Raw genomic sequence first — 57,366 nt, forward strand, 5'->3', positions numbered from 1 at the left:
ATCCTATATTTTGTGTGGGTAATTATTTAAATAAGAGAAACGTTTCGCTGGTAATCAAACAAAAAATATTTGCGCAAAGTATTTCCTTTGTCATAAAAATAATACTTCCAGACACTATGAAGTTGTGAAACATAATGTTAACTTCTCCATACTTTGGATAAGGAAATACAGACATGAAAAATCTCATTGCTGAGTTGTTATTTAAGCTTGCCCAAAAAGAAGAAGAGTCGAAAGAACTGTGTGCGCAGGTAGAAGCTTTGGAGATTATCGTCACTGCAATGCTTCGCAATATGGCGCAAAATGACCAACAGCGGTTGATTGATCAGGTAGAGGGGGCGCTGTACGAGGTAAAGCCCGATGCCAGCATTCCTGACGACGATACGGAGCTGCTGCGCGATTACGTAAAGAAGTTATTGAAGCATCCTCGTCAGTAAAAAGTTAATCTTTTCAACAGCTGTCATAAAGTTGTCACGGCCGAGACTTATAGTCGCTTTGTTTTTATTTTTTAATGTATTTGTACATGGAGAAAATAAAGTGAAACAAAGCACTATTGCACTGGCACTCTTATCGTTACTGTTTACCCCTGTGACAAAAGCCCGGACACCAGAAATGCCTGTTCTGGAAAACCGGGCTGCTCAGGGCGATATTACTGCACCCGGCGGTGCTCGCCGTTTAACGGGTGATCAGACTGCCGCTCTGCGTGATTCTCTTAGCGATAAACCTGCAAAAAATATTATTTTGCTGATTGGCGATGGGATGGGGGATTCGGAAATTACAGCCGCACGTAATTATGCCGAAGGTGCGGGCGGCTTTTTTAAAGGTATCGATGCCTTACCGCTTACCGGGCAATACACTCACTATGCGCTGAATAAAAAAACCGGCAAACCGGACTACGTCACCGATTCGGCTGCATCAGCAACCGCCTGGTCAACCGGTGTCAAAACCTATAACGGCGCGCTGGGCGTCGATATTCACGAAAAAGATCACCCAACGATTCTGGAAATGGCAAAAGCCGCAGGTCTGGCGACCGGTAACGTTTCTACCGCAGAGTTGCAGGATGCCACGCCCGCTGCGCTGGTGGCACATGTGACTTCGCGCAAATGCTACGGTCCGAGCGCGACCAGTGAAAAATGTCCGGGTAACGCTCTGGAAAAAGGCGGAAAAGGATCGATTACCGAACAGCTGCTTAACGCTCGTGCCGACGTTACGCTTGGCGGTGGCGCAAAAACCATTGCTGAAACGGCAACCGCCGGTGAATGGCAGGGAAAAACGCTGCGTGAACAGGCACAGGCGCGTGGTTATCAGTTGGTCAGCGATGCTGCCTCACTGAATTCGGTGACGGAAGCGAATCAGCAAAAACCTCTGCTTGGACTGTTTGCTGACGGCAATATGCCAGTGCGCTGGCTAGGACCGAAAGCAACGTACCACGGCAATATCGATAAGCCCGCAGTCACCTGTACGCCTAATCCGCAACGTAATGACAGTGTACCAACCCTGGCGCAGATGACCGACAAAGCCATTGAATTGTTGAGTAAAAATGAGAAAGGATTTTTCCTGCAAGTTGAAGGTGCGTCAATCGATAAACAGGATCACGCTGCGAATCCTTGTGGGCAAATTGGCGAGACGGTCGATCTCGATGAAGCCGTACAACGGGCGCTGGAATTCGCTAAAAAGGATGGCAATACGCTGGTCATAGTCACCGCTGATCACGCCCACGCCAGCCAGATTGTCGCGCCGGATACCAAAGCTCCGGGCCTCACCCAGGCGCTAAATACCAAAGATGGCGCAGTGATGGTGATGAGCTACGAGAACTCCGAAGAGGATTCACAAGAACATACCGGCAGTCAGTTGCGTATTGCGGCGTATGGCCCGCATGCCGCCAATGTTGTTGGACTGACCGACCAGACCGATCTCTTCTACACCATGAAAGCCGCCCTGGGGCTGAAATAAAACCGCGCCCGGCAGTGAATTTTCGCTGCCGGGTGGTTTTTTTGCTGTTAGCAACCAGACTTAATGGCAGATCACGGGCGCATACGCTCATGGTTAAAACATGAAGAGGGATGGTGCTATGAAAATAACATTACTGGTTACCTTGCTTTTTGGTCTGGTTTTTTTAACCACCGTCGGCGCTGCCGAGAGAACCTTAACCCCACAACAACAGCGTATGACATCCTGTAATCAGCAGGCGACGGCGCAGGCGTTGAAAGGGGATGCTCGTAAGACCTACATGAGTGATTGCCTGAAGAACAGCAAGTCTGCGCCTGGTGAAAAAAGTTTGACGCCACAGCAGCAAAAGATGCGCGAATGTAATAATCAAGCAACGCAACAATCTCTGAAAGGTGATGATCGTAATAAGTTTATGAGTGCCTGCCTCAAGAAAGCCGCCTGATACCTGATAGTGCTAACGGGTGAGCTACGAAAGTGGCTCACCCGAAATTTCATACTTCTGCCTTTAGCCCCGTCTCTATAATTTGGGAAAATTGTTTCTGAATGTTCCCAAAAATAATGAATGATGAAAACTTTTTCAAAAAAGCGGCGGCGCATGGGGAGGAACCTCCTTTAACTCCTCAAAACGAACATCAGCGGTCCGGGCTGCGCTTCGCCCGTCGCGTCAGACTACCCCGTGCGGTTGGCCTGGCTGGCATGTTCTTACCGATTGCTTCAACGCTGGTTTCGCACCCGCCGCCGGGCTGGTGGTGGCTGGTGTTGGTCGGCTGGGCGTTCGTCTGGCCGCATTTAGCCTGGCAGATAGCGAGCAGGGCCGTCGATCCGCTTAGCCGGGAAATTTACAACTTAAAAACCGATGCAGTATTAGCGGGAATGTGGGTAGGCGTAATGGGCGTAAACGTGCTGCCTTCCACCGCTATGTTGATGATTATGTGTCTGAATTTGATGGGGGCAGGCGGCCCCCGTCTGTTTGTCGCGGGTCTGGTGTTGATGGTGGTTTCCTGCCTTGTCACCCTCGAGCTTACGGGCATTACCGTGTCGTTCAATAGTGCGCCGCTGGAATGGTGGCTCTCCCTTCCCATTATTGTCGTTTATCCTCTGCTGTTTGGCTGGGTCAGCTACCAGACGGCAACCAAACTGGCGGAACATAAACGCAGGTTGCAGGTCATGAGTACCCGCGACGGCATGACGGGCGTGTATAACCGACGTCATTGGGAAACTATGTTACGCAATGAATTTGATAACTGTCGGCGGCATAATCGCGATGCAACGTTACTGATTATCGATATCGACCATTTCAAGAGCATCAACGATACCTGGGGTCATGATGTGGGCGATGAAGCGATTGTGGCGCTTACCCGACAGTTACAAATTACCCTGCGCGGTAGCGATGTGATTGGTCGGTTTGGCGGCGATGAGTTTGCAGTAATCATGTCCGGTACGCCAGCTGAGAGCGCCATTACCGCCATGTTACGGGTGCGTGAAGGGCTAAACACGTTACGCTTGCCGAATACGCCACAGGTAACTTTACGGATTAGTGTGGGGGTTGCGCCGCTGAACCCACAAATGAGTCACTATCGTGAGTGGTTGAAATCGGCAGATTTGGCGCTTTACAAAGCAAAGAAAGCCGGACGTAACCGCACCGAAGTGGCGGCCTGACGTCCGGCGAAAGTCATCAGGATTTGCTGAGTTTTTCTGATTTTTCCATACACTTCGTCATCGCTTCGATCACTGCGGCACGGAAGCCTTTCTCTTCCAGTACGCGTACCGCTTCAATGGTGGTGCCTCCCGGTGAGCAGACCATATCTTTCAGTGCCCCCGGATGTTCTCCCGTTTCCAGCACCATTTTTGCGGAACCCATTACCGCCTGAGCGGCAAATTTATACGCCTGGGCGCGTGGCATCCCGCCCAGCACGGCGGCGTCGGCCATCGCTTCGATAAACATAAATACGTAGGCTGGCGAAGAACCGCTCACACCGACCACCGGGTGGATCATCGGCTCAGCAATTACTTCCGCTTCGCCAAAGCAGCGGAAAATATTCAGCACATCAGCGGTATCTTCTGGGGTTACCAGCGCGTTTGGCGTTACGGAGGTCATCCCGGCATTAACCAGCGCGGGAGTGTTCGGCATGGCGCGAATAATTTTCCGGTCATGGCCCAGCGCGCGGGCAAGCTGGTCGAGCGTGACACCTGCAGCAATAGAAACGACCAGAGAGTCTTTATTCAGGCTGGAGGTGATTTCGCTAAGCACTTTAATCATGATGCCAGGTTTAACGGCGGCAAAAATGATGTCGGCGATTTGCGCCACTTCTTGCGCCGATTCTGCGGCGTTGATGCCGAACTGGTCATGCAGGGCGGCGACTTTATCCGGGGAGGGGGTGTATACCCAGATTTGCCCTGGAAGCACCTGACCGCTGGCAATCAGACCGCCGAGAATGGCTTTTCCCATATTGCCGCAGCCAATAAAACCGATTTTCTTTTCCATTGCCTCACTCCTGCCGTGAAATTCATTGTTTTGATAATCGCTGGCAGAAGCATAAACAGAACTATGCCGGAAGGCAAAAGCGCGACACAATAGAGGATTACCCAACAAAGGATGACTTTATGACAATTTGGGTGGATGCCGACGCGTGTCCCAATGTAATTAAAGAGATTTTGTATCGCGCGGCGGAACGTATGCAGATGCCGCTGGTACTGGTAGCAAACCAGAGTTTACGCGTGCCGCCATCGCGATTTATTCGTACGCTGCGCGTCGCGGCAGGTTTCGACGTTGCCGATAACGAAATTGTCCGGCAGTGTGAAGCGGGCGATTTGGTGATCACCGCAGATATACCTTTGGCTGCTGAAGCCATCGAGAAAGGCGCAGCGGCGCTTAATCCGCGCGGCGAACGTTACACGCCAGCGACCATTCGTGAGCGCCTGACGATGCGCGATTTTATGGATACCTTACGTGCCAGTGGGATCCAGACCGGCGGACCAGATAGCCTTTCACAACGTGACCGCCAGGCCTTTGCCGCGGAGCTGGAGAAGTGGTGGCTGGAAGTGCAACGTAGTCGTGGCTAAATGTAATTTATTATTTACACTTCATTCTTGAATATTTATTGGTATAGTAAGGGGTGTATTGAGATTTTCACTTTAAGTGGAATTTTTTCTTTACAATCGAAATTGTACTAGTTTGATGGTATGATCGCTATTCTCATGACACCGGCTTTCGCCGCATTGCGACCTATTGGGGAAAACCCACGATGACACAACCTCTTTTTCTGATCGGGCCTCGGGGCTGTGGTAAAACAACGGTCGGAATGGCCCTTGCCGATTCGCTTAACCGTCGGTTTGTCGATACCGATCAGTGGTTGCAATCACAGCTCAATATGACGGTCGCGGAGATCGTCGAAAGGGAAGAGTGGGCGGGATTTCGCGCCAGAGAAACGGCGGCGCTGGAAGCGGTAACTGCGCCATCCACCGTTATCGCTACAGGCGGCGGCATTATTCTGACGGAATTTAATCGTCACTTTATGCAAAATAACGGGATCGTGGTTTATTTGTGTGCGCCAGTATCAGTCCTGGTTAACCGACTGCAAGCTGCACCGGAAGAAGATTTACGGCCAACCTTAACGGGAAAACCGCTGAGCGAAGAAGTTCAGGAAGTGCTGGAAGAACGCGATGCGCTATATCGCGAAGTTGCGCATATTATCATCGACGCAACAAACGAACCCAGCCAGGTGATTTCTGAAATTCGTAGCGCCCTGGCACAGACGATCAATTGTTGATTTTAGAGCGCCTATACTTAACGTTCATCCCGTGAAATAAGGAAGAACGATGCCAACGAAACCGCCTTATCCTCGTGAAGCATATATAGTGACGATTGAAAAAGGAAAGCCAGGACAGACGGTAACCTGGTACCAACTCAGAGCCGATCATCCTAAACCAGACTCGTTGATCAGTGAACATCCGACGGCTCAGGAAGCGATGGATGCGAAAAAACGCTATGAGGACCCTGACAAAGAGTGACCGCATCAGACTGCTCGGAAGGGATTCTGAGTGCCACTACAAGGGATCTGCGTCACATTTTTCATAATTCATGTTTTTCTAATAATTAGAATATTAAACAATAACAATCCATTACTGGAATCATTTGGAATCTTTACATTATGCCGTGCACGTCTGCTGCTACGCTTTTTGTCATTTGTAGCACAAGTAAGTGTCAGCAGTGGTGCTTCACACTTGCCCGGTAATTAACGACGAAAGAAAAGTAAGGTGGATGAACAATGAGTGCGTCGTTGGCGATCCTGACCATCGGCATTGTACCTATGCAGGAGGTTTTGCCGCTCCTGACGGAATACATTGACGAAGATAATATTTCCCATCATAGCCTGCTGGGGAAGTTAAGTCGTGAAGAAGTGATGGCGGAGTACGCGCCAGAAGCAGGCGAAGACACCATTCTCACATTATTAAATGACAACCAGCTGGCCCATGTTTCGCGTCGTAAAGTGGAGCGAGACCTGCAAGGTGTGGTTGAAGTGCTCGATAATCAGGGTTATGACGTCATTTTATTAATGAGTACAGCAAACATTAGTAGTATGACTGCGCGTAATACGATCTTTCTTGAGCCGTCGCGAATATTGCCTCCACTGGTTTCCTCTATTGTTGAAGATCATCAGGTGGGGGTTATCGTTCCGGTTGAGGAGATGCTGCCCGTTCAGGCGCAAAAATGGCAAATTTTGCAGAAATCGCCGGTATTTTCATTGGGTAACCCCATTCATGATTCAGAACAAAAAATCATTGATGTCGGGAAAGAATTACTGGCAAAAGGGGCTGATGTCATCATGCTGGATTGTTTAGGATTTCACCAACGTCATCGCGATTTACTGCAAAAACAGCTCGATGTTCCTGTCTTGCTGTCTAACGTATTGATTGCACGGCTGGCTGCGGAATTACTGGTGTAATTTTGCGTGACAGTCAGCGCCTCTGGCCCCTATAGTGAAGTAGATGTTCAACTACCAAACAGGGCCAGTTTATGCTTCAAAGTAATGAGTACTTTTCCGGCAAAGTGAAATCAATCGGCTTTTCCAGCAGCAGCACTGGTCGCGCCAGCGTGGGTGTTATGGTTGAAGGCGAATACACCTTCAGCACCGCTGAGCCGGAAGAGATGACGGTAATCAGTGGCGCGCTGAATGTGTTACTGCCTGACGCGACCGACTGGCAAGTGTATGAAGCCGGTTCGGTGTTTAATGTTCCCGGTCACAGTGAGTTTCATCTGCAAGTTGCCGAACCCACCTCTTATCTGTGCCGCTATCTGTAATTCCTCGCCTTCCCCTTGAACGGGAGGGCATTTTTCTGAAATATCCTCTCTTTAACCCATAATAATATTTCCTTTGCTTCGATTTTTTCAATTTCCGATATATTCATAATTCATCAAGGTTGATATAAATATCAGTGAAGATCTCCAGGTATTTTTTGCGGAACTGATGACACAACGCCCCCTGGAGCAAGTTACAGCGGGAGATCTATGACTTACTGACGCCAACGATCAACCTGCAAATTCACTGTACCCGTTATCCCATGCGCAGCCAAAATGGTGGAAGCACCGATTTACCGCGTTATTGGATCACGTTGGATAAAAACGTGATCTGGGATTACCCGAAAGACTTTATTGCAGGTAACGGTGGAGTGCGTAATTTTCACGGTGAAACTTGCTGGTATCCTTACCTGACGGATATTTGTTCAATTTCTGATTTATTGCGTGAATATATTGACACCCCAAAAGCGGAGTTGTTAACAAAACAATTTACCAGCGATAAATGGGGGTTAGTGAATATTCTGCGTGCTGCTGACAGGCGAATAGGGATGAGGCGATTAGATCAGTTACAGCATAAAACGCATAATATTGCTGCGCTAAAAATTATTGCCCGCCGTAGCGAATAATTATATGCCTGGTGTGGCTTCGTACGCCGGATAAGACGCGGCAGGCGTCGCATCCGGCATTAAAGGAAAATCAGCAATTAACGTTGTGCTTCGCCACCTAATCCTTCAATCAGGTTTTGAATTAACGCTGCCAGTTCACCAGTCATCAGGATGAAATCGGCATCAAAACGCTGGGCGAAATCTTCACGGTCGATATCTTCGTTTTGATCGCGCAGCTCGTCGCAGAACTTCAGACGCTTAAGCGAACCATCGTCGCACATCACAAACTGAATGCGCTGCTGCCAGTCGAGCGCCAGTTTAGTCACCACTTTTCCGGCTTCAATGTGATTGGTGATCTCTTCGCTGGTCAGATCTTGTTTCTTCGCGCGGATCACGCCGCCATCTTCCAGCAACGATTTCAGCTCGGCTTCATCAAGCAGCTGGAAGCCCTGTGCCGCACTACCGGAGCGAACCCATTCGGTCAGCGTCAGTTCAATCGGGTTTTCCATGCTCAATGGTACAACCGGTAACGACCCCAGGCTTTTACGCAGTAATGCCAGCGTATCTTCCGCTTTTTTGGCACTGGCGCAGTCCACCATAATCAAACCGTTAACCGTGTCGATCCACATCATTGTCTGGCTAAAACGGCTGAAAGCACGCGGCAGCAGAGAGTGCAGCACTTCGTCTTTCAGCGAATCTTTTTCGGTTTTCTTCAGCTTACGCGCCTGTTCCGCTTCCAGTTTGGCGATTTTCGCTTCAAGCGCCTGTTTAATCACCGGAGACGGGAGGATTTTTTCTTCTTTGCGCGCGCAGATAACAATTTGACCATTGGCAACGTGCGTTAACGCATCGCTGTGCGATCCCATCGGAGGAACCCAGCCCATCTTCGCCATGTCCTGGCTGCCGCATGGGGTAAATGCCATCGAGGCTAGCTGTTTTTCCATCTCTTCTGCACGCAGCGAAATCTCGCGGCTAAGACGGTAAACCATTAAATTTTTGAACCACAGCATGATAATTTCCACGGCCTTGTCGTTAAATTTAGCGGGCATGATAACGAATTGTCGGCGGCCTTGCATTGCCAATCCGGTTGTCCGTCTCTACGCTATTGATATTGAAAAAAATAAGGAGAGTACCGTGCGTATAGGTATCGATTTAGGCGGCACCAAAACTGAAGTGATTGCACTGGGCGATGCAGGGGAGCAGTTGTACCGCCATCGTCTGCCCACGCCGCGTGATGATTACCGGCAAACTATTGAAACGATCGCCACGTTGGTTGATATGGCGGAGCAGGCGACAGGGCAGCGCGGAACGGTAGGTATGGGCATTCCTGGCTCAATTTCGCCTTACACCGGTGTGGTGAAGAATGCCAATTCAACCTGGCTCAACGGTCAGCCATTCGATAAAGACTTAAGCGCGAGGTTGCAGCGGGAAGTGCGGCTGGCAAATGACGCCAACTGTCTGGCGGTTTCAGAAGCAGTAGATGGCGCGGCAGCGGGAGCGCAGACAGTATTTGCCGTGATTATCGGCACGGGATGCGGCGCGGGCGTGGCATTCAATGGGCGGGCGCATATCGGCGGCAATGGCACGGCAGGTGAGTGGGGACACAATCCGCTACCGTGGATGGACGAAGACGAACTGCGTTATCGCGAGGAAGTCCCTTGTTATTGCGGTAAACAAGGTTGTATTGAAACCTTTATTTCGGGCACGGGATTCGCGACTGATTATCGTCGTTTGAGCGGACATGCGCTGAAAGGCAGTGAAATTATCCGCCTGGTTGAAGAAAGCGATCCGGTAGCGGAACTGGCATTGCGTCGCTACGAGCTGCGGCTGGCAAAATCGCTGGCACATGTCGTGAATATTCTCGATCCGGATGTGATTGTCCTGGGGGGCGGGATGAGCAATGTAGACCGTTTATATCAAACGGTTGGGCAGTTGATTAAACAATTTGTCTTCGGCGGCGAATGTGAAACGCCGGTGCGTAAGGCGAAGCACGGTGATTCCAGCGGCGTACGCGGCGCTGCGTGGTTATGGCCACAAGAGTAAAAAACGTAGGCAATTGGCGCATCATGCTTGATGCGACGCTTGCCGCGTCTTATCAGGCCTACAAAATGTGCCGGAACCGCGTAGGGCGGATAAGGCGTTCACGCCGCATCCGGCAATAAGTAATGAGCACCGAGACTATAACCTACCCCAGTGGTTTCGCCAGCACCGGAGTATCCGCCGCTTGCTGGCGCTTATAGCGACCATACAGCAGCAACGACGACATCGCAGCAAACGAAAGCAGGGCGGCAGGCAGCGCCACGTAATTATATGCCAGCCCCAGCGTCAGCATCATACCTCCGCAATATGCGCCGACGGCGCTACCGAGGTTAAACGCTATTTGCCCACCTGCGGCACCTAATAACTCTCCGCCTTTGGCATTTTGCAGTAACAATATTTGCAGAGGTGCTGAAAGGGCAAATAATCCCGCGCAACAAATAAAAGCAAAAATAAGCGACGTTATTTTCATGCCGCCGCAGAAAAAGAGCATCAGCAGTGCCAGTACAATGATAAAGTCAGTCACTGCCGCAATGCGCAGTGGTGAATAACGTCCTGAAACCCTGCCACTTAGCATATTCCCCAGCACCATCCCTAGCCCCACTAACATCATAATAAAGGTCATCGCCGTTTCCGAAAAACCGGAAATAAACATCATGTATGGCTTAACGTAGCTGAACCAGGCAAACACACCTGCGTTGCCAAACATGGTGGCGGCGAAAATTAACCACGGGGCCGGGCTGCGCAAAAAGTGAAATTGTTCGCGCAGCTTTCCTTTCGCCTCGTCGCGAATATCTGGCACCCAAAAATAGACCGATGCCATCACCGCAATATTAAAAACAGCGATCAATAAAAAGGTGTAACGCCAGCTAAATTCCTGACTTAAATACGTTCCCAGCGGAATGCCCAGCAAATTGGCGACTGTCATCCCGGAAACCATCCCCGCCACGGCGGCGGTGACTTTTCCGGGTTTGATAATTTTTGATAACACGATCGCTCCGACGCCAAAAAATGCGCCATGCGGAAAGCCGGATACCAGCCGACCAATGGCAAGCATCAGGTAAGACGAAGAGAGCGTGAACATGGCGTTGCCAATGACGCACAACGCCACCAGAAACAACAAGATATGTTTGAGTGAGTAGCGGCTGGAAAAGAGGGCGATGATTGGCGCACCGACCACCACCCCCAGCGCATAATACGAGATCATATGCCCGGCAGCAGGAATCGAAATTCCTACGTTATGCGCCAGCTCCGTGAGCACGCCCATAATGCCAAATTCGGCCATCCCCAAACCAAACGTGCCCAGAGCCAAAGATAAAATGACTTTTTTCATACCACCATCACAACCACCAGAACGGCTACCAATCACCGTAGCCAATAAAGTGATAGCTTGCAGGATAACGACCAGCAAGGCCAAGAGATAATTCGCCCCTCTGTATTCATTATCCTGCTGAATAGTTATTTCACTGCAAACGTACTTTCCAGTTTGCTGTAGCCCAGGCCGTTGATCTTTTTCACTTTGATCTGCACCGGAATACGCTCTTTCATCGCTTCTACGTGGCTAATCACACCGATGGTTTTGCCACTGGCGTTCAGGGCATCCAGCGCATCAAGGGCGGTATCCAGCGTTTCGCTATCCAGCGTGCCAAAACCTTCATCAAGGAACAGCGAGTCAATACGTGTTTTATGGCTGACCAGATCCGAAAGCGCCAGCGCCAGCGCCAGACTAACGAGGAAACTTTCGCCGCCGGAAAGGGTACGGGTATCGCGTACCGCATCTGCCTGCCAGGTATCAACAACCTCGACTTCCAGCGCCTCGCTGGCTTTGCGCTGTAACAGATAGCGCCCGTGCAGCCGGGTAAGTTGCTGATTAGCGAGATGGACTAAATTATCCAGCGTCAGCCCCTGGGCAAACTTGCGGAATTTATCGCCCTCTTTGGAACCTATTAGCGAATTCAGATATCCCCAGTCCTCAACCTGCTGCGTCATTTGAGCAATTTGCTGCATTAAGGTTTGTTGTTGCTGACGGTTATCTGCATCCTGCTTCAGCTGCTGGCGAATCTCGCCTTGACTCGTGGTGTTTTCACGCAACTTTTGGTGAGTTTGCGCTAACTCTTGCTGAATCTGCTCCACCGTCACAGTGAGAGCCAACCCGTCAGGTCGGTGTTGTTGATGCTGTGCCAGCGTTTCTGCTGTCTGAGTGACCAGCGTTTGCGCCTGACGGCGCTGGTTTTCCAGATTCTGCTTGAGCTGTTCCAGCTGCGTTAGTGTTTGTTCATCCATTAGCGCCGCAAGGAACGCCTGCTGATCGTCAAAGACGCTGGCCTGTAGCGCGGTGTCAAACTGCGCCTGGGCTTTTTGCAGACTTTGCGCCGCCAGAACATCCTGTTGCTGTAACGTCTGCTGCTGGCTGTGTAATGCGAGACATTGTTCATGAACCTGCCGCCAGTTATCCAGCGCCACAGTTTCTTCGCTGTGCGGGAGATCATCACTTTGAGGCAACGTTTCCAGAATCGGCGTCAGCTGCTGAATACGGTTTTGCAGCGCGGTTAATTCGTTCTGGCGTTGCTGCCAGCTCTGCGCTTCTTGCTGACGTGTCGCCAACCAGCTCTCTTCTTCATCTTCCTGTGGCAATGTCAGTGCATAACCCGCCAATGCCGTTAAGAGCTGCTGCTGGCGTTGTTCAATTTGCTGTTGATACTGGATAATTTGCTGATTATGCGCGGCAATCTGCCCTTGTAATTCATGTCGTTGGCTGAGTAACCGCAGCTGGCGTTCGTGCTCATCTTGTGCATCCAGCCACGGTTGAATATCGTCCTGTGGCTGCAAGGTGATATTGAGGCTGGCCGTGACGGCTTGCCATTGTTGAGTAAGTGCTTGCTCATCTTGTCGGAGGCTTTGCGCTTCGTTTTCATCGCGCTGAAGCTGCTTCGTTAATGCATCCAGTTGCCCGCGCAGCGCCGCACCTTCTTCGCCGAGCTTTTTAACTTCGTTTTCCAGCGCCAGTAATCGAGACTGATTAACACCAGGCTCCAGCGTCTGATACGCCTCGACCGCCGGGTGGCTGGTGGAACCACAAAGTGGACAAGGCTGACCCGCCTGTAACTGTGCACGTTGAGCTTCCAGCGTTTTGATGCGCGCTTCCTGCTCGCAAATGGTTTTCACATCGGCAAGTTGCTGCGTCTTTTCTTTATAACGCTGGCGCATTTCGTTAAGTGCGGCGTTACGTTGCGTCTGTTCTTGCGTGACATTCTGGATAGCGACCTGTAACTGCGCCAGACGTTTTTGTTGGGGAACAATCTGTCCATGTAGCGCGACCAGGTGCTGACGCAGTGGGCGTTGCTCAGCATGTTGCGCCAGGGCGCTAGCAACTTCATCGGCGGTTAACGTCAACGTGATCGCCGCAAGCGCATTAAGTTTTTGCTCAGCATGGGTTAACTGTTGCTGCCATTGCCGCAGATGCTCGCGATCGCTGGTTTGTTGGGAGAACTGCGCACGCCAACCCGCCAGTTCGTTGTTCCACTGACGGAAGCGGTCGTGTTCCTGTAACCAGGTATTCAGGCTTTGTTGCTGCTGCTGTAATTCTGCTGACTGCTTCGCTGCGTGGTGGCGAATGCTCGCGCGAAGCGCCATTGTGCTCTGTAAGCGAGTATTTACTTCTTCAATCTGCTGGCGAATATGCGCCAGCGCCGCGCTGTGTTCTGCGATGCGTTCCCAGTGCGGACGAAGATTTCGTGCTGGTTGTGCCAGACTGAGCGCCGCCAGTTGAGGTTGCGCTTTTTCTTCTTCGGCTAACGCCTGTTGCAAGGCCTGCTGACGGCGGCTGGCTTCTTGCTGCAATTCGTCCAGACGCGTTAACCAGTTTAGTGATTGTTGTTCTTGCTGCTGCGCGGTAAGTAACTGTTTTTCTTCGTTAGTAAGTACCTGCAAACTCGCTGTCAGCGATTGCACTTGTTCCGGCGTGAGCAACGCGACGCCGCTGGCCTGCGCTTGCAGCTTCTCCAGCTCAGTGCGGGCCGATTTGTGCTGCTCAAAAACCATCGCCGAGATTTGCCCGTAGATTTCAGTGCCGGTTAACTCCTCGAGCAATTCCGCGCGTTCTTTGGGTTTGGCATTCAGGAAGGCAGCAAATTGCCCCTGCGAAAGCAGCATCGAACGGGTGAAGCGCCCGTAATCCAGTCCGGTTAACGTCGCCGTCAGTTCCAGCTTATCTTTCACTTTGTCGGCGAGAATTTTGCCGTCGGCGCAGCGCGCCAGCTCTACGCGTGGCACCTGCAAATTACCGCCGGGTTGGTTACGCGCCCGATTCTGGCTCCAGAACGCACGGTACGCTTCACCTTTCACTTCAAACTCCACCTCCGCCAGACATTCGGCGGTATCGCGGGTCATGAGATCATTTTGCGATTGTGAAACGTTAGAGAGACGCGGAGTTTCGTGATACAGCGCCAGACAAATGGCGTCCAGCAGGGTGGTTTTCCCCGCACCGGTTGGGCCGGTAATGGCAAATAGCCCGTTGCTGGCGAACGGCTCGCGGGTGAAATCAATCTTCCATTCGCCTTTTAATGAGTTCAGGTTTTTCAGGCGCAGGCTGAGAATTTTCATGCTTCGTGTTCTCCGGCGAGGGTATGCAACGTCGTGGTGAAAAGATGCTGCAGACGTTGCTGCTGCGATTCATCCAGTTCTTCCAGTGCCAGACGGCGATTGAACACCTCTTCGACGCTGAGTTCGCTGAGGGTTTCACGCTGTTGGCTGGCTAACACACGCTCGCGCTGTTCACGACTCCGGCGTACCAGCAATACTTCAACAGGCAATGATTCGGTTAATGCCTGGATTTTGCGCTGAATATCATGCAGATACTCATCAGTAGTGATTTCGATATCCAGCCAGACAGGTGGCTCCTGCGATACATCGCGCCACTGTTCTAGCTGTGCGGTAATCGACGCCAGATCGCCTTTCAGCACCGCCATGGGTTGCGTTATCGGTACGTTCAGGTTTTCCACGCTCTCTAATTTGCCGTTTGAAAATGTCACCAGATGGACATATTTACTCTTTCCGCATTCATCAAAACTCAGTGGAATGGGGGAACCGCAATAGCGAACATGTTCCATGCCGCCAATAATCTGTGTGCGGTGAATATGCCCGAGCGCGATGTAGTCGGCTGGTGGAAAGTTTTGTGCCGGAAACGCGTCCAGCGTGCCAATATAAATGTCACGCACGGCGTCACTTTTACTGGCACCCACGGTCGTTAAATGTCCCGTGGCGATGATGGGCAGAGGCTGATCGCCGCGCAGTTTGCAGGCATCGGCATAGTGTTGTTGATAATAATCAGTAATAGCCGCCAGCAAATGCTGCTGTTTTTCAATACCGTTAAGCCCCGCCTGGCTGGTAATAATGTCACGCGGGCGTAAAAACGGTATGGGGCACAGCACTGCGCCTGGCGTCCCGTTGCGACGAGGCAAGATTTGCGGCGCATGTCCGGCGCTGGCGACCACGGTAGTATTGAGGAACGCCATGATATCGCGCGATTCATTCAGCGTGGCGACCGAGTCATGGTTTCCTGCCAGTACCACCAGATGACAGCCAGTTTGCTGTAAATTGACAACAAAACGGTTGTATAACGTGCGGGCGTAACTGGGCGGCGAGCCGGTATCGAAAACATCACCAGCAACAATAATTGCATCCACCTGATGGGTTTGTGCTGTCTCCAGCAGCCAGTCAAGAAAAGCCTGATGTTCAGCTTCGCGGCTTTTACTGTAGAAGTTCTGGCCGAGATGCCAGTCTGAGGTGTGAAGGATGCGCATAACGGTTCCCTGGCGAAAAAGCATGGGCGCGATTATACCCAAACAGATGTGCCATTTGCTTTTTTCTGCGCCACGGAAATCAATAACCTGAAGATATGTGCGACGAGCTTTTCATAAATCTGTCATAAATCTGACGCATAATGACGTCGCATTAATGATCGCAACCTATTTATTACAACAGGGCAAATCATGGCGAGACGTATTCTGGTCGTAGAAGATGAAGCTCCAATTCGCGAAATGGTCTGCTTCGTGCTCGAACAAAATGGCTTTCAGCCGGTCGAAGCGGAAGATTATGACAGTGCTGTGAATCAACTGAATGAACCCTGGCCGGATTTAATTCTCCTTGACTGGATGTTACCTGGCGGCTCCGGTATCCAGTTCATCAAACACCTCAAGCGCGAGTCGATGACCCGGGATATTCCAGTGGTGATGTTGACCGCCAGAGGGGAAGAAGAAGATCGCGTGCGCGGCCTTGAAACCGGGGCGGATGACTATATCACCAAGCCGTTTTCGCCGAAGGAGCTGGTGGCGCGAATCAAAGCGGTAATGCGCCGTATTTCGCCAATGGCGGTGGAAGAGGTGATCGAGATGCAGGGGCTAAGTCTCGACCCGACATCTCACCGGGTGATGGCGGGTGAAGAGCCGCTGGAGATGGGGCCGACAGAATTTAAACTGCTGCACTTTTTTATGACGCATCCTGAGCGCGTATACAGCCGCGAGCAGCTGTTAAACCACGTCTGGGGAACCAACGTGTATGTGGAAGATCGTACGGTCGATGTCCACATTCGTCGCCTGCGTAAAGCACTGGAGCCAGGCGGGCATGATCGCATGGTGCAGACCGTGCGCGGTACAGGATATCGTTTTTCAACCCGCTTTTAACGCCTTGCTCATCGGACGCAGAGCAGGGCTTATGATTTCTTAACTGGAGTATCTTACGTGCTGGAACGGCTGTCGTGGAAAAGGCTGGTGCTGGAGCTGCTACTTTGCTGCCTCCCGGCTTTCATCCTGGGTGCATTTTTTGGTTACCTGCCCTGGTTTTTGCTGGCATCGGTAACAGGACTGCTTATCTGGCATTTCTGGAATTTATTGCGCCTTTCATGGTGGCTGTGGGTGGATCGCAGTATGACCCCGCCACCGGGGCGTGGTAGCTGGGAACCGCTACTATACGGCTTACACCAGATGCAGCTGCGAAATAAAAAACGCCGCCGTGAACTGGGCAATCTGATTAAACGCTTTCGTAGCGGCGCGGAGTCGCTGCCCGACGCGGTGGTGCTGACCACGGAAGAGGGCGGTATTTTCTGGTGTAACGGTCTGGCGCAACAGATTCTTGGTTTGCGCTGGCCGGAAGATAACGGGCAGAACATCCTTAACCTACTGCGTTACCCGGAGTTTACGCAATATCTGAAAACGCGTGATTTTTCTCGCCCGCTCAATCTGGTGCTCAACACCGGGCGGCATCTGGAAATTCGCGTCATGCCTTATACCCACAAACAGTTGCTGATGGTGGCGCGTGATGTCACGCAAATGCATCAACTGGAAGGGGCGCGGCGTAACTTTTTTGCCAACGTGAGCCATGAGTTACGCACGCCATTGACCGTGTTACAGGGTTACCTGGAGATGATGGATGAGCAGCCGCTGGAAGGCGCGGTACGCGAAAAAGCGTTGCACACCATGCGCGAGCAGACCCAGCGGATGGAAGGGCTGGTGAAGCAGTTGCTGACGCTGTCGAAAATAGAAGCCGCACCGACGCATTTGCTCAATGAAAAGGTTGATGTGCCGATGATGCTGCGCGTTGTTGAGCGTGAGGCTCAGACTCTGAGTCAGAAAAAACAGACATTTACCTTTGAGATAGATAACGGCCTCAAAGTGTCTGGCAACGAAGATCAGCTACGCAGTGCGATTTCGAACCTGGTCTATAACGCCGTGAATCATACTCCAGAAGGCACGCATATCACCGTACGCTGGCAGCGAGTGCCGCACGGTGCCGAATTTAGCGTTGAAGATAACGGACCGGGCATTGCACCGGAGCATATTCCGCGCCTGACCGAGCGTTTTTATCGCGTTGATAAAGCGCGTTCCCGGCAAACCGGCGGTAGCGGATTAGGGTTAGCGATCGTGAAACATGCTGTGAATCATCACGAAAGTCGCCTGAATATTGAGAGTACAGTAGGAAAAGGAACACGTTTCAGTTTTGTTATCCCGGAACGTTTAATTGCCAAAAACAGCGATTAATCCGCCTTTGTCATCTTTTATTGCCATAAGCCAGTCGATGCTGGCTTATTTTCTTTGCAGTCAAAATACGGGCGTTAGATTTTACAACGGTTGGTGATTTTTCGTTCGCATGATTAGCCATGTCTTTTTCACGGAAATAGTGTTTTATACTGGTTGGTGATTTCTTATCGCTATATACCTCTGGTTTTTAGATCCCTCCTTGCTTTAAAACGTTATAAGCGTTTAAATTGCGCTTCAGGTGCTGTCATACTGACTGCATTAACGCGGTAAATCGAAAAACTATTCTTCGCCGCGCCTGGTTGGGAGTATTTCCCGCTAAAATTGTTTAAATATACCGCTGTATCATCCCCAGGGATTGGCACAAAAATTTAACGTTACAACACCACATCCACAGGCAGTATGATTTATGACCCATCAATTAAGATCGCGCGATATCATCGCTCTGGGCTTTATGACATTTGCGTTGTTCGTCGGCGCAGGTAACATTATTTTCCCTCCAATGGTCGGCTTGCAGGCAGGCGAACACGTCTGGACTGCGGCATTCGGCTTCCTCATTACTGCCGTTGGCCTGCCGGTATTAACGGTAGTGGCGCTGGCAAAAGTTGGCGGCGGTGTTGACAGCCTCAGCACGCCAATCGGTAAAGTCGCTGGCGTGCTGCTGGCAACGGTTTGTTACCTGGCGGTGGGGCCGCTTTTCGCTACGCCGCGTACAGCTACCGTTTCCTTTGAAGTGGGGATTGCGCCGCTGACGGGTGATTCCGCGCTGCCGCTGTTTATCTACAGCCTGGTCTATTTCGCTATCGTTATTCTGGTTTCGCTCTATCCGGGCAAGCTGCTGGATACCGTGGGCAACTTCCTTGCGCCGCTGAAAATTATCGCGCTGGTCATCCTGTCTGTTGCCGCGATTGTCTGGCCGGCGGGTTCTATCAGCACGGCGACTGAGGCTTATCAAAACGCTGCGTTTTCTAACGGCTTCGTTAACGGCTATCTGACCATGGATACGCTGGGCGCAATGGTGTTTGGTATCGTTATTGTTAACGCGGCGCGTTCTCGTGGCGTTACCGAAGCGCGTCTGCTGACCCGTTATACCGTCTGGGCTGGCCTGATGGCGGGTGTTGGTCTGACTCTGCTGTACCTGGCGCTGTTCCGTCTGGGTTCAGACAGCGCGTCGCTGGTCGATCAGTCTGCAAACGGCGCTGCTATTCTGCATGCTTACGTTCAGCACACCTTTGGCGGCGGCGGTAGCTTCCTGCTGGCGGCGTTAATCTTCATCGCCTGCCTGGTAACGGCAGTTGGCCTGACCTGTGCTTGTGCAGAATTCTTTGCCCAGTACGTACCGCTCTCTTATCGTACGCTGGTGTTTATCCTCGGCGGCTTCTCGATGGTGGTTTCTAACCTCGGCTTAAGCCAGCTGATCCAGATCTCCGTACCGGTGCTGACCGCTATTTATCCGCCGTGTATCGCACTGGTTGTATTAAGTTTTACACGCTCATGGTGGCATAATTCGTCCCGCGTGATTGCTCCGCCGATGTTTATCAGCCTGCTTTTTGGTATTCTCGACGGGATCAAAGCATCTGCATTCAGCGATATCTTACCGTCCTGGGCGCAGCGTTTACCGCTGGCCGAACAAGGTCTGGCGTGGTTAATGCCAACAGTGGTGATGGTGGTTCTGGCCATTATCTGGGATCGCGCGGCAGGTCGTCAGGTGACCTCCAGCGCTCACTAAATCACTGAACATTTGTTTTAACCACGGGGCTGCGATGCCCCGTGGTTTTTTATTGTGTTGATGGGTTAGGAATTGATGGAAAGTAAGAACAAGCTAAAGCGTGGGCTAAGTACCCGCCACATACGCTTTATGGCACTGGGTTCAGCAATTGGCACCGGGCTGTTTTACGGTTCGGCAGACGCCATCAAAATGGCCGGTCCGAGCGTGTTGTTGGCCTATATTATCGGTGGTATCGCGGCGTATATCATTATGCGTGCGCTGGGGGAAATGTCGGTACATAACCCGGCCGCCAGCTCTTTCTCGCGTTATGCGCAGGAAAACCTCGGCCCGCTGGCAGGTTACATTACCGGCTGGACCTACTGCTTTGAAATCCTTATTGTCGCCATCGCCGATGTGACCGCTTTTGGTATCTATATGGGTGTCTGGTTCCCGACGGTGCCGCACTGGATTTGGGTACTGAGCGTGGTGCTGATCATTTGCGCCGTAAACCTGATGAGCGTGAAGGTATTCGGTGAGCTGGAATTCTGGTTCTCGTTCTTTAAAGTCGCCACCATCATCATCATGATTGTCGCCGGTTTCGGCATCATCATCTGGGGGATTGGCAACGGCGGGCAACCGACTGGTATTCATAACCTGTGGAGCAACGGCGGCTTCTTCAGTAACGGCTGGCTTGGCATGGTAATGTCGTTGCAAATGGTGATGTTTGCTTACGGTGGGATCGAAATTATCGGGATTACCGCCGGTGAAGCGAAAGATCCTGAGAAATCGATTCCGCGTGCGATTAACTCCGTGCCGATGCGTATTCTGGTGTTCTACGTCGGTACGCTGTTCGTCATTATGTCTATCTACCCGTGGAATCAGGTTGGCACTGCCGGTAGCCCGTTCGTGCTGACGTTCCAGCATATGGGCATTACCTTTGCCGCCAGCATTCTTAACTTTGTTGTGCTGACCGCTTCGCTGTCGGCAATTAACAGTGACGTATTTGGCGTAGGCCGTATGCTCCACGGTATGGCAGAGCAGGGCAGCGCACCGAAAATTTTCAGCAAAACGTCGCGTCGCGGTATTCCGTGGGTTACGGTGCTGGTGATGACTACCGCGCTGCTGTTTGCGGTGTATCTGAACTACATCATGCCGGAAAACGTCTTCCTGGTGATCGCTTCGCTGGCAACCTTCGCCACGGTATGGGTGTGGATTATGATCCTGCTGTCGCAAATCGCCTTCCGTCGCCGTTTGCCGCCAGAAGAAGTTAAGGCGCTGAAATTTAAAGTGCCGGGTGGGGTAGCAACGACCATCGGCGGGCTGATTTTCCTGCTCTTTATTATCGGGTTGATTGGTTATCACCCGGATACGCGTATCTCGCTGTATGTCGGTTTCGCGTGGATTGTTGTGCTGTTGATTGGCTGGATGTTTAAACGCCGCCACGATCGTCAGCTGGCTGAAAACCAGTAATCCTTGCGTTCTGTAAGCCGGTTCAGGAGGAAATCCTGATCCGGCTATTCCGAAAGTTATCCGCCCCCGTCCTCCTCCCCCAAATATCCTTCAGATGATGAGTGATCCTGCATTAGGCTATGGCAAGGTGATCAGATTTTCATCACAGGGGAATTATGATGTTAAATGCATGGCACCTGCCGGTGCCCCCATTTGTTAAACAAAGCAAAGATCAACTGCTCATTACACTGTGGCTGACGGGCGAAGACCCACCGCAGCGCATTATGCTGCGTACAGAACACGATAACGAAGAAATGTCAGTATCGATGCATAAGCAGCGCAGTCAGCAGCAGCCTGGCGTCACCGCATGGCGTGCGGCGATTGATCTCTCCAGCGGACAACCCCGGCGGCGTTACAGTTTCAAACTGCTGTGGCACGATCGCCAGCGTTGGTTTACACCGCAGGGCTTCAGCCGAATGCCGCCGGCACGACTGGAGCAGTTTGCCGTCGATGTACCGGATATCGGCCCACAATGGGCTGCGGATCAGATTTTTTATCAGATCTTCCCTGATCGTTTTGCGCGTAGTCTTCCTCGTGAAGCTGAACAGGATCATGTCTATTACCATCATGCAGCCGGACAAGAGATCATCTTGCGTGACTGGGATGAACCGGTCACGGCGCAGGCGGGCGGATCAACGTTCTATGGCGGCGATCTGGACGGGATAAGCGAAAAACTGCCGTATCTGAAAAAGCTTGGCGTGACGGCGCTGTATCTCAATCCGGTGTTTAAAGCTCCCAGCGTACATAAATACGATACCGAGGATTATCGCCATGTCGATCCGCAGTTTGGCGGTGATGGGGCGTTGCTGCGCTTACGCCACAATACGCAGCAGCTGGGAATGCGGCTGGTGCTGGATGGCGTGTTTAACCACAGTGGCGATTCCCATGCCTGGTTTGACAGGCACAATCGTGGCACGGGGGGAGCTTGTCACAACCCTGAATCGCCCTGGCGCGACTGGTACTCGTTTAGTGATGATGGCACGGCGCTCGACTGGCTTGGCTATGCCAGCTTGCCGAAGCTGGATTATCAGTCGGAAAGTCTGGTGAATGAAATTTATCGCGGGGAAGACAGTATTGTCCGCCATTGGCTGAAAGCGCCGTGGAGTATGGACGGCTGGCGGCTGGATGTGGTGCATATGCTGGGGGAGGCGGGTGGGGCGCGCAATAATATGCAGCACGTTGCTGGGATCACCGAAGCGGCGAAAGAAACCCAGCCGGAAGCGTATATTGTCGGCGAACATTTTGGCGATGCACGGCAATGGTTACAGGCCGATGTGGAAGATGCCGCCATGAACTATCGTGGCTTCACATTCCCGTTGTGGGGATTTCTTGCCAATACCGATATCTCTTACGATCCGCAGCAAATTGATGCCCAAACCTGTATGGCCTGGATGGATAATTACCGCGCAGGGCTTTCTCATCAACAACAATTACGTATGTTTAATCAGCTCGACAGCCACGATACTGCGCGATTTAAAACGCTGCTCGGTCGGGATATTGCGCGCCTGCCGCTGGCGGTGGTCTGGCTGTTCACCTGGCCTGGTGTACCGTGCATTTATTACGGTGATGAAGTAGGACTGGATGGCAAAAACGATCCGTTTTGCCGTAAACCGTTCCCCTGGCAGGTGGAAAAGCAGGATACGGCGTTATTCGCGCTGTACCAGCGAATGATTGCGCTGCGTAAGAAAAGTCAGGCGCTGCGTCGTGGCGGCTGTCAGGTGCTGTATGCGGAAGATAACGTAGTGGTATTTGTCCGCGTGCTGAATCAGCAACGTGTACTGGTGGCAATCAACCGTGGCGAGGCCTGTGAAGTGGTGCTCCCCGCGTCACCGTTTCTTAATGTCGCGCAATGGCAACGCAAAGAAGGCCATGGGCAACTGACAAACGGGATTCTGGCTTTGCCTGCCATTTCGGCTACGGTATGGATGAACTAACGTTTTATAACGCCTTGTGTGACGCCTGCGCCATCATCCGCGGATAAAACTGCCAGAAGCGGGTTTCGAGGGCGTCATAATGAGCGTCTAAATCGTACCAGGAGTCACGCAGGGCATCCAGACGTGGGCGGCGGCTTGCCATGCCGTTTAACACGTTCTGGATGAAATCCATATCGCGATAGCGCACCAGCCACTGCTCTGACCACAAGTAATTGTTCAGATTGATAAAACGTGGCGGTGAGTCCGGCAAAATCGTCATCACTTGCTCGCGGGCATAACAGACAAATTCCTGTAGCGGAAAGTCCGGCGACAGCTGCGACCAGTGGCGGGAAAGAAAGTGATCCCACATGACATCCAGCGTAATAGGCGCAACGCGGCGAGTTTCACTACGAAACCATTCCCGTGCTTCGCGGACTTCCGGCAGATTGTCGGTTAATACGTCGATACGTCGATGCATATGAATGCCAGCCACGACGTCGGGCGGAAAACTTTCTTCAGGATTTCCGCGTACGAAATCAGCCAGTAAATTGCCGGAAAGCGAGCTTTCCGCGAGATGGGCTAAATGCAGGTGAGCTAAAAAATTCATCGATTATATTCTATCCAAAAGGGGGTAAAGGTTGCAGGGAGAGCGCCCCGGCACTAGACTACCCGCCTCTTATTTTAGTCTGAGTCAGTGTCATGCGCGTTACCGATTTCTCCTTTGAATTGCCCGAATCCCTGATTGCCCACTATCCCATGCCTGAACGCAGTAGCTGTCGTTTACTGTCGCTGGACGGGCCGACGGGCGCGCTGACGCACGGTACTTTCACCGATTTACTCGATAAGCTCAACCCCGGCGATCTTCTGGTTTTTAATAATACCCGCGTGATCCCGGCGCGCCTGTTTGGGCGTAAAGCCAGCGGCGGCAAGATTGAAGTGCTGGTTGAACGGATGCTCGACGACAAACGCATTCTTGCGCATATTCGCGCCTCGAAAGCGCCAAAACCTGGCGCAGAACTGCTGCTGGGCGATGACGAAAGTATTAACGCAACAATGACCGCGCGCCACGGCGCACTGTTTGAAGTCGAATTTAATGATGAACGCTCGGTGCTGGATATTCTCAACAGCATCGGCCATATGCCGCTGCCGCCGTATATCGACCGTCCGGACGAAGACGCTGACCGCGAACTTTATCAAACCGTTTATAGCGAAAAACCGGGCGCGGTTGCAGCCCCGACCGCTGGTCTGCATTTTGACGAGCCTTTGCTGGAAAAATTGCGCGCCAAAGGCGTGGAGATGGCGTTTGTGACGTTGCACGTTGGTGCGGGCACCTTCCAGCCGGTGCGCGTCGACACCATTGAAGATCACATCATGCACTCGGAATACGCTGAAGTACCGCAGGATGTGGTAGACGCGGTACTGGCGGCGAAAGCGCGCGGTAACCGGGTGATTGCGGTTGGCACCACTTCAGTACGTTCGCTGGAAAGCGCGGCTCAGGCAGCGAAAAACGATCTCATTGAACCGTTCTTCGACGATACCCAAATCTTTATCTATCCGGGCTTCCAGTACAAAGTGGTCGATGCGCTGGTGACGAACTTCCACTTGCCAGAGTCGACGCTGATTATGCTGGTTTCGGCCTTTGCCGGTTATCAACACACCATGAACGCCTATAAAGCAGCGGTAGAAGAGAAATATCGCTTTTTTAGTTACGGTGATGCGATGTTTATCACGTACAATCCGCAGGCAATTAATGAGCGCGTCGGGGAGTAATTCCGCGGCGCTGGTTTAAAACGTTGGACTGTTTTTCTGACGTAGTGGAGAAAAAATGAAATTTGAACTGGACACCACCGACGGTCGCGCACGCCGTGGCCGCCTGGTCTTTGATCGTGGCGTAGTGGAAACGCCTTGTTTTATGCCTGTTGGCACCTACGGCACCGTAAAAGGGATGACGCCGGAAGAAGTTGAAGCCACTGGCGCGCAAATTATCCTCGGCAACACCTTCCACCTGTGGCTGCGCCCGGGCCAGGAAATCATGAAACTGCACGGCGATCTGCACGATTTTATGCAGTGGAAGGGGCCGATCCTCACCGACTCCGGCGGTTTCCAGGTCTTCAGCCTTGGCGATATTCGTAAAATCACCGAACAGGGCGTGCACTTCCGTAACCCGATCAACGGCGATCCGATTTTCCTCGATCCTGAAAAATCAATGGAGATTCAGTACGATCTTGGTTCGGATATCGTCATGATCTTTGATGAGTGTACGCCGTATCCTGCTGACTGGGATTACGCAAAACGCTCCATGGAGATGTCTCTGCGTTGGGCGAAGCGTAGCCGTGAGCGTTTTGACAGTCTCGGAAACAAAAATGCGCTGTTTGGTATCATTCAGGGCAGCGTTTACGAAGATTTACGTGATATTTCTGTTAAAGGTCTGGTAGATATCGGTTTTGATGGCTACGCTGTCGGCGGTCTGGCTGTGGGTGAGCCGAAAGCAGATATGCACCGCATTCTGGAGCATGTATGCCCGCAAATTCCGGCAGACAAACCGCGTTACCTGATGGGCGTTGGTAAACCAGAAGACCTGGTTGAAGGCGTACGTCGTGGTATCGATATGTTTGACTGCGTAATGCCAACCCGCAACGCCCGAAATGGTCATTTGTTCGTGACCGATGGCGTGGTGAAAATCCGCAATGCGAAGTATAAGAGCGATACTGGCCCACTCGATCCTGAGTGTGATTGCTACACCTGTCGCAATTATTCACGCGCTTACTTGCATCATCTTGACCGTTGCAACGAAATATTAGGCGCGCGACTCAACACCATTCATAACCTTCGTTACTACCAGCGTTTGATGGCGGGTTTACGCAAGGCTATTGAAGAGGGTAAATTAGAGAGCTTCGTAACTGATTTTTACCAGCGTCAGGGGCGAGAAGTACCACCTTTGAACGTTGATTAATATTAATAATGAGGGAAATTTAATGAGCTTTTTTATTTCTGATGCGGTAGCGGCAACGGGTGCACCGGCGCAAGGTAGCCCGATGTCTTTGATTTTGATGCTGGTGGTATTCGGTCTGATTTTCTATTTCATGATCCTGCGTCCACAGCAGAAGCGCACCAAAGAACACAAAAAGCTGATGGACTCCATTGCCAAAGGTGATGAAGTTCTGACGAACGGTGGCCTGGTTGGTCGCGTAACCAAAGTAGCGGAAAACGGCTACATTGCTATCGCGCTGAATGACACCACTGAAGTAGTTATTAAACGTGACTTCGTAGCTGCCGTCCTGCCGAAAGGCACCATGAAGGCGCTGTAATTAAAATTTTTCCCTAAGGGAATTGCCGTGTTAAACCGTTATCCTTTGTGGAAGTACGTCATGCTGATCGTGGTGATTGTCATCGGTCTGCTGTATGCGCTTCCCAACCTGTTTGGTGAGGATCCGGCTGTTCAGATCACTGGTGCGCGCGGAGTCGCCGCCAGTGAGCAAACGCTGATCCAGGTCCAGAAAACGTTACAAGAAGAAAAAATAACTGCTAAGTCTGTGGCACTGGAAGAGGGCGCTATTCTTGCGCGCTTCGACTCCACTGACACCCAGCTGCGCGCTCGTGAAGCATTAATGGGCGTTATGGGTGACAAATACGTCGTGGCGCTTAACCTTGCCCCGGCAACGCCGCGCTGGCTGGCAGCTATTCACGCTGAGCCGATGAAGCTCGGCCTTGACCTGCGTGGCGGCGTTCACTTCCTGATGGAAGTGGATATGGACACCGCGCTTGGCAAACTCCAGGAACAAAATATCGATAGCCTGCGCAGCGATCTGCGTGAAAAGGGCATCCCGTATACCACCGTTCGTAAAGAAAACAACTACGGCCTGAGCATTACTTTCCGCGATGCTAAAGCTCGTGATGAAGCCATTGCGTATCTGAGCAAGCGCCATCCGGACCTGGTGATTAGTAGCCAGGGCAGCAACCAGCTGCGTGCGGTAATGAGCGATGCTCGTCTGAGTGAAGCGCGTGAATATGCGGTGCAGCAGAACATCAATATCCTGCGTAACCGTGTAAACCAACTTGGCGTGGCGGAGCCGGTGGTTCAGCGTCAGGGTGCTGACCGTATCGTTGTTGAACTGCCAGGTATTCAGGACACTGCGCGTGCGAAAGAGATTCTGGGTGCGACGGCAACGCTGGAATTCCGTCTGGTAAACACCAACGTTGACCAGGCCGCTGCGGCATCCGGTCGCGTACCGGGCGACTCTGAAGTGAAACAGACCCGCGAAGGTCAGCCAGTTGTGCTGTACAAACGCGTAATTCTGACCGGTGACCATATCACCGACTCCACTTCCAGCCAGGACGAATACAACCAACCGCAGGTTAACATCTCGCTCGATAGCGCTGGTGGTAACATCATGTCTAACTTCACTAAGGACAACATCGGCAAACCGATGGCAACCCTGTTTGTGGAGTACAAAGACAGCGGTAAGAAAGATGCAAATGGTCGTGCGGTTCTGGTGAAACAGGAAGAGGTGATTAACATCGCCAACATCCAGTCTCGTCTGGGTAACAGCTTCCGTATCACCGGCATCAACAACCCGAACGAAGCCCGTCAGCTGTCACTGCTGCTGCGTGCCGGTGCGTTGATCGCGCCGATTCAGATTGTTGAAGAACGTACCATTGGCCCAACCCTGGGTATGCAGAACATTGAACAGGGGCTGGAGGCTTGCCTTGCCGGTCTGCTGGTTTCTATTCTGTTCATGATCATCTTCTATAAGAAGTTTGGTCTGATTGCGACCAGTGCTCTGATTGCCAACTTGATCTTAATCGTCGGCATTATGTCGCTGTTGCCAGGCGCAACGCTGAGTATGCCAGGTATCGCGGGTATCGTCTTAACCCTTGCGGTGGCGGTCGATGCGAACGTACTGATCAACGAACGTATTAAAGAAGAGTTGAGCAACGGACGTACTGTTCAACAGGCAATTGATGAAGGTTATCGTGGCGCATTCAGTTCTATCTTCGATGCGAACATCACCACGCTGATTAAAGTCATCATCCTGTACGCAGTGGGTACCGGGGCAATTAAAGGGTTCGCGATTACTACCGGTATCGGTGTGGCGACGTCGATGTTTACCGCGATTGTCGGTACGCGTGCCATCGTAAACCTGCTATATGGCGGCAAGCGCGTCAAGAAGCTGTCAATCTGAGGAGTGCGATGTGGCACAGGAATATACTGTTGAACAACTAAACCACGGCCGTAAAGTCTATGACTTTATGCGCTGGGACTACTGGGCTTTCGGCATCTCTGGTCTGCTGTTAATCGCCGCTATCGTTATTATGGGCGTGCGCGGCTTTAACTGGGGGCTGGATTTCACCGGTGGTACGGTTATCGAAATTACGCTCGAAAAACCGGCTGAAATTGACGTAATGCGTGATGCATTGCAAAAAGCCGGTTTTGAAGAGCCAATGCTGCAAAACTTTGGTAGCAGCCACGACATCATGGTCCGTATGCCGCCTGCTGAAGGCGAAACCGGCGGTCAGGTGCTGGGCAGCCAGGTTCTGAAGGTGATTAACGAATCCACCAATCAGAATGCAGCAGTGAAGCGTATTGAGTTCGTCGGTCCGAGCGTGGGGGCAGACCTTGCGCAAACCGGTGCGATGGCGTTGATGGCAGCGCTGCTGTCTATCCTCGTGTACGTAGGTTTCCGCTTTGAGTGGCGACTGGCGGCAGGGGTGGTTATTGCGCTGGCGCACGACGTTATCATTACGCTGGGTATTTTGTCGTTATTCCATATCGAGATTGACCTGACCATTGTGGCATCGTTGATGTCGGTTATCGGTTACTCGCTTAACGACAGTATCGTGGTATCGGACCGTATTCGTGAAAACTTCCGCAAGATCCGTCGCGGTACGCCTTACGAAATCTTTAACGTGTCCTTGACCCAGACGCTGCACCGTACCTTGATCACATCCGGTACTACCTTGATGGTTATCCTGATGCTGTACCTCTTCGGTGGTCCGGTACTGGAAGGCTTCTCGCTGACCATGCTTATCGGTGTTTCCATCGGTACTGCATCTTCCATCTATGTGGCATCTGCGTTGGCTCTGAAACTGGGTATGAAGCGCGAACACATGTTGCAGCAGAAAGTGGAAAAAGAAGGGGCGGATCAGCCGTCAATTCTGCCTTAATCAAGTTCCCGTTGATGTTGAAAATCCCGGTCAGAAGATCGGGATTTTTTTTGATGTATGGAGATTGCGAAAATCCCCGCATCTTGGGAAACTGCGCGTAACCCTACATTTCATCCAGGTAACTTTTCATGGCTATCATCCCAAAAAACTATGCGCGGTTAGAAAGCGGCTATCGCGAAAAAGCATTAAAAATCTATCCGTGGGTCTGCGGTCGCTGTTCCCGCGAGTTTGTCTATTCCAACCTGCGTGAACTTACTGTTCACCACATTGATCACGACCATACCAATAACCCGGAAGATGGCAGTAACTGGGAATTGCTTTGTCTCTATTGCCACGATCATGAGCATTCGAAATATACCGAAGCGGATCAGTATGGTACGACCGTTATCGCAGGGGAAGATGCGCAGAAAGATGTCGGTGAAGCGAAGTACAACCCATTCGCTGACCTGAAAGCGATGATGAACAAGAAGAAGTGATTAAAACGTAAAATTGCCTGATGCGCTACGCTTATCAGGACTACGTTATTTCAGCAATATATTGAATTTACGTGCTTTTGTGGGTCGGACAAAGCGTTTACGCCGCATCCGGCATGAACAAAGCGCACGTTGTTAACAATCTGAAATGCCGGGAATAAATCCCGGCATTTTCATAATCAGAAGTTGTAACCTACAACCAGGTAACCACCCCAGCCGGTAGAGCGAACGTTGAAGTTGCCGTTGCCGAAGTTCAGTTCTGCATCGTCGTTCCACTGACCACCGTCGTGCCAGTAACGAGCTACGACAGAGTAGTGCCAGTGATCGTAGTTCAGAGCCAGAATATGGCTGGAAGCGATAGAGTTATTAGTACGGGTCTTAATACCGTTGATTGCGTTACCGCTGTCATCCCCTAAATCGGAACCCCAGTCGAAGTTGGTGAAGCCGATGTAGCTCAGCTGACCGCCCCACAGATCGGTAATCGGCACAAAGTATTTAATTTTGAAACGGTAACCGTCCCACTCGTTTTCGTTCGCTGCGCCATAGTTCTGCCACTGGTATTTCGCATAGACGTTCATGGACAGGCTCATCGGCAGACCAGTATCGATGTCGGTACCCAGACCCATATACCAGGTGCTCTGGCGACCATCTTTATTACGACCCATGTCGTAAATGTAGTTGTTCGCGAAGTACCACTCTTTGAACGGACCGAAGCTAAGGTCAGTATTGGTCAGCTTGTCGATGGAGAAACGTGGTTCGATTTCCATAAACAGCGGAGAGCCGTGGTTCCAGATACCTTTGGCATCGGAGTTACCGCCGAAGAATACCGGCGCATCCGCATAACCATAGAAGTCGAACCAGTCTTTTTTAGCGAATGCTTCGTACTCAAGGTAGGTATCGTTGCGGATCTGCGGTCCAAAACGGGTGTGATAGCTTCCGACAACGTTAACGCTCTGGTGCCACCAGTCGGAAAGATACTGCGGTTTGTCGTTTTCAGCTGCGTTGACAGTAAAAGACGAAGAGAGCGCCAGTACCGCACCGGCTGCCAGTAATGTTTTTTTCATATGTATGCCACTGTTTGAAAATCCCTTGCGGGAGTGAAAAAGGCGCAAATTGCGTTTCTAAATATTTCGTATACAGAGGAGCCTATTATAAAAATCATTGCTCACAAAAATATGTTTCGTTTCACAGTTCTATCATTTACGTAATCGATTGCGTTCACGTTTACACACATTCGGGCAGGGATTGTACTGACTTTCACCCTTGTTGCAAACTTTTACTATCAATCTGGGTGATGTAAGCGGAGTAACAAAATGACGGGGAAAGATGTTGCGGGACGCACAAAATCGCCCCGAAATACGTTTACTGCATAACAGGTTGAATATCGTGGATACGTACGAAGTCTAACTGTTCTACAGAAATACCCTTTAACTGTAACGGAATATCAACATCGCTGGGGGCGAGGACGCTGGCAGGGGCATTAATCAATTGATTCTGCACATTGATTTCCTGAAAGTTGTCTATTGTTCCCTGAATTTGCCCATATTCAACAGTTCCGCTGAATGCGGGCAAGGGATCATTCGACTCGCCCTGAATACGTAGCGTCAGGGTGGTGCCATCTGCATCAGGCGTAATATTCACCAGCGACATACGTAAAGTACCGATCTGGCTTTCCAGTCTTGCCGGTGTTTTCGCTCCAGGCAGAAGGTAAACCCCACTGCTGGATTTTGCATTCAGCCTGTTTTGCTGAGTGATTTTGACCGTTTCTTTATTGAGTTGCGTCATCTCCTGGTTCAGCGTGCTGACGCTGTGTTTCATCTGTCGCACTTCGCTCTGCTGCACACAGGCGCTAAGGCTGAACAGGCTTCCCAGCAGGAGCAGTCGAAAAACGTTAGTATTCATAGGTCGTCCCTTTCTCGTCGCAATTAGCCTAATGGTAGAGGGTAAAAGCAGCGAAAGCATCGATCCTTTATCTCAAAAGCGTTGCGCCTTTGTTGTATCGTCAGTTCAGGGTAAAATAGATTTCTGTTAACCACCTGGTCAGGACGCCGTATGCATTGCCCATTCTGTTTCGCCGTGGACACTAAGGTAATTGACTCTCGTCTCGTGGGCGAGGGTTCATCCGTACGCCGCCGTCGGCAGTGTCTGGTGTGTAATGAACGTTTCACCACCTTTGAAGTGGCGGAGCTGGTTATGCCGCGTGTTGTAAAAAGCAACGACGTGCGTGAACCGTTTAATGAAGAGAAATTGCGTAGCGGAATGCTGCGGGCGCTGGAAAAACGTCCGGTGAGTTCCGATGACGTCGAAATGGCAATCAATCATATTAAATCGCAGCTGCGCGCCACCGGTGAGCGCGAAGTACCGAGCAAGATGATTGGCAATCTGGTGATGGAGCAATTGAAAAAGCTCGATAAAGTCGCCTATATCCGTTTTGCCTCTGTCTACCGCAGTTTCGAAGATATCAAAGAATTTGGCGAAGAGATCGCGCGCCTGGAGGACTAAGCCGTGCAGGACGAGTATTACATGGCGCGGGCGCTAAAGCTGGCGCAACGAGGACGTTTTACCACGCATCCCAACCCGAATGTCGGGTGCGTCATTGTCAAAGATGGCGAAATTGTCGGTGAAGGTTACCACCAACGTGCGGGTGAACCACATGCCGAAGTACACGCGTTGCGTATGGCGGGTGAAAAAGCCAAAGGTGCGACCGCCTATGTCACACTCGAACCCTGTAGCCATCATGGTCGTACGCCACCGTGCTGTGACGCACTCATCGCCGCTGGCGTAGCGCGCGTGGTTGCCTCGATGCAAGATCCTAACCCGCAGGTCGCTGGGCGTGGACTTTACCGTCTGCAACAGGCTGGCATTGACGTCAGCCACGGGCTGATGATGAGTGAAGCCGAGCAATTGAATAAAGGCTTTCTCAAGCGGATGCGCACCGGCTTTCCTTATATTCAGTTAAAACTTGGCGCATCGCTTGATGGCCGCACGGCGATGGCGAGCGGCGAAAGCCAGTGGATCACTTCGCCTCAGGCGCGGCGCGACGTACAACGACAGCGCGCACAAAGTCATGCCATTTTAACCAGCAGCGCCACGGTGCTGGCGGATGATCCAGCCTTAACAGTGCGTTGGTCTGAACTGGATGAACAAACTCAGGCGCTCTACCCGCAACAAAATCTCCGCCAGCCAGTACGTATTGTGATTGATAGCCAAAATCGCGTGACGCCGGAACATCGCATTGTGCAGCAGCCCGGCGAAACCTGGTTCGCGCGTACGCAGGAAGATTCTAGTGAGTGGCCGGAAACGGTGCGTACCTTGCTGATTCCAGAGCATAAAGGTCATCTGGATCTGGTTGTACTGATGATGCAACTGGGTAAACAGCAAATTAACAGCATCTGGGTGGAAGCGGGGCCAACGCTCGCTGGCGCATTGCTGCAGGCGGGTTTAGTCGATGAGCTGATTGTCTATATCGCACCTAAACTATTAGGCAGCGACGCCCGCGGATTATGCACGCTGCCAGGGCTTGAGAAATTAGCCGACGCCCCCCAATTTAAATTCAAAGAGATACGTCATGTAGGCCCGGATGTTTGCCTGCATTTAGTGGGTGCATGATCTCCCGGCTCGAAAGGGAAGCAGCGCACGAAATATTATGCTAAAATCCGCCCCCCTGCGGGGCCATACTCGAACCCGAAGGAAGAAAATGAACATTATTGAAGCTAACGTTGCTACCCCGGACGCTCGCGTCGCCATCACCATCGCGCGTTTCAACAACTTTATCAATGACAGCCTGCTGGAAGGTGCAATTGACGCACTGAAACGTATCGGTCAGGTAAAAGATGAAAACATTACCGTTGTTTGGGTGCCTGGTGCCTATGAGCTGCCGCTGGCGGCGGGTGCACTGGCTAAAACCGGTAAATACGACGCGGTGATTGCGCTGGGTACGGTTATTCGTGGTGGCACTGCCCACTTTGAATATGTCGCTGGTGGTGCAAGCAACGGCCTGGCGCATGTTGCCCAGGACAGCGAAATTCCGGTTGCTTTTGGGGTTCTGACCACTGAAAGCATTGAACAAGCGATCGAACGTGCTGGCACCAAAGCTGGCAACAAAGGTGCAGAAGCTGCACTGACCGCGCTTGAAATGATTAATGTATTGAAAGCCATCAAGGCCTGAAATTAGTAAGGGGAAATCCGTGAAACCTGCTGCTCGTCGCCGCGCTCGTGAGTGTGCCGTCCAGGCGCTCTACTCCTGGCAGTTGTCCCAGAACGACATCGCTGATGTTGAATACCAGTTCCTGGCTGAACAGGATGTAAAAGACGTTGACGTCCTGTACTTCCGTGAGCTGCTGGCCGGGGTGGCGACTAACACCGCATACCTCGACGGACTGATGAAGCCATACCTGTCCCGCCTGCTGGAAGAACTGGGACAGGTAGAAAAAGCAGTACTGCGCATTGCGCTGTACGAGCTGTCTAAACGTAGCGATGTGCCATACAAAGTGGCCATTAACGAAGCGATCGAACTGGCGAAATCGTTCGGCGCAGAAGACAGCCATAAGTTCGTCAACGGCGTACTCGATAAAGCAGCACCTGTGATTCGCCCTAACAAAAAGTGATATCCAGGCCGGTAGATTCACGGAAGACCGTTCCGCGATCGCCGGCCTTTTCTTTTTTACCTGCTGAGGCATAACGTATGGCATGTGGCGAGTTCTCCCTGATTGCCCGTTATTTTGACCGTGTAAGAAGTTCTCGTCTTGATGTCGAACTGGGCATCGGCGACGATTGCGCACTTCTCAATATCCCCGAGAAACAGACCCTGGCGATCAGCACTGATACGCTGGTGGCGGGTAACCATTTCCTCCCTGATATCGATCCTGCTGATCTGGCTTATAAAGCACTGGCGGTGAACCTAAGCGATCTGGCAGCGATGGGGGCCGATCCGGCCTGGCTGACGCTGGCATTAACCTTACCGGACGTAGACGAAGCGTGGCTTGAGTCCTTCAGCGACAGTTTGTTTGATCTTCTCAATTATTACGATATGCAACTCATTGGCGGCGATACCACGCGTGGGCCATTATCAATGACGTTGGGTATCCACGGCTTTGTTCCGATGGGACGAGCCTTAACGCGCTCTGGGGCGAAACCGGGTGACTGGATCTATGTGACCGGTACACCGGGCGATAGCGCCGCCGGGCTGGCGATTTTGCAAAACCGTTTGCAGGTTGCCGATGCTAAAGATGCTGACTACTTGATCAAACGTCATCTCCGTCCATCGCCGCGTATTTTACAGGGGCAGGCACTGCGCGATCTGGCAAATTCAGCTATCGATCTCTCTGACGGTCTGATTTCCGATCTCGGGCATATCGTGAAAGCCAGCGACTGCGGCGCACGTATTGACCTGGCATTGCTGCCGTTTTCTGATGCGCTTTCTCGCCATGTTGAACCGGAACAGGCGCTGCGCTGGGCGCTCTCTGGCGGTGAAGATTACGAGTTGTGTTTCACGGTGCCGGAACTGAACCGTGGAGCGCTGGATGTGGCTCTCGGACACCTGGGCGTACCGTTTACCTGTATCGGGCAAATGACCGCCGATATCGAAGGGCTTTGTTTTATTCGTGACGGCGAACCTGTTACGTTAGACTGGAAAGGATATGACCATTTTGCCACGCCATAAAGATGTCGCGAAAAGTCGCCTGAAGATGAGTAATCCGTGGCATCTACTTGCTGTCGGATTCGGAAGTGGATTAAGCCCGATCGTTCCTGGGACGATGGGCTCGCTGGCAGCGATTCCGTTCTGGTATCTGATGACCTTTTTGCCCTGGCAGCTCTACTCGCTGGTGGTGATGCTGGGGATCTGTATCGGCGTCTATCTTTGTCATCAAACGGCGAAAGATATGGGCGTGCACGATCACGGCAGCATTGTCTGGGACGAATTTATTGGTATGTGGATCACGCTCATGGCGCTGCCGACCAATGACTGGCAGTGGGTTGCCGCCGGGTTTGTGATTTTCCGTATTCTGGATATGTGGAAACCGTGGCCGATCCGCTGGTTTGATCGCAATGTGCATGGCGGCATGGGGATCATGATAGATGATATTGTCGCCGGGGTGATCTCCGCTGGCATCCTGTACTTTATTGGTCATCACTGGCCGCTGGGCATTCTGTCGTAGTTGTGCACCGATGCCTGATGTGACGCTTGTTGCGTCTCATCAGGCCTGGACTCTTATTTAAATCCTACTACCGGATGCGGTTTATACGGCGTTTCCAGTTCGGCAATCTGTTCCGGCTTCAAAGTGATATCCACCGCGTTCAGCAGCTCATCAAGCTGTTCTTCCCGCGATGTACCGATAATCGGTGCGGCAATGCCCGGTTTACTCAACAACCAGGCCAGCGCAACTTGTGCTCGTGTTGCACCGAGTTCTTCACTGACGCCCGTTAACCGCTCTGCGATCTGCGCGTCATTTTCATCGCTTTCTTTATAGAGATTTTTCCCCACCTCATCAGACACCAGTCGTGCGGTAGTTTCTCCCCACGGACGCGTCAGACGGCCCCTCGCCAACGGGCTCCATGGAATCACCGCCACGCCCTCCTGATAACACAGAGGCAGCATCTCGCGCTCTTCTTCGCGATAAATCAGATTGTAGTGATCCTGCATACTGACAAACTGCGCCCAGCCGTGCTGTTTTTGGAGTTCCAGTGCCTGAGCAAACTGCGAAGCGTGCATTGATGACGCGCCGATATAACGCGCTTTCCCGGCTTTTACCACGTCGTTGAGGGCTTCCAGCGTCTCTTCGATCGGCGTGTTGTAATCCCAGCGATGAATTTGCAGGATATCGACATAATCCATGCCGAGACGGCGCAGGCTGTCGTCGATAGAGCGCAAAATTTGTGCACGGGATAATCCTTCCGGTAAATCACCAACGCGATGGAACACTTTGGTGGCAACGACCACGTCTTCACGACGGGCGAAATCCCGCAGTGCGCGACCAACGATCTCTTCGCTGCTGCCATCGGAATAGCTATTGGCGGTATCAAAGAAATTTATGCCGCCTTCCAGCGCGCGTTTAATGATGGGACGGCTACTCTCTTCCGGCAGTGTCCATGCGTGATTACCACGATCTGGCTCGCCAAAGGTCATACAGCCGAGGCAAAGTCGGGAAACGCGAAGGTCGGTTTTTCCTAAGGGGTTGTATTGCATGCTGCCACTCCTGCCATACTCGTCATACTTCAAGTTGCATGCGCTGCGGCTGCATTCGTTCACCCCAGTCACTTACTTATGTAAGCTCCTGGGGCTTCACTCGTTTGCCGCCTTCCTGCAACTCGAATTATTTAGAGTCTATGAATAATTTGTTAAGCATAGCAGGAGTGGAGTAGGGATTATGCCAGCCAGGCCTTGATTTTGGCTTCCATACCGGCGGCATCGAGGCCGAGTTCGGCGCGCATTTCTTCCTGAGTTCCTTGCGGAATAAAGAAGTCCGGCAGACCAATGTTCAGCACGGGTACTGGTTTACGATGGGCCATCAGCACTTCGTTCACTCCGCTACCTGCGCCGCCCATAATGGCGTTTTCTTCTACGGTGACCAGCGCTTCATGGCTGGCGGCCATTTCCAGAATTAACGCTTCATCAAGCGGTTTCACAAAACGCATATCGACCAGCGTGGCGTTCAGCGATTCAGCGACTTTCGCCGCGTCTGGCATCAGCGTACCAAAGTTAAGGATCGCCAGTTTCTCGCCACGACGCTTCACAATGCCTTTGCCAATTGGCAGTTTTTCCAGCGGCGTCAGCTCCACGCCTACCGCGTTGCCACGCGGGTAGCGCACCGCTGACGGGCCATCGTTATAGTGATAGCCGGTATAGAGCATCTGGCGACATTCGTTTTCATCGCTCGGGGTCATAATGACCATTTCCGGTATGCAGCGCAGGTAAGAGAGATCAAAAGCACCCTGATGGGTTTGACCGTCAGCACCAACAATGCCCGCGCGGTCGATGGCGAACAGGACCGGGAGTTTTTGAATTGCCACGTCATGCAGCACCTGATCATAGGCGCGTTGCAGGAAGGTGGAGTAGATCGCGACAATGGGTTTGTATCCACCAATGGCCAGTCCCGCAGCAAAGGTCACTGCGTGTTGCTCGGCAATCGCTACATCAAAATAGCGATCCGGGAATTTACGAGAAAACTCGACCATACCGGAACCTTCACGCATCGCCGGAGTAATCGCCATCAGCTTGTTGTCTTTCGCTGCCGTTTCGCACAACCAGTCGCCAAAGATTTTTGAATAGCTCGGCAAACCGCCGCTACTTTTCGGCAAACAACCGCTGGAGGGATCAAATTTAGGCACGGCGTGGAAAGTGATTGGGTCTTTTTCTGCCGGTTCATAACCACGACCTTTTTTGGTCATGATATGCAGGAACTGCGGGCCTTTCAGGTCACGCATGTTCTTCAGCGTGGTGATAAGCCCCAGCACATCGTGACCGTCAACCGGGCCGATGTAGTTAAAGCCCAGCTCTTCAAACAACGTGCCAGGGACTACCATGCCTTTAATATGTTCTTCGGTACGTTTGAGTAGCTCTTTAATGGGTGGCACGCCAGAGAAAACTTTTTTCCCGCCTTCGCGCAGTGAAGAGTAAAGCTTACCGGAAAGCAGCTGCGCCAGATGGTTGTTGAGCGCGCCGACATTTTCGGAAATCGACATTTCGTTGTCGTTGAGGACCACCAGCATATCAGGACGGATATCGCCCGCGTGATTCATCGCTTCAAACGCCATGCCTGCGGTAATCGCGCCATCGCCGATTACACAGACGGTACGGCGATTTTTGCCTTCTTTCTCGGCAGCAACCGCAATACCAATTCCGGCACTGATGGAGGTTGATGAATGCCCGACGCTTAATACGTCATATTCGCTTTCGCCGCGCCACGGGAACGGGTGCAGGCCGCCTTTCTGACGGATGGTGCCGATTTTGTCGCGGCGTCCGGTCAAAATTTTATGCGGATAAGCCTGATGCCCCACATCCCAAATCAATTGGTCAAACGGGGTGTTGTAGACATAGTGCAGCGCCACGGTCAGTTCGACCGTGCCCAGCCCGGAGGCGAAGTGCCCGCTGGAACGGCTCACGCTGTCGAGTAAATAGCGGCGCAGTTCGTCGCAGAGTTTCGGTAAACTCTCTTTCGGCAACAGTCGTAACTCCTGGGTGGAGTCGACCAGTGCCAGGGTCGGGTATTTGGCAATATCAAAACTCATCAGGGGCCTATTAATACTTATTGTTTATTTATTACGCTGGATGATGTAGTCCGCTAGCGCTTCCAGTGCCGAGGTATCGAGTGATTGTTCAGCCAGTTGTTTCAGCGACTGGCGGGCATCGTCGATCAGATCCCGGGCTTTCTTCCGGGCTTGCTCAAGACCCAGAAGTGCAGGGTAGGTACTTTTACCAAGTTGCTGGTCGGCACCCTGGCGTTTTCCCAACGTTGCAGTATCTCCTACCACATCCAGGATGTCATCCTGAACCTGGAAGGCAAGGCCGATGCTCTCTGCGTACTTGTCGAGTACTGGCAGAGCACGACGCCCTTTATCTCCGGCGCTTAATGCACCAAGGCGAACGGCGGCGCGAATCAATGCGCCGGTTTTATGACGATGAATACGCTCAAGCGCGTCCAGAGGTACGTGTTTGCCTTCCGCGTCTAAATCTAATGCCTGACCACCGCACATTCCGGCAATACCGCTGGCGCTCGCCAGTTCAGAAATCATCGAAATTCTGTCGCGATCCGACACTTCCGGCATATTGGCATCGCTTAGAATCGAGAACGCCAGCGTTTGTAAAGCGTCGCCAGCGAGAATCGCGTTTGCTTCGCCAAACTTCACATGGCAGGTCGGCAAACCGCGACGCAGATCGTCATCATCCATCGCCGGTAAATCATCATGAATTAATGAGTAAGCGTGGATACACTCTACGGCGGCAGCGGGTGCGTCCAGCGTGTTTGTGCTAACGCCAAACATATGACCGGTGGCATAAACCAGGAAGGGTCGCAGACGCTTACCACCTAATAATGCGCCATACTGCATGGTTTCGACCACGGGAGTGTTCTGAAAGGGCAGTGGGGCGATAAAACGGCTCAGCGCCTGGTTGGCCTGCTTAACGCAGGCTTCGAGTTGCTGCGGAAAGTCCATTACTCATTGTCCGGTGTAAAAGGGGTTAGAGAGGCGTCTTCATTGTCAGACAGCAGAATTTGTACGCGCTGTTCGGCTTGTTGTAATTTGGCCTGCCCCTGACGTGCCAGCTGCACGCCGCGTTCGAACTCGTTCAGCGCCTCTTCCAGCGGCAGGTCGCCACTTTCCAGACGGGTTACAATCTGTTCCAGCTCGCTCAGCGCCTTTTCAAAGCTGGCGGGAGCCTCATTTTTCTTCGGCATAATGAATGTCTGACTCTCAATATTTTTCGCCCCGTCATGGTAACGGACTCAGGGCAAATAGCAAATAACGCGCAATGGTAAGGTGATGTGCGCAGCAAAGCGATGTTAGTGGTATACTTCCGCGCCTGGATGCAGCCGCAGGTGTGGGCTGCTGTATTTTTCCCTATACAAGTCGCTTAAGGCTTGCCAACGAACCATTGCCGCCATGAAGTTTATCATTAAATTGTTCCCGGAAATCACCATCAAAAGCCAATCTGTGCGCTTGCGCTTTATAAAAATCCTTACCGGGAACATTCGTAACGTTTTAAAGCACTATGATGAGACGCTCGCTGTCGTCCGCCACTGGGATAACATCGAAGTTCGCGCAAAAGATGAAAACCAGCGTCTGGCTATTCGCGACGCCCTGACCCGTATTCCGGGTATCCACCATATTCTCGAAGTCGAAGACGTGCCGTTTACCGACATGCACGATATTTTTGAGAAAGCGTTGGTTCAGTATCGCGATCAGCTGGAAGGCAAAACCTTCTGCGTACGCGTGAAGCGCCGTGGCAAACATGATTTTAGCTCGATTGATGTGGAACGTTACGTCGGCGGCGGTTTAAATCAGCATATTGAGTCCGCGCGCGTGAAGCTGACCAATCCGGAAGTGACTGTCCATCTGGAAGTGGAAGACGATCGTCTCCTGCTGATTAAAGGCCGCTACGAAGGTATTGGCGGTTTCCCGATCGGCACCCAGGAAGATGTGCTGTCGCTCATTTCCGGTGGTTTCGACTCCGGTGTTTCCAGTTATATGTTGATGCGTCGCGGCTGCCGCGTGCATTACTGTTTCTTTAACCTTGGCGGCGCGGCGCATGAAATTGGCGTGCGTCAGGTGGCGCATTATCTGTGGAACCGTTTTGGCAGCTCCCACCGCGTGCGTTTTGTCGCTATTAATTTCGAACCGGTCGTCGGGGAAATTCTCGAGAAAATCGACGACGGTCAGATGGGCGTTATCCTCAAACGTATGATGGTGCGTGCCGCGTCTAAAGTGGCTGAACGTTACGGCGTACAGGCGCTGGTCACCGGCGAAGCGCTCGGCCAGGTGTCCAGTCAGACGCTGACCAACCTGCGCCTGATTGATAACGTCTCCGATACGCTGATCCTGCGTCCGCTGATTTCTTACGACAAAGAGCACATCATCAACCTGGCTCGCCAGATTGGCACCGAAGACTTTGCTCGCACGATGCCGGAATATTGCGGTGTTATCTCCAAAAGCCCGACGGTGAAAGCGGTTAAGTCGAAGATTGAAGCGGAAGAAGAGAAATTCGACTTCAGCATTCTCGATAAAGTGGTTGAAGAAGCGAATAACGTTGATATCCGCGAAATCGCCCAGCAGACCGAGCAGGAAGTGGTGGAAGTGGAAACCGTCAATGGCTTCGGCCCGAACGACGTGATCCTCGATATCCGTTCTATCGATGAACAGGAAGATAAGCCACTGAAAGTCGAAGGGATTGATGTAGTTTCTCTGCCGTTCTATAAACTGAGCACCAAGTTTGGCGATCTCGACCAGAACAGAACCTGGCTACTGTGGTGTGAGCGCGGGGTGATGAGCCGTCTGCAGGCGCTCTATCTGCGCGAGCAGGGCTTTAACAATGTGAAGGTATATCGCCCGTAATTTGTGGTTGTAACGTCGCATCTGGTCAGATGCGACGCTTACCGCATCCGACACTACTCGTAATAATTATAAATCCCTGCCGCCATCACCAGTTGTGATGCCACTTCATGGGCTTTCTCGCGCCCAACCAGCAGGTCGATAATTTTCAGACCAAAGTCGATAGCTGTCCCCGGCCCCTGGCTGGTCAGCAATTTTACCCGTGCATCCCAGACGACGCGCTTGTCCTGCCATTGTTCAGCGGGAATTTTGTCTTTCAGCGTCGGGAAGCCGGTCATATTACCAATCGGGAAGATATCGTGCGGCACCAGCACGGTGGCTGGCGCGGCGCAAATAGCCGCGACGATACGCCCGGAACGGTGGAACTGTTTAACGGTTTCAACCAGCAGGGTACTATCGCGAAAACACTCTGCGCCTTTAATGCCACCAGGCAGTACGATCACGTCATATTCGCCATCAGCCACCTCGACCAGCGGCGCATCCGCCAGCAGCTTCACGCCGCGCGAGCAGGTAATGGCCAGGTTGCCATCGCTGGCGACGCTGGCAGTGGTGACTTTGATACCGCCGCGAACCAGCAGATCGATAGTGGTGACGGCTTCAGTCTCTTCACTACCAGGGGCGAGGCAAACCAGTGCCGATGCGCTCATATTCACTCTCCTTTCTTTTTACCATTTCAAACAGGCGGGTGTTTTCCGGTACGGCAATCCCATGCGCGCGGGCGCGGCGTAAGAGAAAACCATTGATATAGTCGATTTCGGTGTGGCGCAGCGCGCGGATATCCTGCAACATCGACGAGATATTTTCCGCTGTGGCATCAATCACCTGCATCACGTAATCACGCAAATCTTCTGCTGAAGTATGATGCCCTTCGCGCTCGATCACTGCCGCGACTTCTTCGCATATCTGCATAATTTCTTGCGGATGATGACGTAATTCACCATTCGGGCAATTCCAGATGGCGGTCAGTGGATTAATCACACAGTTGACGGCCAGCTTGCGCCACAGCTCGGCGCGAATATTGTTATGCCAGGCAACGTCAGGCAACACGGTTTGCAAAATATCCGCCAGATAACTGTAATCGCCATCCTGTTGCCGTGCCGGACCAATATGCGTGATTCCGTTTGCCACATGAATAATGACATTGCCGTCGCGGCGGGCGGCATGGGTGGTGGTGCCCATCAGTAATGGCTGCTGAATGTTTTGCAACTCTTCGATGGTGCCCATGCCGTTGTGAATTAACAGTATTGGCGTGGTTACAGGCAGTGTGGACGCGAGGCTTTTGACGGCATCGTAAACCTGCCATGCTTTCAGCGTCACCAGGAGCAGATCGCTGGTGGCAAGAAAATCGGGATCGTTGGCGGTCAGCGATTCGTTAAATATCGAACCATCTGTCTCAACCAGATTCACGCTACAATAAGGTTGCGGTACGCGCAGCCAGCCCTGAACTTCATGACCCTGTTTGCAAAGTGCTGTAAGCCATAATTGCCCTAAGGCACCGCATCCCAATACGGTAATTTTCATTGTTCCTCCTCACCCGCAACCACTCCGGGTGTTCAATAAGGCTATCCCTTAATTGTGCATGCTGTTGCGACTATGCACAATTAAGGGATACGTCCTGGTGCAGGACTGTCGGTTATTTAACTTTGCGGGTATTATGCTTCGCATCAAAAATGAAGGGAGAGGAAAAGATGCCATCTTTCGATATTGTCTCTGAAGTTGATCTTCAGGAAGCACGTAACGCGGTCGATAACGCGAGCCGCGAAGTGGAGTCCCGTTTTGACTTCCGTAACGTTGAAGCCTCATTTGAGCTGAACGACGCCAGCAAAACCATCAAAGTGTTGAGCGAGTCCGATTTCCAGGTCAATCAGTTGCTGGATATTCTGCGTGCCAAGCTGCTGAAGCGCGGCATTGAAGGCAGTTCGCTGGATGTACCGGAGAATATCGTTCATAGCGGTAAAACCTGGTTTGTGGAAGCGAAACTGAAACAGGGCATTGAGAGCGCGACCCAGAAGAAAATCGTCAAGATGATCAAAGACAGCAAACTGAAAGTGCAGGCGCAAATTCAGGGCGATGAAATCCGCGTAACGGGCAAATCTCGTGATGATTTGCAGGCTGTCATGGCGATGGTACGTGGTGGCGATCTCGGTCAGCCGTTCCAGTTCAAAAACTTCCGCGATTAATCGCGACTATGTGCGTTTTGTTCATGTCAGATGCGGCATGAACGCCTGATTCGGCCTACAAAGGTTTGTAATTCAGAAACTTTGTAGGCCTGATAAGCGTAGCGCAGCAGGCAATTCGCCGCGTTTTTTATGCCTGACGAATTGCCTGTTCTATCTCAAAGCGATTCGTCACTTTGCTGTCGATTTTCACATAAGCTGAATGTTCTTCTTCTGCAATCAACACTTCTTTGATGCCTTCAGTTTCCAGCAAACGCACTTTTAACGCTTCGTTTGCGGCAATGTCCGCCGGGATTTCAATGCGCAAACTGCTGACATACGGCGGTTCTTTCATGGTACTGGCGACTGCCAGCCACACTGCGGCCAGCATTGCGCCAGCGAGAAATACCCCCTGACCGTCAAACATGCCGTCAATCCAGCCGCCCAGCGAACCGCCAATCGCCACGCCAAGAAACTGGCTGGTGGAGTAGACACCCATCGCCGTACCTTTGTAACCTGCTGGCGACTCTTTACTGATAAGTGAGGGCAGAAGGGCTTCCATCAAATTAAACGCCACAAAGAAAAGCTGCACGCCGACCACCAGTTGCCAGAACTGCGTTTGTGCGTTCCACAACACAATTTCCGCAACCACGATCAACCCGACGCAGAAGACAAAGACTTGCTTCATTTTGCGCTTAACTTCAGCGTAGATAATGAAAGGCACGACCGAGCCAAAGGCGATTAACATCGTCGCCAGATAGACCTTCCAGTGTTCAGCCGCCGGGAACCCCGCATCAGCTAGCTGTCCGGGCAGGGCAACAAACGTAGACATCAGAAGCATGTGCAGACACATAATGCCAAAGTTGAGTTTTAGCAGCCGCGGTTCCGCCAGCACTTTACTGAAACTGCCTTTCACCATTCCGGACTCACGATTAAGTACGTGAGTGCTACTGTTGGGCACAACCCAAATGGTCAACGCAATGCCGGTTGTTGCCAGAATAGCGATCATCCAGAACAGCGCGTGCAGCCCAAGTTTGTGAGTGATGATCGGGCCAAGCACCATCGCAATGGCAAAGGTAATGCCAAAGCTCACGCCGATAAACGCCATCGCTTTGGTGCGGTTTTGTTCGCGCGTGAGATCGGAAAGCAGCGCCATAACGGCGGCGGCAATTGCTCCAGAGCCTTGTAGCGCCCGGCCCAGAATAATTCCCCAGATGGAGTCGGAAAGCGCAGCGATAACGCTACCGGCGGCAAACACCGCCAGCCCACCGACAATTAATGGTTTGCGACCAATGCGGTCGGAAAGCAGGCCAAACGGAATCTGAAAAACGGCCTGAGTCAGACCATAAATACCAATGGCAATACCGATTAATGCTTCGCTGGCACCTTGCAGAGCCATGCCGTACGTGGTCAGAACCGGCAGAACCATAAACATGCCCAGCATGCGCAACGAGAATACGGTCCCTAAACCCCAGGTCGCGCGCCTCTCACCTGGCGTCATTTTATAATCGTTCATTACCACCCCTTAAAAAAATGCCCACATAGTGTAGTGCGGAGCGCATGTTGGGTAAACAGAGTGTTAATGAGAAAATATTACAGAGGAGAGTAATTTGTGTGTCAGGTATGTTTTTTTGCATTCATAAAATGAATGCTCTATATGTTGAAAAAATGAATTTTAAAACTAAATAGTTTTACATCAAAAAAGTAATAATATCATTTCTTGATTGCTATGTGCATTTTTTATCTTACGAATATGCTAGTTTTATCTCACTAAATAAACGATTTGGTGACATGGATGATAATGTTTCAGGCTAAATGTGTGCTTATTACTTGGACCTTTATGGCACTGTATTTATTCATTAAATGGATATTTGGTGGTTAATTATTATGGAAATATATGACAGTGAGGACATAAAGGTATACATGTTAACTAAAAGAATATTATTTTCTGTAATGCTGATAGTTTCACCAAGCGTGGTGGCCAGCGAGAAAGCGCATGAATTGTATGACAGCATATATGGTGGTAAACCTGCTCCCGATGTTATAAATACACTGCATAAAATGGCTGAATCGGGAGATATCGACGCGCAGAGCCTGTTAGGCTGGGAATATTATCAGCCTCGTTATGATACCAAACCTGATGTTCAGGAAGCGATTAAATGGTTCGAGTTAGCGGCTAAACAAGGTGACAGAGAAGCTCCGTTAGCGCTGGGGGGTATCTACTACGACGGTGAGCAGGTGCGGGTGGATTATGCCAAAGCGTATGCACTATTTAATCAGGCCGCGCAGCACGGTGTGAATTTAGCATGGTCCAGGTTGGGCATTATGTACGCCAATGGTCAGTATGTTGAGGTAGATTGTAAGAAAGCGAAGGAATATCTTGATAAAGGTGTCCACATTTATGGTGGCCCAGAAGACTTTCTGGCTACTTGTCGAAAAGACATGATTGACAGAAAAACGGTTGACAATACGTTACCCGTGATTACGGTTACCCGTTCTGGGATGCGAGATAATTTTTTAGATAAAGGTTTTTCCTGCATGGATAGCCTCTTCGCCACCACCAATAAATTAGGCGAAGTGGCCAATCTTCGCGTGACATTCAGCATTCGTCGCCCATCCGGTAAGGAGATTAACCAAACGGTTGGCTTCGCGCCTTTCGGTTTAAACCGGCTGAATATTAGCTTTACTGATTACCTATTTGGTTCATTTACCAGTAATTCGTCTCTTATTCTTTATAAACCGGAATTTGAGCGAAAATCTTGTGCAACTGTAAGGACCACAATCGTTGCCGCAACGGCAACCATTAACGGCAAGGATGTGGAGTTGCTGAAAGCGGGGGCAATTGAACAAAAGTGGTAACGCTGCTCAGCCCCCGGCTGAGGCAAAACTTGCCCTGGCGGGTGGCGATAATAATCTAAGCCGCGAGAATATGCTGAATCGCCAAAAACATAGGTACAGCACCAAAAGCATTTGGTGTCGCTGAAAGCTGAACAAAGCCGAGACGAGCATAAAAATTAATGGCGGCAGGGTCAGCATCAAGATAAACCCCTTTAATTGGTAATGCCTGGTGAATTATTTTTACATGTTCAAAAAAATCACATAGTAGGTCCTGACCAAAGCCCCGCTTTTGATACTTCCGTGCTACCCCCAACATGACTAATCTGACAACACCAATTTCTGAAGGTTGTGAACCCTGAAGGACGCCAGAAACGCGTTGTTTTTCCAGCGAATATGCCGTAAAAGTACAGATGCCGATCAGTTCACCACTTTGTCTGTCAATAAGTGCTTTAGCCGCACAGTCGCTATTACGCACACTTTTCTTTAGCGATGCGCGTACAAATTTATCGATAACAGGGTTACCGCAATCAAACTGTTTTTGCCCAGGATAAGTAATATCAGACTGATAATTACAGGAGAGGACTATGGGCAGAGTAATCTCTTCATGCTTGTCGACCATCGCTGTTTTTCCTTTTCATTAACGCCTTGAGGGCGAGCGTCGGTTGAGCAGGTTCAGCGATGAGTTGGTTCATCAGTTCCCAGCTTTGATTCGAAAGCTCACGGCGACGTTGGTTATCAAGCACACTTTCGGCGCGTTCCATAGCAGCGCTCAAAATAAAAGCGCTTAAATCTACCCCAACGGCTTGCGCAGCTTCACGAAGTTTGTTTTTGGCGTCGGGACTAGTTTTGAGTTCGACCCGCGCATTTTTCAGCGTTTTATCGACATCGGGTAGAGTGGCTGTTTTTCCAGGCATTATGACCTCTTTGATTAACTGAATGAAATCGTAGGGAGTCGATCTCATACATAATACGGCTATCAACCGTATGATTAATTTATGTTCATCTGCTCACTCTGTCAAGACATACGGTTATTAGCCGTATCTCTGATCTCAGACAATAAAAAAGGTGCCGTAGCACCTTTTTAATAGAGAGGTTTTGTTACCACACAGCAGCCAGCAGCGTATGCGAGTCCGGTACCATAAAATCAACGGACATCATCACCGAGAGGGCAGTGATGGCGATGATAGAGAAGCCGAACAGCTTGCGCGCCCAGATTCTGTCATCAGCAACTTTATAACCGCGCAGAGCCATACCTAACCACCAGACGCTAACCGCCGCGGCGACCACCAGATATTTATATCCAGCGTAACCGCCAAGAGAGAGCATCAGCGTGGCAACGGCAAAGGCGATGATATACAGCGTGATGTGATTCTTCGCCACCGAAATGCCTTTTACCACTGGCAATACCGGAATGTTTGCCGCCTGGTAATCCTTAAAGCGGAAAATGGCGATGGCATAGGAGTGAGGCATCTGCCACAGGCTGAAGATAGCCAGCAGGATCGCTGCGCCGCTATCGAACTCGCCGGTTACTGCACAGTAGCCAATCACCGGCGGCGCAGCGCCGGAGAGCGAACCAATCAATGTGCCGTAGACTGAGTGGCGTTTCATGTACAGGCTATAGACGCCGACATAAACCACAAAGCCCATCACCCCCAGCCAGCAGGCCAGCGGATTCGCGCCAAACCACAGCAGCATAAAGCCAGCAATACCCAGCAAGGTGGCGTACACCAGCGAGACAGCAGGAGAGATCAGGCCTTTAACCAGCACCCGATTCTTCGTCCTTTCCATCTTTCTGTCGATATCCCTGTCGATGTAGTTGTTAAACACACAACCCGACGCCACAACCAGTGACACCCCAACCAGCGTGTAGATAAACAGGGGATAATCAATGCTGCCCTTTGAGGCCAGCAGGAATCCCCCAATCACCGAGATCAGGTTGCCAAAGATGATGCCTGGTTTCGTTACTTGCAGGTATTGCTTAAACATCATAACCGCCGCTCTTAGTGCATCATCATGTTGTAGTTGAGGTTCCACATAATCCAGATGGAGCCTACAACCAGGATAGCGATGATTAGCACGGTGAAGACAAACGCCGTCATGTTCCAGCCTTCATCTGATTTGGTATTCATGTGCAGGAAGCACACCAGATGCACCAGAACCTGTACCACTGCCATTGCCAGGATTGTTCCCAGAATTACGGCCGGAGAGGCAGCCCCTGTCATCACCATCCAGAACGGAATCACCGTCAGAATGATCGACAGGATAAAGCCTGTCATGTAGGTTTTTACGCTGCCATGGGACGCGCCGCTGTGATCGGTAGAATGACTCATTACATCGCCCCCATCAGATAAACAACAGTGAACACACAGATCCAAACCACATCCAGGAAGTGCCAGAACAGGCTCAGGCACATGATGCGGGTACGGTTAGTGCTGGTCAGGCCGCGACGAGCGATTTGTACCATCAGCACCGCCATCCAGATAAGACCGGAAGTGACGTGCAGACCGTGCGTGCCGACCAGCGCAAAGAACGCTGACAGGAAGCCGCTGCGATCCGGACCCATGCCGTTAACAATCAGGTGATGGAATTCGTAGATTTCCATCCCGATAAATCCGGCACCAAACAACCAGGTCAACGCCAGCCAGGAGATAACCTGGCTTTTGTTGTTTTTGTACATGGCGATAGCCGCCATGCCGTAGGTGATGGAGCTGAACAACAGCAAGAAAGTTTCAACCAGAACGAACGGCAGTTCGAAAATGTCCTTACCTGTCGGGCCGCCTGCGGTGCCGTTCACCAGAACGGCATAGGTAGCAAACAAGATTGAGAACAGAATGCAGTCGCTCATCAGGTAGATCCAAAATCCGAAGATTTTGGTTCCGCCTGCATCGTGGTGCCCGTGTTCGTGCGCGTGGGCAGTCGCGTGCGTCAAAGTATCAGTTGCCATTTTTCAGCCCTGCCTTAGTAATCTCATCGAAATGCTGGTTTTCCAGTTTTTCGATTTCTGCCACCGGCACGTAGTAATCCACGTCCTCGTCGAAGCTTTTCACGATCCAGGTGATGATCATGCCTGCGAAGCCAACAATCGCCAGCCACCAGATATGCCAGATCATGGCGAAACCGAAGATGGTGGAGAAAGCTGCAATGACGATACCTGCACCGCTGTTTTTCGGCATATGAATTTCTTCATAGTGGTCAGGCTTTTTATACGCTTCGCCTTTCTCTTTCATTTCCCAGAATGCATCACGCTCGTGAACGTGCGGCACAACGGCAAAGTTATAGAACGGAGGCGGGGAAGAGGTTGCCCACTCCAGCGTACGGCCACCCCACGGGTCGCCAGTCAGGTCACGGTTCTGGTCGCGGTCGCGAATAGAAACGTACATCTGAATAACGAGGCAGAGAATACCCAGCGCAATCAGTACTGCACCGCTAGCTGCAATCATCAGCATGGTGTGGAACTGCGGGTCAATCTGCTGGCTCAAACGACGGGTCATGCCCATGAAGCCCAGCGCATACAGCGGCATAAAGGCAACGAAGAAGCCGATGATCCAGAACCAGAACGCGCGTTTACCCCAGGTTTCATTCAGTTTGAAACCGAAGGCTTTAGGCCACCAGTAGGTCATCCCTGCGAAGCAGCCGAAGACCACGCCGCCGATGATCACGTTATGGAAGTGCGCAATCAGGAACAGGCTGTTATGCAGAACGAAGTCCGCGCCCGGTACTGCCAGCAGCACGCCAGTCATCCCGCCCACCGAGAAAGTGACGATAAAACCGATGGTCCACAGCATCGCAGAATGGAACACGATGCGGCCCTGATACATGGTGAACAGCCAGTTGAAGATCTTCACCCCGGTCGGGATGGCGATAATCATTGTGGTGATACCAAAGAAGGCGTTTACGTTCGCGCCCGCACCCATCGTAAAGAAGTGGTGCAGCCAAACGATGAACGACAGCACGGTGATACAGACGGTTGCCCATACCAGCGAGGTATAACCAAACAGACGTTTACGCGAGAAGGTTGCCGCAATTTCGGAGAACACACCGAAAACAGGCAGGATCAGGATGTAAACTTCCGGGTGGCCCCAGGCCCAAATCAGGTTGATGTACATCATCATGTTGCCACCCATATCGTTGGTAAAGAAATGGGTGCCCAGATAGCGATCCAGGGTCAACAACGCGACGGTAACCGTCAGAATTGGGAAGGAAGCAATAATCAGTACGTTCGCGCACAGTGATGCCCAGGTAAATACTGGCATCTTGAACATGGTCATGCCCGGTGCGCGCATCTTCAGAATGGTAACGAAGAAGTTGATACCGGTAAGCGTCGTACCTATACCGGATAGCTGGAGACTCCATATCCAGTAATCGACACCGACTCCCGGACTGTACTCTATTCCCGATAGCGGTGGATAGGCCAGCCAGCCGGTCTGCGCAAATTCGCCCACGCCGAGAGAAACGTTAACCAGAATCACACCAACAACAGTAAACCAGAAGCTTAAGTTGTTGAGGAACGGGAACGCAACGTCACGCGCGCCGATCTGCAGCGGAACCACCAGGTTCATCAGACCGATAACGAAAGGCATCGCCACGAAGAAGATCATAATCACGCCGTGCGCGGTGAAGATCTGATCGTAGTGGTGAGGTGGCAGGAAGCCCGCTTCGCCCGCCGAGGCAAGAGCCTGCTGGCTACGCATCATAATGGCGTCAGCAAAACCACGCAGCAACATCACAATCGCCACGATGATATACATGATACCGAGGCGTTTATGGTCGACGGAGGTCAGCCACTCTTTCCACAGGTAGGTCCACTTACCGAAGTAAGTGATCAGGCCAACGAGCGCCAGACCTCCCAAAATAATGCCAGCGATCGTAACCATGACGATAGGTTCATGGAACGGGACTGCATCAAGTGATAATTTTCCGAACATCTTTATTCTTCCTCAACCCCTTTAATGGGCGGATTCCGCGTGGCTCATGTCCATGCCTTCCATACCTTCGTGTGCACTGTGCTCACCTTCTGGCTGGGTCATGTCCATGCTCTTACCGTGAGCCATAAACTTGTTAATCACATCGGCAAACAAGTCTGGTTTCACGTTGGAGAAATATTCCACCTGGTTGTATTCGCTAGGCGCGGCCAGTTTTTCGAACGCAGCCATGTCAGACATGGTGTTCGGCGACTGTTTCGCTTTTGCGACCCATTGGTCGAATTCGGCGCGATCCGGTGTTGCAATAGCTTTGAACTTCATGCCTGAGAAGCCCGGCCCGCTGTAGCTGGCGGAGATACCGTCATAAGTACCGGGTTCGTTGGCGATCAGATGCAGGCGAGTCTGCATACCGGCCATGGCATAAATCTGGCTACCCAGACGCGGAATGAAGAAGGAGTTCATCACGGAGTTGGAGGTCACTTTGAAGTACACCGGAGTGTTCGCCGGGAAAGCGATTTCATTCACGGTAGCAATGCCCTGTTCCGGGTAGATGAAGAACCATTTCCAGTCCATGGAAACCACTTCGATGGTAATGGGCTTCTCGTCGTGTGCCAGCGGCTTGCTAGGCTCAAGAGCGTGAGTGGTTTTCCAGGTCAGTACCGCAAGGAAGATGATGATTAAGATAGGTACCGTCCAGACCACAGCTTCCACTTTATTGGAGTGTGACCAGTTCGGGCTGTACTTAGCATCTTTATTGCTCGCACGATACTTCCAGGCGAAACCAACAGCCATCAAGATTGCGGGAATAACGACAATCAACATCAGGCCAAATGCCGTCAGTATCAGTGAACGTTGCTCCAGACCAATCTGTCCTTTGGGATCTAACAGCGCAGAATTACAGCCACTGAGCAATACAGTGCCTGCAAATAATGACAACCATCCCAAACTTTTATTGTATTTCCTGAGTCTCATTTAACGACCTCAATTCCACGGGATCTGGTGGCGTTTAAAGTGTGTGGGCATTTTACGGGAAGGTTACATTACTGTAAACATGATTAAATTCCTGTTACTTGGATTTGGCTGTCAGGTCACATATGTTGCAAAACATATCAAGTTGATTTTAAGAAGCTGTTGCAAAAGGGCGTTATAACGAAAGGGGAGTGCAGAAGGAGTTTGGACGGGCAATTGGTATAACCAATCTGGAATAAAACAATTGTTTAACAAATAATTATCATTATGGTGACAATTGGGTGGGGGAAAATAAAGACTCATTAGCTGAATCGTGTAAGAAAAAATAGAATTCATAAATTGCGTCAATAATTTCCAAACGCTAAGCCGCACAAAAGAACAAATATTATTAAGCGATACTGATGTTTATTTAGCCGTAATAATTACGGCGAGTGATTACTACAGCTAAATAATATTTACAGATTACGTCAGATGCGTTTTTCGTAGCGCCAGATAATCCAGCAAACCACCAAGCACGACGCCAGAAAGGGCGACTAAAACCCCGACTTCCAGCAGAGCAGGCAGGAAAGAGAAGTGCGTCAAATCCAGCGCGTCCATCGTCAACAGCAGTAACCACACGGCCAACAGGCTGACGCCCGCCGCCAGTGTCCACATGGCAAAGGCATAACCTGCCGGATATTCGGTACGGGAGATAAAGTTGTCATTTACTCGTGTATATTCAAGCGTCTGGCGGCAAACCAGCAGCAAAATAAGCCCCGGTACGGCAGCGGCGACGGAGAATAGATAGAATGTCGACCAGCCGTGTGCTTCAACAAACCAACCCGCCACGGGGCCGACATAAACTCGCCCTACAGCGGAAAGCGCTGAGAGCAGGGCAAATTGAGTTGCGGAAAATGACTTATTACACAGCGTCATTAACAGCGCGACAAAGGCTGATGTGCCCATCCCGCCACAGAGGTTTTCGAAAAAGACGGCTGCGCCCATGCTGTAGAGATGCTTATCAGTAATCGACAGCAGCCAGTAACCAGCGTTAGACGCACCTTGTAAAATGCCGAAAATCAGCAGCGCCCGGAACAGCGACAGGCGCTGCATCAAAATCCCACCGTACAATGCGCCCACAATGGTCGCCAGTAAGCCAAGCGTTTTGTTAACCACGCCTACTTCACCCGCATCAAACCCGACGCCGCGAATCAAAAACGTGGTTGTCAGGCTCATGGCGAATGCGTCGCCCAGCTTATACAGCACGATAAGAAGCAAAATAAGCCAGGCATTATTGCGACCAAAGAAATCTCGCAGAGGTGCAACAACCGCTTGTTCCAGCGTTTTTGGCACAGGAATGGTGTCGGTCGGTTCTGGTGCAAGCAACGTCGCGATAATACAAGGGATCAACAGCGCCGCCATCAACCAGTACATGCCCTGCCAGCCCAGCCATTTATCTGCCAGCCACAGGGCTAAGCCGCCGGAAACCAGCATCCCTAAACGGTAACCCAGCACGCTGATTGCCGCGCCCGCACCACGTTCTTCTGCCGGGAGCACATCGGTTTTCCACGCATCGAAGACAATATCCTGGGAGGCCGAGCAAAAAGCGATCACCACCGCCAGTGCCGCCATCCAGCGGAGTTGGGTGCCAGGTTCGAGAAAACCCATCGCCGCAATGGCGACTAATAACAGGATTTGCGTGGCGAGCAGCCAACCGCGCCGCCGCCCAAAAAATGGGGGCGTGTAGCGGTCCATCAGCGGTGACCAGAGGAATTTAAAAACGTAAGCCTGGCCTACCAGAGAGAAGAAACCAATGGTTTTGAGATCAATATTCTCGACCGTCATCCAGGCCTGTAAGGTGCCGGATGTCAGGGCGAGCGGTAGCCCGGAAGCAAAACCCAGGATCAGCAATATGGCTGAACGCGGCTGTTGAAAAATACGTAAATATTGACTGGACATGGGCGTCTACAGGCCCGGTTTGCACCGGGCCAGAGGGCAGAAATTAACGCGCGTTCTGCTTGATAAATTCGTGAATGCTGGTGTCCTGAGACATATCAGCGATGGTATCGGTCAGCACACTGTTAACCGCATCGGCGATATTTTTGTTGGAGGCCTGGAACGCACCTTCAACGTTGTAGCTGGCACGATAGTTTTTGGTCATTTTGTTGCCATTCTGCGCGGTAGCGATGATGGCGATATCCGCTTTGGTAGCGATGTTATAGCGCACGTTGCCCTGGGACACGTCAGCATACAGTTGGCTAACGATGATTTGCAGATTAACCGGGCCATTCGGACCAACCATGTAACCACGCGCGGTCATCTGTTTTTCCAGCACTTCTTGCAGCAGGAAACGCAGATCGCGGGAGGCGGTCAGGGTAACGATTTGATTATCGCGGGTGACTTTTGCCAGCGCCTGATCGGTACGCTGATCGGCACCATTAATGCTTACGGTGACGCCCATCAGGCTTGGATCCTGCTGTGGCAGTGTAATCGTCGGGGAAACTTCAATAGTTGTTGGCGGTTTTGCGCATCCTGCAAGCATAAACAGAGCAACTAACGGGAAGAGGATTTTTTTGAACATGTTCGGGCTCTCAGAGACTCTTAAGCGTGTTTGGTAAAAATTCCCGCCATCATAACATTGCCAACGGCGAGGGGAAGTGGGTAAGGCATGTAAATTCATCATGTTGACGAAATAATCACCCCTGGTAAAAGAAACGCTGATGCGAGGCCTGTGTTTCAATCTTTAAATCAGTAAACTTCATACGCTTGACGGAAAAACCAGGACGAAACCTAAATATTTGTTGTTAAGCTGCAATGGAAACGGTAAAAGCGGCTAGTATTTAAAGGGATGGATGACATCTCAGTGTTGTCGGAGGAGATATTTCATGATGATACGTGAGCGGATAGAAGAAAAATTAAGGGCGGCGTTCCAACCCGTATTCCTCGAAGTAGTGGATGAAAGCTATCGTCACAATGTCCCAGCCGGCTCTGAAAGCCATTTTAAAGTTGTGCTGGTCAGCGATCGTTTTACGGGTGAACGTTTTCTGAATCGTCATCGAATGATTTACAGTACTTTAGCGGAGGAACTCTCTACTACCGTTCATGCGCTGGCTCTGCATACTTACACTATTAAGGAGTGGGAAGGGTTGCAGGACACCGTCTTTGCCTCTCCTCCCTGTCGTGGAGCAGGAAGCATCGCGTAAAAACGCATTTGCAACTGTCGGCGCTTTTCCAGTATGTTGCTAAAGATTTAATGAAAAACGGCCTGCGGGCCGTTTTGTTTTGTCTGGATTTTGCGCTTTTTGCCCAGCATTCAGACGAAAATTGCCCGGGAATTGTGAAAAAATACGCGACAGCGCGCAATAACCGTTCTCGACTCATAAAAGTGATGCCGCTATAATGCCGCGTCCTATTTGAATGCTTTCGGGATGATTCTGGTAACAGGGAATGTGATTGATTATAAGAACATCCCGGTTCCGCGAAGCCAACAACCTGTGCTTGCGGGGTAAGAGTTGACCGAGCACTGTGATTTTTTGAGGTAACAAGATGCAAGTTTCAGTTGAAACCACTCAAGGCCTTGGCCGCCGTGTAACGATTACTATCGCTGCTGACAGCATCGAGACCGCTGTTAAAAGCGAGCTGGTCAACGTTGCGAAAAAAGTACGTATTGACGGCTTCCGCAAAGGCAAAGTGCCAATGAATATCGTTGCTCAGCGTTATGGCGCGTCTGTACGCCAGGACGTTCTGGGTGACCTGATGAGCCGTAACTTCATTGACGCCATCATTAAAGAAAAAATCAATCCGGCTGGCGCACCGACTTATGTTCCGGGCGAATACAAGCTGGGTGAAGACTTCACTTACTCTGTAGAGTTTGAAGTTTATCCGGAAGTTGAACTGCAGGGTCTGGAAGCGATCGAAGTTGAAAAACCGATCGTTGAAGTGACCGACGCTGACGTTGACGGCATGCTGGATACTCTGCGTAAACAGCAGGCGACCTGGAAAGAAAAAGACGGCGCTGTTGAAGCAGAAGACCGCGTAACCATCGACTTCACCGGTTCTGTAGACGGCGAAGAGTTCGAAGGCGGTAAAGCGTCTGATTTCGTACTGGCGATGGGCCAGGGTCGTATGATCCCGGGCTTTGAAGACGGTATCAAAGGCCACAAAGCTGGCGAAGAGTTCACCATCGACGTGACCTTCCCGGAAGAATACCACGCAGAAAACCTGAAAGGTAAAGCAGCGAAATTCGCTATCAACCTGAAGAAAGTTGAAGAGCGTGAACTGCCGGAACTGACTGCAGAATTCATCAAACGTTTCGGCGTTGAAGATGGTTCCGTAGAAGGTCTGCGCGCTGAAGTGCGTAAAAACATGGAGCGCGAGCTGAAGAGCGCCATCCGTAACCGCGTTAAGTCTCAGGCGATCGAAGGTCTGGTAAAAGCTAACGACATCGACGTACCGGCTGCGCTGATCGACAGCGAAATCGACGTTCTGCGTCGCCAGGCTGCACAGCGTTTCGGTGGCAACGAAAAACAAGCTCTGGAACTGCCGCGCGAACTGTTCGAAGAACAGGCTAAACGCCGCGTAGTTGTTGGCCTGCTGCTGGGCGAAGTTATCCGCACCAACGAGCTGAAAGCTGACGAAGAGCGCGTGAAAGGCCTGATCGAAGAGATGGCTTCTGCGTACGAAGATCCGAAAGAAGTTATCGAGTTCTACAGCAAAAACAAAGAACTGATGGACAACATGCGCAATGTTGCTCTGGAAGAACAGGCTGTTG

Annotated in this window: 57 protein-coding genes (1 of these 57 only partly in view); 33 read left to right on the top strand and 24 right to left on the bottom strand. The window is 51.4% G+C overall.

Translation table 11 applies throughout. The features are described from left to right. The first annotated feature begins 173 nt into the window (after positions 1–173). From iraP to adrA, 4 genes are all read left to right on the top strand, one after another. Positions 174–434 (top strand): anti-adapter protein IraP, encoded by a 261-nt coding sequence (gene iraP / locus E0D98_RS00890; RefSeq protein ID WP_000792970.1) that lies wholly within the window; start codon positions 174–176, stop codon positions 432–434. A gap of 100 nt (positions 435–534) precedes the next feature. Next, entirely contained in the window at positions 535–1,950 is a 1,416-nt protein-coding gene (gene phoA / locus E0D98_RS00895; RefSeq protein WP_131890464.1) for an alkaline phosphatase, read from the top strand. A 118-nt stretch (positions 1,951–2,068) separates the two neighbouring features. Next, complete coding sequence (gene psiF / locus E0D98_RS00900) at positions 2,069–2,389, top strand: phosphate starvation-inducible protein PsiF (RefSeq protein ID WP_001295332.1); 321 nt, start codon at positions 2,069–2,071, stop codon at positions 2,387–2,389. 101 nt (positions 2,390–2,490) lie between these two features. Next, positions 2,491–3,606: a diguanylate cyclase AdrA gene (gene adrA, locus E0D98_RS00905; RefSeq protein ID WP_000484055.1), complete on the top strand. Its 1,116-nt coding sequence runs from the start codon at positions 2,491–2,493 to the stop codon at positions 3,604–3,606. Between the two features lie 16 nt (positions 3,607–3,622). Here adrA and proC read toward each other — a convergent pair whose 3' ends face one another. After that, on the bottom strand, positions 3,623–4,432 hold the full coding sequence (gene proC / locus E0D98_RS00910) for a pyrroline-5-carboxylate reductase (protein ID WP_001295331.1): 810 nt from the start codon (positions 4,430–4,432) through the stop codon (positions 3,623–3,625). 119 nt (positions 4,433–4,551) lie between these two features. On the opposite strand from proC, the gene E0D98_RS00915 reads away from it, so the two are divergent. The 6 genes from E0D98_RS00915 to E0D98_RS00940 all read left to right on the top strand — a co-directional run bounded on the left by E0D98_RS00915 (position 4,552) and on the right by E0D98_RS00940 (position 7,872). Further along, the gene (locus tag E0D98_RS00915) at positions 4,552–5,010 is read left to right on the top strand and encodes a YaiI/YqxD family protein (RefSeq protein ID WP_000158159.1); all 459 of its coding nucleotides are present in this window, start codon (positions 4,552–4,554) and stop codon (positions 5,008–5,010) included. 182 nt (positions 5,011–5,192) lie between these two features. After that, positions 5,193–5,717, top strand: coding sequence for a shikimate kinase AroL (gene aroL, locus E0D98_RS00920; protein WP_000193393.1), 525 nt, complete (start codon positions 5,193–5,195; stop codon positions 5,715–5,717). 49 nt (positions 5,718–5,766) lie between these two features. Then, positions 5,767–5,958 (top strand): protein YaiA, encoded by a 192-nt coding sequence (gene yaiA, locus E0D98_RS00925; protein ID WP_001142439.1) that lies wholly within the window; start codon positions 5,767–5,769, stop codon positions 5,956–5,958. A 257-nt stretch (positions 5,959–6,215) separates the two neighbouring features. After that, complete coding sequence (locus tag E0D98_RS00930; protein WP_047089159.1) at positions 6,216–6,893, top strand: AroM family protein; 678 nt, start codon at positions 6,216–6,218, stop codon at positions 6,891–6,893. Between the two features lie 71 nt (positions 6,894–6,964). Further along, complete coding sequence (ppnP, locus tag E0D98_RS00935; RefSeq protein WP_000941942.1) at positions 6,965–7,249, top strand: pyrimidine/purine nucleoside phosphorylase; 285 nt, start codon at positions 6,965–6,967, stop codon at positions 7,247–7,249. Positions 7,250–7,452: 203 nt separating this feature from the next. After that, positions 7,453–7,872, top strand: a complete 420-nt coding sequence (locus tag E0D98_RS00940; protein WP_042014773.1) for a hypothetical protein — start codon at positions 7,453–7,455, stop codon at positions 7,870–7,872. A 77-nt stretch (positions 7,873–7,949) separates the two neighbouring features. On the opposite strand, the gene rdgC is transcribed toward E0D98_RS00940, so the two are convergent. Next, on the bottom strand, positions 7,950–8,861 hold the full coding sequence (gene rdgC, locus E0D98_RS00945) for a recombination-associated protein RdgC (RefSeq protein ID WP_001298537.1): 912 nt from the start codon (positions 8,859–8,861) through the stop codon (positions 7,950–7,952). 124 nt (positions 8,862–8,985) lie between these two features. On the opposite strand from rdgC, the gene mak reads away from it, so the two are divergent. After that, positions 8,986–9,894, top strand: coding sequence for a fructokinase (gene mak, locus E0D98_RS00950; protein ID WP_001219312.1), 909 nt, complete (start codon positions 8,986–8,988; stop codon positions 9,892–9,894). A 142-nt stretch (positions 9,895–10,036) separates the two neighbouring features. Here the strand turns inward: mak and araJ are convergent, their stop codons facing one another. The 3 genes from araJ to sbcD all read right to left on the bottom strand — a co-directional run bounded on the left by araJ (position 10,037) and on the right by sbcD (position 15,689). After that, a complete protein-coding gene (araJ, locus tag E0D98_RS00955; protein ID WP_001348382.1) occupies positions 10,037–11,221 on the bottom strand; it encodes an MFS transporter AraJ in 1,185 nt (394 codons plus the stop codon). 125 nt (positions 11,222–11,346) lie between these two features. Then, complete coding sequence (gene sbcC / locus E0D98_RS00960) at positions 11,347–14,490, bottom strand: exonuclease subunit SbcC (protein WP_000698969.1); 3,144 nt, start codon at positions 14,488–14,490, stop codon at positions 11,347–11,349. Then, positions 14,487–15,689, bottom strand: a complete 1,203-nt coding sequence (sbcD, locus tag E0D98_RS00965; protein ID WP_001221342.1) for an exonuclease subunit SbcD — start codon at positions 15,687–15,689, stop codon at positions 14,487–14,489. The genes sbcC and sbcD overlap by 4 nt, the downstream gene beginning before the upstream one ends. Positions 15,690–15,878: 189 nt before the next feature. On the opposite strand from sbcD, the gene phoB reads away from it, so the two are divergent. From phoB to malZ, 5 genes are all read left to right on the top strand, one after another. Further along, complete coding sequence (gene phoB, locus E0D98_RS00970; protein WP_000113933.1) at positions 15,879–16,568, top strand: phosphate response regulator transcription factor PhoB; 690 nt, start codon at positions 15,879–15,881, stop codon at positions 16,566–16,568. Positions 16,569–16,625: 57 nt separating this feature from the next. Then, on the top strand, positions 16,626–17,921 hold the full coding sequence (gene phoR / locus E0D98_RS00975; RefSeq protein ID WP_000893603.1) for a phosphate regulon sensor histidine kinase PhoR: 1,296 nt from the start codon (positions 16,626–16,628) through the stop codon (positions 17,919–17,921). 406 nt (positions 17,922–18,327) lie between these two features. Further along, positions 18,328–19,647 (top strand): branched-chain amino acid transporter carrier protein BrnQ, encoded by a 1,320-nt coding sequence (gene brnQ, locus E0D98_RS00980; RefSeq protein WP_000149639.1) that lies wholly within the window; start codon positions 18,328–18,330, stop codon positions 19,645–19,647. Between the two features lie 75 nt (positions 19,648–19,722). Continuing rightward, positions 19,723–21,096, top strand: a complete 1,374-nt coding sequence (gene proY / locus E0D98_RS00985; RefSeq protein WP_001295329.1) for a proline-specific permease ProY — start codon at positions 19,723–19,725, stop codon at positions 21,094–21,096. 155 nt (positions 21,097–21,251) lie between these two features. Further along, positions 21,252–23,069, top strand: a complete 1,818-nt coding sequence (gene malZ, locus E0D98_RS00990; RefSeq protein ID WP_001299113.1) for a maltodextrin glucosidase — start codon at positions 21,252–21,254, stop codon at positions 23,067–23,069. A 4-nt stretch (positions 23,070–23,073) separates the two neighbouring features. On the opposite strand, the gene acpH is transcribed toward malZ, so the two are convergent. Then, positions 23,074–23,655 carry an ACP phosphodiesterase gene (gene acpH / locus E0D98_RS00995; protein WP_001009884.1) on the bottom strand — a complete coding sequence of 194 codons (582 nt, stop codon included), beginning with the start codon at positions 23,653–23,655 and terminating at the stop codon, positions 23,074–23,076. Between the two features lie 92 nt (positions 23,656–23,747). Here acpH and queA point away from each other — a divergent pair, with 92 nt between their 5' ends. The 6 genes from queA to yajD all read left to right on the top strand — a co-directional run bounded on the left by queA (position 23,748) and on the right by yajD (position 29,689). Next, positions 23,748–24,818 (top strand): tRNA preQ1(34) S-adenosylmethionine ribosyltransferase-isomerase QueA, encoded by a 1,071-nt coding sequence (gene queA, locus E0D98_RS01000; protein WP_001266503.1) that lies wholly within the window; start codon positions 23,748–23,750, stop codon positions 24,816–24,818. A gap of 55 nt (positions 24,819–24,873) precedes the next feature. After that, positions 24,874–26,001: a tRNA guanosine(34) transglycosylase Tgt gene (tgt, locus tag E0D98_RS01005; RefSeq protein WP_000667319.1), complete on the top strand. Its 1,128-nt coding sequence runs from the start codon at positions 24,874–24,876 to the stop codon at positions 25,999–26,001. Between the two features lie 22 nt (positions 26,002–26,023). Continuing rightward, positions 26,024–26,356, top strand: coding sequence for a preprotein translocase subunit YajC (gene yajC, locus E0D98_RS01010; protein ID WP_000007629.1), 333 nt, complete (start codon positions 26,024–26,026; stop codon positions 26,354–26,356). Between the two features lie 27 nt (positions 26,357–26,383). Next, positions 26,384–28,231, top strand: a complete 1,848-nt coding sequence (gene secD, locus E0D98_RS01015) for a protein translocase subunit SecD (protein ID WP_000934822.1) — start codon at positions 26,384–26,386, stop codon at positions 28,229–28,231. Between the two features lie 10 nt (positions 28,232–28,241). Next, on the top strand, positions 28,242–29,213 hold the full coding sequence (gene secF / locus E0D98_RS01020; RefSeq protein ID WP_000046637.1) for a protein translocase subunit SecF: 972 nt from the start codon (positions 28,242–28,244) through the stop codon (positions 29,211–29,213). Positions 29,214–29,341: 128 nt separating this feature from the next. Further along, positions 29,342–29,689, top strand: a complete 348-nt coding sequence (gene yajD / locus E0D98_RS01025; protein WP_000974813.1) for an HNH nuclease YajD — start codon at positions 29,342–29,344, stop codon at positions 29,687–29,689. Positions 29,690–29,865: 176 nt separating this feature from the next. On the opposite strand, the gene tsx is transcribed toward yajD, so the two are convergent. Beyond that, complete coding sequence (gene tsx / locus E0D98_RS01030; protein ID WP_001295328.1) at positions 29,866–30,750, bottom strand: nucleoside-specific channel-forming protein Tsx; 885 nt, start codon at positions 30,748–30,750, stop codon at positions 29,866–29,868. Between the two features lie 298 nt (positions 30,751–31,048). After that, positions 31,049–31,588, bottom strand: a complete 540-nt coding sequence (locus E0D98_RS01035; RefSeq protein WP_001295327.1) for a DUF3251 domain-containing protein — start codon at positions 31,586–31,588, stop codon at positions 31,049–31,051. 150 nt (positions 31,589–31,738) lie between these two features. On the opposite strand from E0D98_RS01035, the gene nrdR reads away from it, so the two are divergent. The 6 genes from nrdR (at position 31,739) to pgpA (ending at position 35,844) form a co-directional block, all read left to right on the top strand. Further along, positions 31,739–32,188, top strand: coding sequence for a transcriptional regulator NrdR (gene nrdR, locus E0D98_RS01040; protein ID WP_000543535.1), 450 nt, complete (start codon positions 31,739–31,741; stop codon positions 32,186–32,188). Positions 32,189–32,191: 3 nt separating this feature from the next. Then, positions 32,192–33,295, top strand: coding sequence for a bifunctional diaminohydroxyphosphoribosylaminopyrimidine deaminase/5-amino-6-(5-phosphoribosylamino)uracil reductase RibD (ribD, locus tag E0D98_RS01045; RefSeq protein WP_001150472.1), 1,104 nt, complete (start codon positions 32,192–32,194; stop codon positions 33,293–33,295). A gap of 88 nt (positions 33,296–33,383) precedes the next feature. Further along, on the top strand, positions 33,384–33,854 hold the full coding sequence (gene ribE / locus E0D98_RS01050) for a 6,7-dimethyl-8-ribityllumazine synthase (protein WP_001021161.1): 471 nt from the start codon (positions 33,384–33,386) through the stop codon (positions 33,852–33,854). A gap of 19 nt (positions 33,855–33,873) precedes the next feature. Continuing rightward, positions 33,874–34,293, top strand: a complete 420-nt coding sequence (gene nusB, locus E0D98_RS01055; RefSeq protein ID WP_000801125.1) for a transcription antitermination factor NusB — start codon at positions 33,874–33,876, stop codon at positions 34,291–34,293. Positions 34,294–34,370: 77 nt separating this feature from the next. After that, positions 34,371–35,348, top strand: a complete 978-nt coding sequence (gene thiL / locus E0D98_RS01060; protein WP_000742109.1) for a thiamine-phosphate kinase — start codon at positions 34,371–34,373, stop codon at positions 35,346–35,348. Continuing rightward, positions 35,326–35,844, top strand: coding sequence for a phosphatidylglycerophosphatase A (pgpA, locus tag E0D98_RS01065; RefSeq protein WP_000154044.1), 519 nt, complete (start codon positions 35,326–35,328; stop codon positions 35,842–35,844). The genes thiL and pgpA overlap by 23 nt, the downstream gene beginning before the upstream one ends. A 53-nt stretch (positions 35,845–35,897) precedes the next feature. On the opposite strand, the gene yajO is transcribed toward pgpA, so the two are convergent. The 4 genes from yajO to xseB form a co-directional block, all read right to left on the bottom strand. Continuing rightward, a complete protein-coding gene (gene yajO / locus E0D98_RS01070) occupies positions 35,898–36,872 on the bottom strand; it encodes a 1-deoxyxylulose-5-phosphate synthase YajO (protein ID WP_001199800.1) in 975 nt (324 codons plus the stop codon). A gap of 179 nt (positions 36,873–37,051) precedes the next feature. Then, entirely contained in the window at positions 37,052–38,914 is a 1,863-nt protein-coding gene (gene dxs, locus E0D98_RS01075) for a 1-deoxy-D-xylulose-5-phosphate synthase (protein ID WP_000006806.1), read from the bottom strand. 24 nt (positions 38,915–38,938) lie between these two features. Then, on the bottom strand, positions 38,939–39,838 hold the full coding sequence (gene ispA, locus E0D98_RS01080; RefSeq protein WP_000347235.1) for a (2E,6E)-farnesyl diphosphate synthase: 900 nt from the start codon (positions 39,836–39,838) through the stop codon (positions 38,939–38,941). Then, positions 39,838–40,080 (bottom strand): exodeoxyribonuclease VII small subunit, encoded by a 243-nt coding sequence (gene xseB, locus E0D98_RS01085; RefSeq protein ID WP_001124935.1) that lies wholly within the window; start codon positions 40,078–40,080, stop codon positions 39,838–39,840. The genes ispA and xseB overlap by 1 nt, the downstream gene beginning before the upstream one ends. Before the next feature lie 205 nt (positions 40,081–40,285). Here xseB and thiI point away from each other — a divergent pair, with 205 nt between their 5' ends. Beyond that, positions 40,286–41,734, top strand: a complete 1,449-nt coding sequence (gene thiI, locus E0D98_RS01090; RefSeq protein ID WP_000668685.1) for a tRNA uracil 4-sulfurtransferase ThiI — start codon at positions 40,286–40,288, stop codon at positions 41,732–41,734. 53 nt (positions 41,735–41,787) lie between these two features. Here the strand turns inward: thiI and yajL are convergent, their stop codons facing one another. Together yajL and panE are read right to left on the bottom strand one after the other, a co-directional pair. Beyond that, positions 41,788–42,378, bottom strand: coding sequence for a protein deglycase YajL (gene yajL, locus E0D98_RS01095; RefSeq protein ID WP_001276309.1), 591 nt, complete (start codon positions 42,376–42,378; stop codon positions 41,788–41,790). Further along, positions 42,341–43,252 (bottom strand): 2-dehydropantoate 2-reductase, encoded by a 912-nt coding sequence (panE, locus tag E0D98_RS01100; protein WP_000705874.1) that lies wholly within the window; start codon positions 43,250–43,252, stop codon positions 42,341–42,343. Before panE ends, yajL begins: the two co-directional genes overlap by 38 nt. 167 nt (positions 43,253–43,419) lie before the next feature. Here panE and yajQ point away from each other — a divergent pair, with 167 nt between their 5' ends. After that, entirely contained in the window at positions 43,420–43,911 is a 492-nt protein-coding gene (gene yajQ, locus E0D98_RS01105; RefSeq protein ID WP_001138904.1) for a nucleotide binding protein YajQ, read from the top strand. Between the two features lie 127 nt (positions 43,912–44,038). Here the strand turns inward: yajQ and E0D98_RS01110 are convergent, their stop codons facing one another. After that, positions 44,039–45,403 (bottom strand): MFS transporter, encoded by a 1,365-nt coding sequence (locus tag E0D98_RS01110; protein ID WP_001000974.1) that lies wholly within the window; start codon positions 45,401–45,403, stop codon positions 44,039–44,041. Between the two features lie 407 nt (positions 45,404–45,810). Here E0D98_RS01110 and E0D98_RS01115 point away from each other — a divergent pair, with 407 nt between their 5' ends. Beyond that, complete coding sequence (locus tag E0D98_RS01115; RefSeq protein WP_001377877.1) at positions 45,811–46,746, top strand: tetratricopeptide repeat protein; 936 nt, start codon at positions 45,811–45,813, stop codon at positions 46,744–46,746. A gap of 55 nt (positions 46,747–46,801) precedes the next feature. Here E0D98_RS01115 and E0D98_RS01120 read toward each other — a convergent pair whose 3' ends face one another. The 9 genes from E0D98_RS01120 to E0D98_RS01160 all read right to left on the bottom strand — a co-directional run bounded on the left by E0D98_RS01120 (position 46,802) and on the right by E0D98_RS01160 (position 55,176). After that, positions 46,802–47,344: a GNAT family N-acetyltransferase gene (locus E0D98_RS01120; RefSeq protein WP_000227784.1), complete on the bottom strand. Its 543-nt coding sequence runs from the start codon at positions 47,342–47,344 to the stop codon at positions 46,802–46,804. Further along, complete coding sequence (locus E0D98_RS01125; protein WP_001297137.1) at positions 47,328–47,639, bottom strand: DUF1778 domain-containing protein; 312 nt, start codon at positions 47,637–47,639, stop codon at positions 47,328–47,330. The genes E0D98_RS01120 and E0D98_RS01125 overlap by 17 nt, the downstream gene beginning before the upstream one ends. A gap of 184 nt (positions 47,640–47,823) precedes the next feature. Continuing rightward, the gene (gene cyoE / locus E0D98_RS01130) at positions 47,824–48,714 is read right to left on the bottom strand and encodes a heme o synthase (RefSeq protein WP_000971336.1); all 891 of its coding nucleotides are present in this window, start codon (positions 48,712–48,714) and stop codon (positions 47,824–47,826) included. A gap of 11 nt (positions 48,715–48,725) precedes the next feature. Then, entirely contained in the window at positions 48,726–49,055 is a 330-nt protein-coding gene (locus E0D98_RS01135; protein WP_000019869.1) for a cytochrome o ubiquinol oxidase subunit IV, read from the bottom strand. After that, a complete protein-coding gene (locus E0D98_RS01140; protein ID WP_000179819.1) occupies positions 49,055–49,669 on the bottom strand; it encodes a cytochrome o ubiquinol oxidase subunit III in 615 nt (204 codons plus the stop codon). The genes E0D98_RS01135 and E0D98_RS01140 overlap by 1 nt, the downstream gene beginning before the upstream one ends. Next, positions 49,659–51,650 carry a cytochrome o ubiquinol oxidase subunit I gene (gene cyoB / locus E0D98_RS01145; RefSeq protein WP_000467180.1) on the bottom strand — a complete coding sequence of 664 codons (1,992 nt, stop codon included), beginning with the start codon at positions 51,648–51,650 and terminating at the stop codon, positions 49,659–49,661. Before cyoB ends, E0D98_RS01140 begins: the two co-directional genes overlap by 11 nt. Positions 51,651–51,671: 21 nt before the next feature. Then, positions 51,672–52,619: a cytochrome o ubiquinol oxidase subunit II gene (gene cyoA, locus E0D98_RS01150; protein WP_001239441.1), complete on the bottom strand. Its 948-nt coding sequence runs from the start codon at positions 52,617–52,619 to the stop codon at positions 51,672–51,674. Between the two features lie 459 nt (positions 52,620–53,078). Then, entirely contained in the window at positions 53,079–54,554 is a 1,476-nt protein-coding gene (gene ampG / locus E0D98_RS01155) for a muropeptide MFS transporter AmpG (RefSeq protein ID WP_000098438.1), read from the bottom strand. Positions 54,555–54,597: 43 nt separating this feature from the next. After that, positions 54,598–55,176, bottom strand: coding sequence for a lipoprotein (locus E0D98_RS01160; protein WP_001295326.1), 579 nt, complete (start codon positions 55,174–55,176; stop codon positions 54,598–54,600). A 304-nt stretch (positions 55,177–55,480) separates the two neighbouring features. On the opposite strand from E0D98_RS01160, the gene bolA reads away from it, so the two are divergent. Beyond that, the gene (gene bolA, locus E0D98_RS01165) at positions 55,481–55,798 is read left to right on the top strand and encodes a transcriptional regulator BolA (protein WP_000973448.1); all 318 of its coding nucleotides are present in this window, start codon (positions 55,481–55,483) and stop codon (positions 55,796–55,798) included. Between the two features lie 343 nt (positions 55,799–56,141). Beyond that, positions 56,142–57,366, top strand: the 5' portion of a protein-coding gene (gene tig, locus E0D98_RS01170) for a trigger factor (protein ID WP_001198386.1). 74 nt of this gene lie beyond the right edge of the window; 1,225 of the gene's 1,299 nt are visible here — the first part of the coding sequence; the start codon lies at positions 56,142–56,144; its stop codon lies off the right edge, out of view.

The sequence above is a fragment of the Escherichia sp. KCJ4928 genome (genome assembly GCF_004352695.1).
In the GTDB taxonomy this organism is placed as follows: domain Bacteria; phylum Pseudomonadota; class Gammaproteobacteria; order Enterobacterales; family Enterobacteriaceae; genus ECMA0423.

Bases quoted from the DNA above. Each gene is read 5' to 3' on its own strand.
- iraP (WP_000792970.1), top strand. From the start codon at position 174: ATGAAAAATCTCATTGCTGAGTTGTTATTTAAGCTTGCCCAAAAAGAA.
- psiF (WP_001295332.1), top strand. From the start codon at position 2,069: ATGAAAATAACATTACTGGTTACCTTGCTTTTTGGTCTGGTTTTTTTA.
- adrA (WP_000484055.1), top strand. From the start codon at position 2,491: ATGTTCCCAAAAATAATGAATGATGAAAACTTTTTCAAAAAAGCGGCG.
- proC (WP_001295331.1), bottom strand. From the start codon at position 4,432: ATGGAAAAGAAAATCGGTTTTATTGGCTGCGGCAATATGGGAAAAGCC.
- E0D98_RS00915 (WP_000158159.1), top strand. From the start codon at position 4,552: ATGACAATTTGGGTGGATGCCGACGCGTGTCCCAATGTAATTAAAGAG.
- aroL (WP_000193393.1), top strand. From the start codon at position 5,193: ATGACACAACCTCTTTTTCTGATCGGGCCTCGGGGCTGTGGTAAAACA.
- yaiA (WP_001142439.1), top strand. From the start codon at position 5,767: ATGCCAACGAAACCGCCTTATCCTCGTGAAGCATATATAGTGACGATT.
- E0D98_RS00930 (WP_047089159.1), top strand. From the start codon at position 6,216: ATGAGTGCGTCGTTGGCGATCCTGACCATCGGCATTGTACCTATGCAG.
- ppnP (WP_000941942.1), top strand. From the start codon at position 6,965: ATGCTTCAAAGTAATGAGTACTTTTCCGGCAAAGTGAAATCAATCGGC.
- rdgC (WP_001298537.1), bottom strand. From the start codon at position 8,861: ATGCTGTGGTTCAAAAATTTAATGGTTTACCGTCTTAGCCGCGAGATT.
- araJ (WP_001348382.1), bottom strand. From the start codon at position 11,221: ATGAAAAAAGTCATTTTATCTTTGGCTCTGGGCACGTTTGGTTTGGGG.
- sbcC (WP_000698969.1), bottom strand. From the start codon at position 14,490: ATGAAAATTCTCAGCCTGCGCCTGAAAAACCTGAACTCATTAAAAGGC.
- sbcD (WP_001221342.1), bottom strand. From the start codon at position 15,689: ATGCGCATCCTTCACACCTCAGACTGGCATCTCGGCCAGAACTTCTAC.
- phoB (WP_000113933.1), top strand. From the start codon at position 15,879: ATGGCGAGACGTATTCTGGTCGTAGAAGATGAAGCTCCAATTCGCGAA.
- brnQ (WP_000149639.1), top strand. From the start codon at position 18,328: ATGACCCATCAATTAAGATCGCGCGATATCATCGCTCTGGGCTTTATG.
- proY (WP_001295329.1), top strand. From the start codon at position 19,723: ATGGAAAGTAAGAACAAGCTAAAGCGTGGGCTAAGTACCCGCCACATA.
- malZ (WP_001299113.1), top strand. From the start codon at position 21,252: ATGATGTTAAATGCATGGCACCTGCCGGTGCCCCCATTTGTTAAACAA.
- acpH (WP_001009884.1), bottom strand. From the start codon at position 23,655: ATGAATTTTTTAGCTCACCTGCATTTAGCCCATCTCGCGGAAAGCTCG.
- queA (WP_001266503.1), top strand. From the start codon at position 23,748: ATGCGCGTTACCGATTTCTCCTTTGAATTGCCCGAATCCCTGATTGCC.
- tgt (WP_000667319.1), top strand. From the start codon at position 24,874: ATGAAATTTGAACTGGACACCACCGACGGTCGCGCACGCCGTGGCCGC.
- yajC (WP_000007629.1), top strand. From the start codon at position 26,024: ATGAGCTTTTTTATTTCTGATGCGGTAGCGGCAACGGGTGCACCGGCG.
- yajD (WP_000974813.1), top strand. From the start codon at position 29,342: ATGGCTATCATCCCAAAAAACTATGCGCGGTTAGAAAGCGGCTATCGC.
- tsx (WP_001295328.1), bottom strand. From the start codon at position 30,750: ATGAAAAAAACATTACTGGCAGCCGGTGCGGTACTGGCGCTCTCTTCG.
- E0D98_RS01035 (WP_001295327.1), bottom strand. From the start codon at position 31,588: ATGAATACTAACGTTTTTCGACTGCTCCTGCTGGGAAGCCTGTTCAGC.
- nrdR (WP_000543535.1), top strand. From the start codon at position 31,739: ATGCATTGCCCATTCTGTTTCGCCGTGGACACTAAGGTAATTGACTCT.
- ribE (WP_001021161.1), top strand. From the start codon at position 33,384: ATGAACATTATTGAAGCTAACGTTGCTACCCCGGACGCTCGCGTCGCC.
- thiL (WP_000742109.1), top strand. From the start codon at position 34,371: ATGGCATGTGGCGAGTTCTCCCTGATTGCCCGTTATTTTGACCGTGTA.
- pgpA (WP_000154044.1), top strand. From the start codon at position 35,326: ATGACCATTTTGCCACGCCATAAAGATGTCGCGAAAAGTCGCCTGAAG.
- yajO (WP_001199800.1), bottom strand. From the start codon at position 36,872: ATGCAATACAACCCCTTAGGAAAAACCGACCTTCGCGTTTCCCGACTT.
- dxs (WP_000006806.1), bottom strand. From the start codon at position 38,914: ATGAGTTTTGATATTGCCAAATACCCGACCCTGGCACTGGTCGACTCC.
- ispA (WP_000347235.1), bottom strand. From the start codon at position 39,838: ATGGACTTTCCGCAGCAACTCGAAGCCTGCGTTAAGCAGGCCAACCAG.
- xseB (WP_001124935.1), bottom strand. From the start codon at position 40,080: ATGCCGAAGAAAAATGAGGCTCCCGCCAGCTTTGAAAAGGCGCTGAGC.
- thiI (WP_000668685.1), top strand. From the start codon at position 40,286: ATGAAGTTTATCATTAAATTGTTCCCGGAAATCACCATCAAAAGCCAA.
- yajL (WP_001276309.1), bottom strand. From the start codon at position 42,378: ATGAGCGCATCGGCACTGGTTTGCCTCGCCCCTGGTAGTGAAGAGACT.
- panE (WP_000705874.1), bottom strand. From the start codon at position 43,252: ATGAAAATTACCGTATTGGGATGCGGTGCCTTAGGGCAATTATGGCTT.
- yajQ (WP_001138904.1), top strand. From the start codon at position 43,420: ATGCCATCTTTCGATATTGTCTCTGAAGTTGATCTTCAGGAAGCACGT.
- E0D98_RS01110 (WP_001000974.1), bottom strand. From the start codon at position 45,403: ATGAACGATTATAAAATGACGCCAGGTGAGAGGCGCGCGACCTGGGGT.
- E0D98_RS01115 (WP_001377877.1), top strand. From the start codon at position 45,811: ATGTTAACTAAAAGAATATTATTTTCTGTAATGCTGATAGTTTCACCA.
- E0D98_RS01120 (WP_000227784.1), bottom strand. From the start codon at position 47,344: ATGGTCGACAAGCATGAAGAGATTACTCTGCCCATAGTCCTCTCCTGT.
- E0D98_RS01125 (WP_001297137.1), bottom strand. From the start codon at position 47,639: ATGCCTGGAAAAACAGCCACTCTACCCGATGTCGATAAAACGCTGAAA.
- cyoE (WP_000971336.1), bottom strand. From the start codon at position 48,714: ATGATGTTTAAGCAATACCTGCAAGTAACGAAACCAGGCATCATCTTT.
- E0D98_RS01135 (WP_000019869.1), bottom strand. From the start codon at position 49,055: ATGAGTCATTCTACCGATCACAGCGGCGCGTCCCATGGCAGCGTAAAA.
- E0D98_RS01140 (WP_000179819.1), bottom strand. From the start codon at position 49,669: ATGGCAACTGATACTTTGACGCACGCGACTGCCCACGCGCACGAACAC.
- cyoB (WP_000467180.1), bottom strand. From the start codon at position 51,650: ATGTTCGGAAAATTATCACTTGATGCAGTCCCGTTCCATGAACCTATC.
- cyoA (WP_001239441.1), bottom strand. From the start codon at position 52,619: ATGAGACTCAGGAAATACAATAAAAGTTTGGGATGGTTGTCATTATTT.
- ampG (WP_000098438.1), bottom strand. From the start codon at position 54,554: ATGTCCAGTCAATATTTACGTATTTTTCAACAGCCGCGTTCAGCCATA.
- E0D98_RS01160 (WP_001295326.1), bottom strand. From the start codon at position 55,176: ATGTTCAAAAAAATCCTCTTCCCGTTAGTTGCTCTGTTTATGCTTGCA.
- bolA (WP_000973448.1), top strand. From the start codon at position 55,481: ATGATGATACGTGAGCGGATAGAAGAAAAATTAAGGGCGGCGTTCCAA.